The sequence below is a fragment of the Tardiphaga sp. 839_C3_N1_4 genome (genome assembly GCF_051811045.1).
Classification (GTDB): Bacteria; Pseudomonadota; Alphaproteobacteria; order Rhizobiales; family Xanthobacteraceae; genus Tardiphaga.
In genome coordinates, this window is record NZ_JBPWQD010000001.1 from 5024271 (window position 1) to 5081254 (window position 56984).

53 protein-coding genes and 1 tRNA gene (2 of these 54 cut by a window edge) are annotated in these 56984 nt (G+C 62.2%); 21 read left to right on the forward strand and 33 right to left on the reverse strand.

Annotated features, from left to right (window positions below; genetic code table 11):
* Positions 1–197 carry the 3' portion of a hypothetical protein gene (locus AB8A38_RS24040; protein WP_439087679.1) on the forward strand. It extends 175 nt beyond the left edge of the window, so the window shows 197 of its 372 coding nt (coding positions 176–372); its start codon lies off the left edge, out of view; its stop codon occupies positions 195–197.
* Between the two features lie 209 nt (positions 198–406).
* The gene (locus AB8A38_RS24045; RefSeq protein WP_068728738.1) at positions 407–1087 is read left to right on the forward strand and encodes a ParA family protein; all 681 of its coding nucleotides are present in this window, start codon (positions 407–409) and stop codon (positions 1085–1087) included.
* Between the two features lie 93 nt (positions 1088–1180).
* Here the strand turns inward: AB8A38_RS24045 and AB8A38_RS24050 are convergent, their stop codons facing one another.
* The gene (locus AB8A38_RS24050) at positions 1181–3568 is read right to left on the reverse strand and encodes an EAL domain-containing protein (RefSeq protein WP_439087680.1); all 2388 of its coding nucleotides are present in this window, start codon (positions 3566–3568) and stop codon (positions 1181–1183) included.
* Positions 3569–3834: 266 nt separating this feature from the next.
* Positions 3835–4110: a metal-sensitive transcriptional regulator gene (locus AB8A38_RS24055; RefSeq protein ID WP_089266249.1), complete on the reverse strand. Its 276-nt coding sequence runs from the start codon at positions 4108–4110 to the stop codon at positions 3835–3837.
* On the opposite strand from AB8A38_RS24055, the gene AB8A38_RS24060 reads away from it, so the two are divergent.
* Positions 4109–6541, forward strand: coding sequence for a heavy metal translocating P-type ATPase (locus tag AB8A38_RS24060; protein WP_439087681.1), 2433 nt, complete (start codon positions 4109–4111; stop codon positions 6539–6541). The two genes, AB8A38_RS24055 and AB8A38_RS24060, sit on opposite strands and share 2 nt — an antisense overlap.
* 253 nt (positions 6542–6794) lie before the next feature.
* On the opposite strand, the gene AB8A38_RS24065 is transcribed toward AB8A38_RS24060, so the two are convergent.
* Entirely contained in the window at positions 6795–7688 is an 894-nt protein-coding gene (locus AB8A38_RS24065) for a LysR family transcriptional regulator (RefSeq protein ID WP_089266250.1), read from the reverse strand.
* Between the two features lie 32 nt (positions 7689–7720).
* Positions 7721–8686 (reverse strand): thioredoxin-disulfide reductase, encoded by a 966-nt coding sequence (gene trxB / locus AB8A38_RS24070; RefSeq protein ID WP_439087682.1) that lies wholly within the window; start codon positions 8684–8686, stop codon positions 7721–7723.
* Between the two features lie 261 nt (positions 8687–8947).
* Between trxB and AB8A38_RS24075 the strand changes: the two genes are divergently transcribed.
* Complete coding sequence (locus AB8A38_RS24075; protein WP_315843818.1) at positions 8948–9427, forward strand: Lrp/AsnC family transcriptional regulator; 480 nt, start codon at positions 8948–8950, stop codon at positions 9425–9427.
* Between the two features lie 70 nt (positions 9428–9497).
* Here the strand turns inward: AB8A38_RS24075 and AB8A38_RS24080 are convergent, their stop codons facing one another.
* The 4 genes from AB8A38_RS24080 to AB8A38_RS24095 all read right to left on the reverse strand — a co-directional run bounded on the left by AB8A38_RS24080 (position 9498) and on the right by AB8A38_RS24095 (position 15588).
* Positions 9498–9902, reverse strand: a complete 405-nt coding sequence (locus tag AB8A38_RS24080; RefSeq protein ID WP_439087683.1) for a DoxX family protein — start codon at positions 9900–9902, stop codon at positions 9498–9500.
* Between the two features lie 202 nt (positions 9903–10104).
* Positions 10105–10581 carry a transcription elongation factor GreA gene (gene greA / locus AB8A38_RS24085; protein ID WP_439087684.1) on the reverse strand — a complete coding sequence of 159 codons (477 nt, stop codon included), beginning with the start codon at positions 10579–10581 and terminating at the stop codon, positions 10105–10107.
* 198 nt (positions 10582–10779) lie between these two features.
* Positions 10780–14244 (reverse strand): carbamoyl-phosphate synthase large subunit, encoded by a 3465-nt coding sequence (gene carB, locus AB8A38_RS24090; protein ID WP_089265918.1) that lies wholly within the window; start codon positions 14242–14244, stop codon positions 10780–10782.
* A 171-nt stretch (positions 14245–14415) separates the two neighbouring features.
* A complete protein-coding gene (locus AB8A38_RS24095; protein WP_439087685.1) occupies positions 14416–15588 on the reverse strand; it encodes an MFS transporter in 1173 nt (390 codons plus the stop codon).
* Between the two features lie 115 nt (positions 15589–15703).
* On the opposite strand from AB8A38_RS24095, the gene AB8A38_RS24100 reads away from it, so the two are divergent.
* Positions 15704–16069: an ArsR/SmtB family transcription factor gene (locus AB8A38_RS24100; RefSeq protein WP_089265920.1), complete on the forward strand. Its 366-nt coding sequence runs from the start codon at positions 15704–15706 to the stop codon at positions 16067–16069.
* Positions 16070–16284: 215 nt separating this feature from the next.
* Here the strand turns inward: AB8A38_RS24100 and AB8A38_RS24105 are convergent, their stop codons facing one another.
* Entirely contained in the window at positions 16285–16980 is a 696-nt protein-coding gene (locus AB8A38_RS24105; protein WP_439087686.1) for a class I SAM-dependent methyltransferase, read from the reverse strand.
* Between the two features lie 264 nt (positions 16981–17244).
* Between AB8A38_RS24105 and AB8A38_RS24110 the strand changes: the two genes are divergently transcribed.
* Positions 17245–17736, forward strand: coding sequence for a Dps family protein (locus tag AB8A38_RS24110; protein ID WP_439088594.1), 492 nt, complete (start codon positions 17245–17247; stop codon positions 17734–17736).
* 95 nt (positions 17737–17831) lie between these two features.
* Here AB8A38_RS24110 and AB8A38_RS24115 read toward each other — a convergent pair whose 3' ends face one another.
* From AB8A38_RS24115 to AB8A38_RS24135, 5 genes are all read right to left on the reverse strand, one after another.
* Entirely contained in the window at positions 17832–18809 is a 978-nt protein-coding gene (locus tag AB8A38_RS24115) for a Bug family tripartite tricarboxylate transporter substrate binding protein (protein ID WP_439087687.1), read from the reverse strand.
* Between the two features lie 125 nt (positions 18810–18934).
* Complete coding sequence (locus AB8A38_RS24120; RefSeq protein ID WP_439087688.1) at positions 18935–19783, reverse strand: fumarylacetoacetate hydrolase family protein; 849 nt, start codon at positions 19781–19783, stop codon at positions 18935–18937.
* A 73-nt stretch (positions 19784–19856) separates the two neighbouring features.
* The gene (gene mhpA, locus AB8A38_RS24125) at positions 19857–21422 is read right to left on the reverse strand and encodes a bifunctional 3-(3-hydroxy-phenyl)propionate/3-hydroxycinnamic acid hydroxylase MhpA (RefSeq protein WP_439087689.1); all 1566 of its coding nucleotides are present in this window, start codon (positions 21420–21422) and stop codon (positions 19857–19859) included.
* Complete coding sequence (locus AB8A38_RS24130; protein ID WP_439087690.1) at positions 21419–22324, reverse strand: VOC family protein; 906 nt, start codon at positions 22322–22324, stop codon at positions 21419–21421. Before AB8A38_RS24130 ends, mhpA begins: the two co-directional genes overlap by 4 nt.
* Positions 22321–23352, reverse strand: coding sequence for an amidohydrolase family protein (locus AB8A38_RS24135; RefSeq protein ID WP_315843808.1), 1032 nt, complete (start codon positions 23350–23352; stop codon positions 22321–22323). The genes AB8A38_RS24130 and AB8A38_RS24135 overlap by 4 nt, the downstream gene beginning before the upstream one ends.
* 278 nt (positions 23353–23630) lie before the next feature.
* Here AB8A38_RS24135 and AB8A38_RS24140 point away from each other — a divergent pair, with 278 nt between their 5' ends.
* The gene (locus AB8A38_RS24140; RefSeq protein WP_410001850.1) at positions 23631–24347 is read left to right on the forward strand and encodes a GntR family transcriptional regulator; all 717 of its coding nucleotides are present in this window, start codon (positions 23631–23633) and stop codon (positions 24345–24347) included.
* Positions 24348–24457: 110 nt separating this feature from the next.
* On the opposite strand, the gene AB8A38_RS24145 is transcribed toward AB8A38_RS24140, so the two are convergent.
* From AB8A38_RS24145 to AB8A38_RS24155, 3 genes are all read right to left on the reverse strand, one after another.
* Positions 24458–24534 (reverse strand) — tRNA-Met (locus tag AB8A38_RS24145).
* Between the two features lie 179 nt (positions 24535–24713).
* Entirely contained in the window at positions 24714–25193 is a 480-nt protein-coding gene (locus tag AB8A38_RS24150; protein WP_115033049.1) for a VOC family protein, read from the reverse strand.
* Positions 25194–25213: 20 nt separating this feature from the next.
* Positions 25214–25636, reverse strand: a complete 423-nt coding sequence (locus tag AB8A38_RS24155) for a VOC family protein (protein ID WP_315843806.1) — start codon at positions 25634–25636, stop codon at positions 25214–25216.
* 397 nt (positions 25637–26033) lie between these two features.
* Between AB8A38_RS24155 and AB8A38_RS24160 the strand changes: the two genes are divergently transcribed.
* The 4 genes from AB8A38_RS24160 (at position 26034) to AB8A38_RS24175 (ending at position 30009) form a co-directional block, all read left to right on the forward strand.
* Entirely contained in the window at positions 26034–26993 is a 960-nt protein-coding gene (locus AB8A38_RS24160) for a tripartite tricarboxylate transporter substrate binding protein (protein ID WP_315844241.1), read from the forward strand.
* 83 nt (positions 26994–27076) lie between these two features.
* Complete coding sequence (locus tag AB8A38_RS24165) at positions 27077–27562, forward strand: tripartite tricarboxylate transporter TctB family protein (RefSeq protein WP_315843805.1); 486 nt, start codon at positions 27077–27079, stop codon at positions 27560–27562.
* Positions 27563–27577: 15 nt separating this feature from the next.
* The gene (locus AB8A38_RS24170) at positions 27578–29086 is read left to right on the forward strand and encodes a tripartite tricarboxylate transporter permease (protein WP_315843804.1); all 1509 of its coding nucleotides are present in this window, start codon (positions 27578–27580) and stop codon (positions 29084–29086) included.
* A 14-nt stretch (positions 29087–29100) separates the two neighbouring features.
* Positions 29101–30009, forward strand: coding sequence for a LysR family transcriptional regulator (locus tag AB8A38_RS24175; protein WP_439087691.1), 909 nt, complete (start codon positions 29101–29103; stop codon positions 30007–30009).
* 13 nt (positions 30010–30022) lie between these two features.
* On the opposite strand, the gene AB8A38_RS24180 is transcribed toward AB8A38_RS24175, so the two are convergent.
* Positions 30023–30181: a hypothetical protein gene (locus tag AB8A38_RS24180; protein WP_158005626.1), complete on the reverse strand. Its 159-nt coding sequence runs from the start codon at positions 30179–30181 to the stop codon at positions 30023–30025.
* A gap of 540 nt (positions 30182–30721) precedes the next feature.
* On the opposite strand from AB8A38_RS24180, the gene AB8A38_RS24185 reads away from it, so the two are divergent.
* Positions 30722–33115 (forward strand): calcium-binding protein, encoded by a 2394-nt coding sequence (locus tag AB8A38_RS24185; RefSeq protein WP_439087692.1) that lies wholly within the window; start codon positions 30722–30724, stop codon positions 33113–33115.
* A gap of 55 nt (positions 33116–33170) precedes the next feature.
* Here the strand turns inward: AB8A38_RS24185 and AB8A38_RS24190 are convergent, their stop codons facing one another.
* Complete coding sequence (locus AB8A38_RS24190) at positions 33171–33575, reverse strand: hypothetical protein (RefSeq protein WP_439087693.1); 405 nt, start codon at positions 33573–33575, stop codon at positions 33171–33173.
* A gap of 124 nt (positions 33576–33699) precedes the next feature.
* On the opposite strand from AB8A38_RS24190, the gene AB8A38_RS24195 reads away from it, so the two are divergent.
* Together AB8A38_RS24195 and pgm are read left to right on the forward strand one after the other, a co-directional pair.
* Positions 33700–34473, forward strand: coding sequence for a Crp/Fnr family transcriptional regulator (locus AB8A38_RS24195; RefSeq protein WP_439087694.1), 774 nt, complete (start codon positions 33700–33702; stop codon positions 34471–34473).
* A 311-nt stretch (positions 34474–34784) separates the two neighbouring features.
* Positions 34785–36434, forward strand: a complete 1650-nt coding sequence (pgm, locus tag AB8A38_RS24200; protein ID WP_439087695.1) for a phosphoglucomutase (alpha-D-glucose-1,6-bisphosphate-dependent) — start codon at positions 34785–34787, stop codon at positions 36432–36434.
* Between the two features lie 157 nt (positions 36435–36591).
* On the opposite strand, the gene AB8A38_RS24205 is transcribed toward pgm, so the two are convergent.
* Genes AB8A38_RS24205 through AB8A38_RS24225 form a run of 5 tightly spaced genes read right to left on the reverse strand, consistent with a single transcriptional unit; the run spans position 36592 to position 40562 of the window.
* A complete protein-coding gene (locus AB8A38_RS24205) occupies positions 36592–37359 on the reverse strand; it encodes an ABC transporter permease (RefSeq protein WP_093757089.1) in 768 nt (255 codons plus the stop codon).
* On the reverse strand, positions 37356–38120 hold the full coding sequence (locus AB8A38_RS24210) for an ABC transporter permease (RefSeq protein WP_439087696.1): 765 nt from the start codon (positions 38118–38120) through the stop codon (positions 37356–37358). Before AB8A38_RS24210 ends, AB8A38_RS24205 begins: the two co-directional genes overlap by 4 nt.
* On the reverse strand, positions 38117–38923 hold the full coding sequence (locus AB8A38_RS24215; protein ID WP_439087697.1) for an ABC transporter ATP-binding protein: 807 nt from the start codon (positions 38921–38923) through the stop codon (positions 38117–38119). Before AB8A38_RS24215 ends, AB8A38_RS24210 begins: the two co-directional genes overlap by 4 nt.
* A gap of 5 nt (positions 38924–38928) precedes the next feature.
* Positions 38929–39627, reverse strand: a complete 699-nt coding sequence (locus AB8A38_RS24220) for a GntR family transcriptional regulator (protein ID WP_120287089.1) — start codon at positions 39625–39627, stop codon at positions 38929–38931.
* An 8-nt stretch (positions 39628–39635) separates the two neighbouring features.
* Positions 39636–40562 carry an ABC transporter substrate-binding protein gene (locus tag AB8A38_RS24225; RefSeq protein WP_439087698.1) on the reverse strand — a complete coding sequence of 309 codons (927 nt, stop codon included), beginning with the start codon at positions 40560–40562 and terminating at the stop codon, positions 39636–39638.
* 100 nt (positions 40563–40662) lie between these two features.
* Between AB8A38_RS24225 and AB8A38_RS24230 the strand changes: the two genes are divergently transcribed.
* Both AB8A38_RS24230 and AB8A38_RS24235 read left to right on the forward strand, forming a co-directional pair.
* Complete coding sequence (locus tag AB8A38_RS24230; protein ID WP_439087699.1) at positions 40663–41649, forward strand: fumarylacetoacetate hydrolase family protein; 987 nt, start codon at positions 40663–40665, stop codon at positions 41647–41649.
* A gap of 199 nt (positions 41650–41848) precedes the next feature.
* Positions 41849–42625, forward strand: a complete 777-nt coding sequence (locus AB8A38_RS24235; protein WP_439087700.1) for a cyclase family protein — start codon at positions 41849–41851, stop codon at positions 42623–42625.
* A gap of 173 nt (positions 42626–42798) precedes the next feature.
* On the opposite strand, the gene AB8A38_RS24240 is transcribed toward AB8A38_RS24235, so the two are convergent.
* The 6 genes from AB8A38_RS24240 to AB8A38_RS24265 all read right to left on the reverse strand — a co-directional run bounded on the left by AB8A38_RS24240 (position 42799) and on the right by AB8A38_RS24265 (position 48522).
* On the reverse strand, positions 42799–43542 hold the full coding sequence (locus AB8A38_RS24240; protein ID WP_439087701.1) for an ABC transporter ATP-binding protein: 744 nt from the start codon (positions 43540–43542) through the stop codon (positions 42799–42801).
* Positions 43523–45322, reverse strand: a complete 1800-nt coding sequence (locus AB8A38_RS24245; protein ID WP_439087702.1) for a branched-chain amino acid ABC transporter ATP-binding protein/permease — start codon at positions 45320–45322, stop codon at positions 43523–43525. The genes AB8A38_RS24240 and AB8A38_RS24245 overlap by 20 nt, the downstream gene beginning before the upstream one ends.
* A complete protein-coding gene (locus tag AB8A38_RS24250) occupies positions 45322–46179 on the reverse strand; it encodes a branched-chain amino acid ABC transporter permease (protein WP_439087703.1) in 858 nt (285 codons plus the stop codon). The genes AB8A38_RS24245 and AB8A38_RS24250 overlap by 1 nt, the downstream gene beginning before the upstream one ends.
* A 21-nt stretch (positions 46180–46200) precedes the next feature.
* Positions 46201–47400, reverse strand: coding sequence for an ABC transporter substrate-binding protein (locus AB8A38_RS24255; protein ID WP_439087704.1), 1200 nt, complete (start codon positions 47398–47400; stop codon positions 46201–46203).
* A gap of 108 nt (positions 47401–47508) precedes the next feature.
* The gene (locus AB8A38_RS24260) at positions 47509–47715 is read right to left on the reverse strand and encodes a hypothetical protein (RefSeq protein WP_439087705.1); all 207 of its coding nucleotides are present in this window, start codon (positions 47713–47715) and stop codon (positions 47509–47511) included.
* Positions 47716–47736: 21 nt separating this feature from the next.
* Positions 47737–48522, reverse strand: coding sequence for an SDR family NAD(P)-dependent oxidoreductase (locus AB8A38_RS24265; RefSeq protein WP_439087706.1), 786 nt, complete (start codon positions 48520–48522; stop codon positions 47737–47739).
* Positions 48523–48613: 91 nt separating this feature from the next.
* Here AB8A38_RS24265 and AB8A38_RS24270 point away from each other — a divergent pair, with 91 nt between their 5' ends.
* The 4 genes from AB8A38_RS24270 (at position 48614) to AB8A38_RS24285 (ending at position 52791) form a co-directional block, all read left to right on the forward strand.
* A complete protein-coding gene (locus AB8A38_RS24270) occupies positions 48614–49099 on the forward strand; it encodes a MarR family winged helix-turn-helix transcriptional regulator (RefSeq protein WP_439087707.1) in 486 nt (161 codons plus the stop codon).
* Positions 49100–49196: 97 nt separating this feature from the next.
* Positions 49197–50936: an L-arabinonate dehydratase gene (gene araD / locus AB8A38_RS24275; protein ID WP_175367871.1), complete on the forward strand. Its 1740-nt coding sequence runs from the start codon at positions 49197–49199 to the stop codon at positions 50934–50936.
* A gap of 12 nt (positions 50937–50948) precedes the next feature.
* The gene (locus AB8A38_RS24280; protein WP_439087708.1) at positions 50949–51668 is read left to right on the forward strand and encodes a ribonuclease activity regulator RraA; all 720 of its coding nucleotides are present in this window, start codon (positions 50949–50951) and stop codon (positions 51666–51668) included.
* A gap of 112 nt (positions 51669–51780) precedes the next feature.
* Positions 51781–52791: a L,D-transpeptidase family protein gene (locus AB8A38_RS24285; RefSeq protein ID WP_439087709.1), complete on the forward strand. Its 1011-nt coding sequence runs from the start codon at positions 51781–51783 to the stop codon at positions 52789–52791.
* Positions 52792–53806: 1015 nt separating this feature from the next.
* On the opposite strand, the gene hemE is transcribed toward AB8A38_RS24285, so the two are convergent.
* A complete protein-coding gene (gene hemE, locus AB8A38_RS24290; RefSeq protein ID WP_439087710.1) occupies positions 53807–54853 on the reverse strand; it encodes a uroporphyrinogen decarboxylase in 1047 nt (348 codons plus the stop codon).
* Positions 54854–55042: 189 nt separating this feature from the next.
* Here hemE and hemF point away from each other — a divergent pair, with 189 nt between their 5' ends.
* Positions 55043–55936, forward strand: a complete 894-nt coding sequence (hemF, locus tag AB8A38_RS24295; protein WP_439087711.1) for an oxygen-dependent coproporphyrinogen oxidase — start codon at positions 55043–55045, stop codon at positions 55934–55936.
* A 173-nt stretch (positions 55937–56109) separates the two neighbouring features.
* Here hemF and AB8A38_RS24300 read toward each other — a convergent pair whose 3' ends face one another.
* Complete coding sequence (locus AB8A38_RS24300; RefSeq protein WP_439087712.1) at positions 56110–56784, reverse strand: heme oxygenase (biliverdin-producing); 675 nt, start codon at positions 56782–56784, stop codon at positions 56110–56112.
* A gap of 98 nt (positions 56785–56882) precedes the next feature.
* Positions 56883–56984, reverse strand: partial view of a LysR family transcriptional regulator gene (locus tag AB8A38_RS24305; protein WP_439087713.1) — the final stretch only. It continues 873 nt past the right edge of the window; the window shows 102 of its 975 coding nt (coding positions 874–975); the start codon falls outside the window, past its right edge; its stop codon occupies positions 56883–56885.

Genomic DNA, 56984 nt, shown 5'->3' on the forward strand with positions numbered 1-56984 from the left:
TTCTTCCCGTGCTGGGCCTCTGGATGTTGCCGCTCGGACTCATCCTCATTGCACAGGATATTCCGCCACTGGAAAAACCGGTGGCGCAGTTTCTCGGTTGGCTTGAGCGGAAGTGGATCGAACGTCAGCGCGCGAAGGGCATTGCTATCGAAGGCCCGGACTCAACGCGTTCCAACGGCGCTGATAGCAAGATTTGAGCGTCTGACTTGATACCACAGTGCGACAAAGTGGCGACAAGCGTACTACACCTGACTCATTTCGGGCCTGTTGCGCCGCACTGTGTGACTCAAAAACCAACATTCCAAACAAATCAGGCACATATCCTTGAATTACGCGTAAATATGACTTTAACGAATCAGCAGACTGATTCATTTTCGCCTCCTGGGGTCAATCTGGAGGCCAACATATGAACGTCATAGTTTTCGCATCGCGTAAAGGTGGCTCGGGGAAGAGTACCCTGGCTGCACATCTTGCTGCTCAAGTTCATAAATCAACGAAGCCTTGCTTGCTCATCGACGCGGATCCGCAGGGTTCGTTGACGCTGTGGCACAAGCTGCGGGGAACAAATGAACCGCCGCTGAAGATCGCAAATCGCAGCGTGACCGAAATGGTTGCCGCCGCGAAGCGTGACGGTTTTGAATGGGTGTTCATCGATACGCCGCCGAATACATCGGCTGTGGTCGACGATGCCATCAAGAACGCAACCATGGTGATCATTCCTGCCCGTCCCGGCGTGTTCGACGTCGACGCGGTGCAGGCGACGATCCAGAGCTGCCGCTCGGCCCGCAAGCCCTATGCGGTGGTCATCAATGGTGCGCCGGCACGCCGTGACGATTCCGAAAGCCGTATCGTGACGATCGCCCGCGAAGCACTCGCCAAGTTCAAGGCTCCGGTGTGGTCCGGTCAGATCACCAACCGTGCAGATCTCCTGCTCGCGCTTGGCAACGGCGAAGGCGCCCGCGAATATCAGGCAGAAGGTCGCGCAGCCAGCGAGATCGGGAAGCTGTGGGCGGCGATCGAACGTTCGATCAAGGCTATTCGCGGCAACGGATCTGCGACCGGCGCGATGCACAAGCAGGCGGCCTGATAGCCGTTCTGCTCTTTTGACCCCAGAAAAAGCGCGCGAGACTTTCGCGCGTTTTTTGTCGTTGGTATGATCGCGACGGTGGGGTGTTCACGCCTATGCTGAAATGGCGATATCTCCGGCGGGCGAGGTCACCCCTTGGGTGACTTCACGGAAGTTGTCTATGTCAGCTGGACGGCCGAGCAGATAGCCCTGCGCCTCGTCGCATTTCTCGTCGCGCAGGAATGCGAACTCCGCTTCGGTTTCCACGCCTTCGGCGAGCACCGGCAGCCCAAGCCCGCGGCCGAGGCCGAGGACGGCGCGCACGATTGCTGCTGCCTGGCTGTTGGTGTTCACCGACCTGATGAATGATCCGTCGATCTTGATCTTGTCGAAAGGGAATGCGCGCAGGTTCGACAGCGACGAGTAGCCGGTGCCGAAGTCATCCATGGCGATGTGAACGCCGAGCGCCTTGATCCGGCGAAGTGTCAACAATGCGCGATCGAAGTCGCGGATCAGCGCAGTCTCGGTAATCTCCAGTTCGAGCCGATGCGGGGGCAGGCCGGTTTCCAGCAAGACCTCATGGACGGTTGCGACAAAGCTATCGTGGTGGATCTGAACCGCCGAGACATTGACCGCGATGGTCAACGGATACTTCCACGTCGCCGCTTCACGGCAGGCGGCGCGCAGCACCCATTCGCCGATGCCGAGAATGGCGCCGGTGTCTTCCGCAATCGGAATGAAGATGTCGGGGCGAATATTGCCGCGGACGGGATGGTTCCAGCGCAGCAGTGCCTCGAAGCCGATCACGCGGCCCGACTCCATGGTGCCCTGGGGCTGATACACCACTTTCAGCTGATTGGCATCGATGGCGTTGCGCAGATCGTGTTCGAGCAGCCGGCGGTCGCGCACGGCTTCCCCCATTGCAGGCTCGAAGAAGCGCCAGGTCGCGCGGCCTTCGGCTTTGGCGCGGTAGAGCGCGGTGTCGGCGCAAGCGAGCAACGTGTCGCGATCACTGGAGTCGTCTGGGCATAGTGCGATGCCGACACTGGCGGTGACGCTGCCGAGTTCGAAGGTGGCATCCTTGCTCCGGAATGCTTCCAGTATCCTGTCGGCGAATTGACTCGCAGCTGCGGGCGAGGTCAGGTTCGGCAAGAGAATGGCGAACTCGTCGCCGCCAAGACGCGCCATCATCTCGCCTTCGCCAAGCAGGGCGGTGATGCGCGCCGTTACGCTCTTGAGGACCTTGTCGCCGGCGGCGTGGCCGAACAGGTCATTGACCTGCTTGAACTGATCGAGATCCAAAGCAAGTACGGCGAGCGGGCGATCCTTGGATAGTGTCGCAATCTCCTGATCTATTCGATCATGGAACGTGCCCCGATTGGGCAGTCCGGTCAGGGAGTCGTAGTGGGCGAGATAGCGGATGTGCTGTTCGGCCTGTTTGCGTTCGCGGAGGTCACGTACAGCGATGACCTGATGTGGCTGCCCCGCAAAGTCGATTCCACGCAGGATCAATTCAACCGGAATCGTCTGGCCGTTGCGCTGCCGCAGGCTCCCTTCCACCGATTTGTCAGGCTGACTCATGATCTGCGTCCGCGTATCTCCATCGGGGAAGCAGTCTTGCAGACGCCCGCCAATCAGCAATTCAGCGGACGATCCTGCCAGCGCGGCGAAGGACGTGTTGACCGTGACGATCGTGTCGCCGTCGCATACCAGCAGGCCTTCGACGGCAGCATTGGCGAGTCCGCGCATGCGGTCGGCTTCGAGATCGGAGCGGCGGTGATCACGGATATCCAGCACGATGCCGGCCAGCGCCAGGCCAATGATGGCGAAGCTGATCAATGAGACGCCAAGTGCGAGCCATCCGGCGGGAATGGTCAGCGGCGAGACGGCGATGGTCGGATCCGGGGTGATCGTGACCGCGCTCATCGCGGTGAAATGGTGACTGCAGATCGCGAGCGTCAGCAGCAGCGCGCCGCTGATCTTCCAGCGCAGGGTGGTGCCATGCAACCCTACCGGAAGCGCGATCGCACCGAGCACGGCTCCCAATACGATCGAGACGATGACGAGCGTCGTATCCCAGTTGATGCGCGCCTGAAGTTCGAAGGCGGCCATGCCGGTGTAATGCATCGCCGCGATGCCGCCCGCGACGACGGCGCCGCCGATCCAGAGGCCGGCACGAAAATTCGGGATCAACGATACGGCAAGGCCGGCGCCGGTCAGCAGCAGCGCGGCGATCAGCGAGACGACCGTAAGTACGATATTGTAGCCGCTCGGCATCCCCGGCGAGAACGCCAGCATCGCTACGAAATGCGTGGCCCAGATGCCGAAGCCTGTGGAGATCGCGGACACCGCGAGCCAGACGAGGCGCATCCGGCCTGTGGCGCTTCGCGCATGACGGAGCAGGTTGATGGCAGCGAGGGACGCGATCGCGCAGATGATGGCCGCGAGTCCGACGAGCCTGAAATCATGGGCATTGGCGACGCAGTTATAGATCGTAAGCATGGACAGGTACCGCGAGCGGGATTACCGCAATTGCGCGGAACGTTAGATATAAGTACGTAAAGACACGTAAATACCGGCGATCGGCGCTATCAGTTCGCCCCGGGTGCTAGCGTTGCGCATGCTTATCCAGTCGTAAATTTTGCGAATATTCGCCGGCTCTTGATGATCTAAAGGTGTGGTCGCATTTCAGCGCCACCCTCACCGGGCAAAAACCGTAACGACTGATCAACCGTCTTCTAACATGGCGCCCGCGCGTCGCATTCGCGTCACCGGTCGACGCGGCTGACCACGTCCATCAACTCCGCGATCTTGCGACGCTGATCGGCCTTGTCGCCTGACGAGATCGCGTGCTCCACGCAATGCGCAACATGATCTCGCAGGATCTCCTCTTCGACTCGCCGCAAGGCTGCGCGGGCCGCGGCGATCTGCGTAACCACGTCGATGCAATAGCGGTCGGCCTCGACCATGCCGGCAAGGCCGCGGACCTGGCCCTCGATCCGTTTGAGGCGTTTTAAACAGGACGTCTTGATCTCGCTGCGCATGAGGTTCATATACCCCCATAGGGTATATGTTTCAAGAGGCGAGGTCACGGTGGCAGAGACAACTCACACGCATACGGGGCACGATGCCCATGCCGGTCACACGCATGGCGCATGCTGTTCGCATGGTCACCATCACGAGGCTGCGCCGGCCAAAGTGCTCGATCCGGTCTGCGGCATGACCGTCGATCCCGCGACCGCCAAGAACCGCCTGATCTATCAGGGTCATGAATACTTCTTCTGTGGTGCCCGATGCCGCGAGCGCTTCAACGCCGATCCCGAAAGCTTCCTGAAGCCGAAGGAGCCCGCCCCGCCAGCGCCGGCCGGCACCATCTATACCTGTCCGATGCACCCGGAGATCCGTCAGGAAGGACCCGGGAGCTGTCCGATCTGCGGCATGGCGCTGGAGCCGGAGCAGGTCTCGCTCGACGACAAGCCAGATCCTGAACTGATCGACATGACCCGGCGCTTCTGGATCGCGCTGGCGCTGACCCTGCCGGTCTTTGTGCTGGAGATGGGATCACATCTCGGCCTGATGCAGCTGGTGTCGCCGACAATGTCGAACTGGATCTCGTTCGTGCTGGCGACGCCCGTGGTGCTGTGGGCCGGCGCGCCGTTCTTCGAACGCGGCTGGCGCTCGGTGGTGACGCGCAATCTCAACATGTTCACGCTGATCGCCATGGGTACCGGCGTGGCGTGGGTCTACAGCGTTGTGGCCACCTTCGCGCCTGGTTTGTTTCCCGACGCGTTCCGTGACCATCACGGTGCAGTGGCGGTCTATTTCGAAGCCGCTGCTGTCATCACCGTGCTCGTTTTGCTCGGTCAGGTGCTCGAACTGCGCGCGCGCAATCAGACGTCAGGTGCGATCCGCGCGCTGCTCGGGCTTGCGCCGAAGACCGCGCGGCGCATTGGCAAGGACGGTGATGAGGACGTCGCCCTCGACGCCATTGCCATCGGCGATTTGCTGCGGGTGAGGCCGGGCGAGAAAATTCCCGTCGACGGCGTCGTTACCGAGGGGCGTTCATCGGTGGATGAATCCATGGTGACCGGCGAGTCCATGCCCGTGAGCAAGGCCGAAGGCGCGCGCGTCATCGGTGGCACCGTCAATCAGAGCGGCGGCCTCGTGCTGCGGGCCGACAAGATCGGCCGCGATACGATGTTGTCGCGCATTGTCGACATGGTCGCCAAGGCACAGCGCTCGCGTGCGCCAATCCAGCGTCTCGCGGATCGTGTCGCCGGCTGGTTCGTGCCGGCCGTGCTGGCCGCAGCGGTGATTGCATTCATCGCCTGGGCGACCTTCGGGCCGGAGCCGCGGTTCTCGTTTGCGCTTGTTGCTGCGGTCACCGTGCTGATCATCGCGTGCCCCTGTGCACTCGGTCTCGCAACGCCCATGTCGATCATGGTCGGCGTCGGTCGCGGCGCCCATGCCGGCATTCTGGTGCGTGACGCCCAGGCGCTGGAGCGCCTGGAGAGCATCGACACCATTGTGATCGACAAGACCGGTACGCTGACGGAAGGCAAGCCGAAACTGGTGAGCATCTCGCCGGCGGAAGGTTTCAACGAAAGCGACATTCTGCAACTTGCTGCGAGTATCGAACGGTCCAGCGAGCATCCGCTGGCGCAGGCCATCGTCAATGAAGCAAAGCAACGCAATGTGGCGCTGAGCGATGCCAGTGACTTCGCCTCGCCATCCGGCAAAGGCGCGTCGGGTGTGGTCAATGGCAAGCGCGTTGCGCTCGGCAATGCGATGCTGATGGACGAATTGAAAGTGGATACGACGCGCTCCGACGGCGTCGCCGAACTGGCGCGGCAGAACGGTGCGACTGCTATCTTCGTTGCCATCGATGGTAGCGTTGCCGGCGTAATGGCGATTGCCGATCCGGTGAAGCCATCGGCGCAGGATGCGTTGAAGAAGCTGCGTGCCGACGGCCTGCGGATCGTCATGCTCACCGGCGACAATGCGACGACGGCAAAGGCCGTGGCAAAGACACTGGGTATCGATGAGGTCGAGGCGGGTGTGTTGCCAGAGCGTAAGAGTGACGTGGTCACGCGTTTGCGCGGCGAAGGCCGCCGGGTCGCCATGGTTGGCGACGGCGTCAACGATGCACCTGCGCTGGCTGCTGCGGATGTCGGTATCGCCATGGGCACGGGGACCGATGTCGCGATCGAGAGTGCCGGCGTGACCTTGCTGACCGGCGATCTGATGGGGCTGGTGCGTGCGCGCGAACTATCAAAGGCTGTGATGAGCAATATTCGGCAGAATCTGACATTTGCGTTCATCTACAATGCGGCGGGCGTGCCGGTCGCGGCCGGGGTGCTGTATCCGATTTTCGGTATTCTGCTGTCGCCGATGATCGGTGCTGCCGCGATGGCGCTGTCCTCGGTGAGCGTGATCGGGAATGCTCTCCGGTTGGCGAAAGTGAAGCTGGACTGACAATTCGCGGGCGCAAAAAAAAGCCGGACTCAAACGAGTCCGGCTCTGAGGTATTGGCCTCGAGAGGCCGACACAATCACCTTCCAAGAGGGATTACTGAGACTTCGCGCCACTGGAGGAGGGGGACAAATGCGCAGCGCAAAATCTCAGCGTCTGAGAAGTATGATCCCTGAAGGTGGCATGCAGCAACGCATCACTTGGCATGTCTGACATGCTGGGAAGCGTGGGCATATCTGCCCTGAAATATTGCGGGTTAGGACGGCCAGCGCTGTGCCTTGCTGACGATGAAGTCGCGGAACACCTGCACACGGGCCACCGTCTTCAACTCTTCGGGATAGACAAAATAAGTGTCGAGTTGAATCGAGTCCGACTCGCTGAAGAGCTGAACCAGGCGATCGTTTTCTTCGACCAGGTAGTCCGGCAATGCTGCAATGCCCAAGCCCTGCTGGCAGGCGCGCATCAAGCCCAGAATATTGTTGACCTTGAAGTAGGGTTCGCGCGGGCCGGAGCCGTTGCGCCCGGCATCGATCAGCCAGCTGCGATTTTGCAGGTGCGGGGACACCTGGGCGTCGCTGAGCATGATGATGCGGTGCCCGTCGAGTTCGTCGAGGGTGCGCGGGGTGCCGAAATGCTTGATATATTCCGGCGAACAATAAGCGTGGAATCCCATGGCGAACAGCTTGCGCTGGATCAGGTCCGGCTGGGTCGGCTTGCGGGTACGGATGGCCACATCGGCCTCGCGCATCGACAGGTCGAGTTCCTCGTCGGTGACGATCAGCGAAATGCGGATTTCCGGATAGAGCGCGGTGAACTCGCCAAGGCGCGGGATCAGCCAGTTGATGCCGACGCCCGGGGTTGTGGTGACCTTGAGGTCGCCGCTCGGCCGCTCGCGGCTGTCGGTCAGCTTTGCGCGAGCCGCCTGGAGCTGCATGAACACGTCATGGGCGGTGCGGAACAGCAGATCGCCCTGTTCGGTGAGGATCAGGCCGCGGGCGTGGCGGTGGAACAGCGAGACCGCCAGCTCCTGCTCCAGCGCGCTCACCTGTCGGGAGACTGCCGATTGCGACAGGCCCAGTTGCTCGCCTGCATGCGTGAAGCTCCCCGCTTCCGCCGCCGCGTGAAACACCTTCAGCTTGTCCCAGTCCATATCTGTAAATCCGTCGCGGGTTCGTTTTATCATTATTCGGCCGCTGCGCGGTCATGAGCATGCGCGGCGAGATAGCGTTCAGCTTCGAGGGCGGCCATGCAGCCCATGCCCGCGGCGGTGACCGCCTGCCGATAGGTTTCGTCCGCCACGTCGCCGGCGGCGAAGACGCCGGGCATCGAGGTTGCGGTGGAATTCGCGGCCACTTCGACATAGCCCGAGGGCTTCAGCTTGATCTGGCCCTTGATGAGTTCGGTCGCGGGCGCGTGGCCGATGGCGATGAAGACACCGTCCGCTGGCACTTGAGTAGTTGCGCCGGTCTTGACGTTTTTCAGGCGCACATGGGTGACCTTGGCCGGGCCTTCGGTGCCGCAGATCTCGTCGAGCGCCGAGTCCCAGACCACCTTGATCTTCGGGTGCTTGAACAATCGCTCCTGCAGGATGCGTTCGGCACGGAAATGGTCGCGGCGATGCACGATGGTGACCTGCGAGGCGAAATTGGTCAGGAACAAAGCTTCCTCGACGGCCGTGTTACCGCCGCCGACCACGATCACTTCCTTGTTGCGATAAAAGAATCCGTCGCAGGTGGCACAGGCGGATACGCCGCCGCCCTGGAATTTCTCTTCCGACGGGATGCCGAGCCAGCGCGCCTGCGCGCCGGTGGCCAGGATCACGGTTTCGGCGAGATAGACATCGCCGCTGTCGCAGGTCAGGCGGAACGGACGCTGGCTCAGATCCATGTCACTGACCAGATCTGTGACGATCTTGGTGCCGACGTGATGCGCCTGCTTCTCCATCTGCTCCATCAGCCAGGGACCCTGGATGACGTCGGCGAAGCCCGGATAGTTTTCGACATCCGTGGTGATGGTGAGCTGACCGCCGGGCTGGATCCCCTGGATCAGGACGGGCTCGAGCATCGCGCGTGCGGCGTAGATAGCGGCAGTGTAGCCAGCCGGGCCTGAGCCGATGATGACGACTTTGGCATGGATGGGGGCGGCCATGGTCGAGTCCCTTTCTGAAGGGAAATTGGTCATTGCTGAGGCGAAATGTGCCGGCGAACGCATCGCTGCGGCGTCGAAACTGTTGTCTGCTAGTCTAGAATATCTGGCGAGCCATGCAAGAATTGCAATTCGTCCCGGCAATTTTTCCCCCGGAGACACTTAATTTCTGCGATGCACGCGCAATAAAATTGCGCAGGTTGCGGCTCCTGCGCTAAGAGAGTCCAAACGGTTTCTTTGAATACCAGCCAGGATCCGCGCCGCGTGCCGAAAAGCCTAGACGACATCGACCTCAAAATTCTCAGCGAAATCCAGGCCGACGGCCGAATCACCAATGTGGAACTTGCCAAGCGCGTTGGCATCTCGCCGCCGCCCTGCCTCCGCCGGGTCCGGACCCTGGAAGAGGCTGGCTATATCCAGGGCTACCGCGGGTTGCTGGATCCCCGATTGCTCGGTTTCGACGTTACGGTGTTCGCCTCGGTCCACCTGTCGAGCCAGGCCGATGCCGATCTCAAGGCGTTCGAGGATTTCGTCCGCAAGGAGCCACTGGTGCGGGAGTGCTGGATGCTGTCGGGCGAGATCGACTTCATCCTGAAATGTGTGGCGCCTGATATGGCGACTTTCCAGGATTTCGTCGGTCATCTCACGGCTGCACCGCATGTCCGCAACGTCCGCACGTCCTTGGTCTTGCAGAACTCGAAATACGCTGCCGCGGTGCCGCTGGAATTGAAGACCGCGGACTAGACCGCGTTGCTAAAAGCGAAGGGCGCACACCTTGCGGTGAGCGCCCTTTTTTGTTGCCGTGATGTCGAGCTTAGCTCTTCTTGCGCAGTATCGCGTCGAGGCTGATCGGGCCTCCGCCTGACGTCGCAAGGTAGAGGCAGGAGAAGCAGAACAGGATGGCAGCGGTGCCGCCGTTCAGCAGCGGCAGGAAAACTGGATCCGCGCCTTTAAACATGTGGCCGAGGAAGTAAGCGAAAGCCATTTCACCGGCGAGGATGAACGCAACCGGGCGCGTGAACAGGCCGAGCAGCAGCAGCGCACCGCCGACGAGCTCAAGCCATGCCGCGACCTGGATCAATGGCGGAATATTCGCGAAATAGGGCAGAACCGGAAATTTGAAGATCTTGGCGATGCCATACTGCAGCAACAGCAGGCCGGTGATGAAGCGGAAAAGGCTTAGTGCAGCAGGCTGAAATTTAGCGAAGGCTTGGTCCATGTCATTAGTCCCCCTGTGATGACCATCGTTTCTAGCATTACTGCAATGCAAAATGCTGGTCACTCTCGTGTGAAAACACGTGAGCTGTGGAAGTATTCCAGAAGTTTCCGTGAGTAGCGATGGCTGGATACCGCAATCAGGGGACAACAAAAAAAGCCGCGCATCATGCGCGGCTTTCTTGTTTCGCGTTGAGCGCTGTCGATCAGCGCCACTCGACCTTGGTGATCTCATAGGCCTTGGCGCCGCCGGGAGCCATGACTTCGACCGATGCGCCTTTGCTCTTGCCGATCAGCGCACGCGCCAGTGGCGAGGTAATCGAGATACGACCTTTCTTGGCATCAGCCTCGGGCTCGCCGACGATCTGCCAGACCGCCTTCTTCTCGGTGTCCTCATCGATCAGCGTCACGGTCGCGCCGAACTTGATGGTGTCGCCGGACAGCTTCGAGATATCGATGATATCGGCGCGGGCGAGCTTGTCCTCGATATCGCTGATGCGGCCTTCATTATGCGACTGCTCTTCCTTGGCGGCGTGATACTCGGCATTTTCCGAGAGGTCGCCATGGGAGCGGGCTTCGGCGATCTGCTCGATGATCCGCGGACGGTGCACCGACTGACGTTCCTTCAGCTCGACCTCCAGCGCAGCGTAGCCACCTGCTGTCATCGGGACCTTCTCAACCATTCTCTTCGTCCTTTAACATCATGCGGCACGCGGCGGCGCGCGCATGAAACCATTTCGTTCTGCAAGATGTCGGCTTGGCTGCGCTTGCAGCCAGTTCAGACGCCGGCTTCGAGTGCCGAAACAAAACAAAGACGCGACCGGTGAGTTCCGGTCGTGCCTTGCCTAGCTGATCTCGTCGGACCTGCAGTCCGCCCGAATTCAGGCTTCGGAAAAGTAACTCTGCAATGTGCGGACCTCAAGGTCCCCGCCCAGATAGGCCCGGACGCCCTGCGCGGCCGCCACGGCACCCGAAAGAGTGGTGTAATACGGTACTTTATGCAAGAGGGCAGCCCGCCGCAGTGAGCGGCTGTCGGCCAGGGCCTGTGGCCCGTCGGTGGTGTTCAGAACCAGCTGAATCTCGCCATTGGTGATGGCATCGACGATGTGCGGCCGGCCTTCCAGCACCTTGTTGATCTTCTCGGCGGGGACGCCGTTGTCGACCAGGAAGCGCTGGGTTCCCGACGTCGCGAGCACCTTGAAGCCGTTCGACGAGAGCAGCTTCACGGCATCGAGAATGCGCGTCTTGTCGCTTTCGCGCACGGACACGAACACGGTGCCACTGCGCGGCACGCGGGTGCCGCCGCCGAGCTGGCTCTTGGCGAAGGCGATTTCGAACGAGCGATCGATACCCATCACTTCGCCGGTGGAGCGCATCTCCGGGCCGAGCACCGTATCGACGCCGGGGAAGCGCGCGAACGGGAAGACCGATTCCTTGACGCCGACATGATCGAGCTTGCGCTTCTTCAGATTGAAGTCGGCGAGCTTCTCGCCGGCCATGATACGCGCGGCGATCTTGGCCACCGGCATGCCCATCACCTTGGCAACGAAAGGCACGGTGCGCGACGCGCGCGGATTGACTTCGAGCACGTAGATGTCGCGATCCTTGACCGCGAACTGCACGTTCATGAGTCCGACCACGTCGAGGCCGAGCGCCATGTCGCGGGTCTGGCGTTCGAGTTCGGCGATCATGTCGTCGTCGAGCGAATGCGGCGGCAGCGAGCAGGCCGAGTCGCCGGAGTGAATGCCGGCTTCCTCGATATGCTCCATGATGCCGACAATGAAGGTGTCCTTGCCATCGCACAGGCAGTCGACGTCGACTTCGATGGCATCCGACAGATAGCGATCGAACAGCAGCGGATTGGTGCCGAGCACCGTATTGATCTGGCCGGTCTTGTCGTTCGGATAGCGCGCCTTGACGTCGCCGGGCACCAGCTCCGGCAGCGTGCCGAGCAGGTAATCGCCGAGCTGGCTTTCCTCGCGAATGATCTGCATCGCGCGACCGCCGAGCACATAGGACGGACGCACCACCAGCGGCAGGCCGAGATCGGCTGCGACGAGGCGGGCCTGTTCGACCGAATAGGCGATGCCGTTCTTCGGCTGCTTCAGCTTGAGCTTGTCGAGGATGCGCTTGAAGCGATCGCGATCTTCGGCAAGATCGATGGCATCCGGCGAGGTACCGAGGATCGGCACGTCGGCGGCTTCCAGCGCGCGTGCGAGCTTCAGCGGGGTCTGGCCGCCGAACTGCACGATCACGCCATGCAGCGTGCCGTTCTGACGTTCGGTGTCGATGATCTCAAGCACGTCTTCGGCAGTCAGCGGCTCGAAATACAGGCGATCCGCCGTGTCGTAGTCGGTCGACACGGTTTCCGGATTGCAGTTGACCATGATGGTCTCGTAGCCGGCGTCGGCGAGCGCGAAGCAGGCGTGACAGCAGCAATAGTCGAACTCGATGCCCTGGCCGATACGGTTCGGGCCGCCGCCAAGAATGATGACCTTGTTCTTGTCGGACGGCTGACTCTCGTCAGCGAAGGCGCCTGCGAAGGACGACTCATAGGTCGAATACATGTAAGCGGTCGGCGAGGCGAATTCGGCCGCGCAGGTGTCGATGCGCTTGAACACCGGGCGCACATCGAGCGAGCGGCGCAGTGCCTTGACGTCGGCCTCGGTCTTGCCAGCGAGCACCGCGAGGCGCGCGTCGGAGAAGCCCATGGCCTTCAGCGTCCGCATGCCGAAGGCGTTGGCGGGCAGGCCATTGGCTTTCACCTTGGCTTCCATTTCGACGATGCCGCGCATCTCGGCGAGGAACCACGGATCGATCTTGCAGGAGTTGAAAATCTCCTCATCGGTCCAGCCCAAACGCATGGCCTGGCCAACCTGCAACAGACGGTCCGGCGTCGGCGTGCCGAGTGCAGCGCGGATGGCGTTCTTGTCGTCGCCGCGGCCGAGATCCTCGATCTCGATTTCGTCGAGACCGGTCAGGCCGGTCTCAAGTCCGCGCAGCGCCTTCTGCAGCGACTCCTGGAATGTGCGGCCGATGGCCATCACTTCGCCGACCGACTTCATCGACGTCGTCAGCGTGCGCGATGCGCCCGGGAATTTCTCGAAGGCGAAGCGGGGAATCTTGGTGACGACATAATCGATGGTCGGCTCGAACGATGCAGGCGTTGCGCCGCCGGTGATGTCGTTGGCGATTTCATCCAGCGTATAGCCGACGGCAAGCTTTGCCGCGACCTTGGCGATTGGGAAACCGGTGGCCTTCGAGGCCAGCGCCGACGAGCGCGACACGCGCGGATTCATCTCGATCACAACCATGCGGCCGTCGGCAGGATTGACGCCGAACTGCACGTTGGAGCCGCCGGTCTCGACGCCGATCTCACGCAGCACCGCCAGCGAGGCGTCGCGCATGATCTGGTATTCTTTGTCGGTCAGCGTTAGCGCCGGCGCGACGGTGATCGAGTCGCCAGTGTGCACGCCCATCGGATCGAGGTTCTCGATCGAGCAGATGATGATGCAGTTGTCCTTCTTGTCGCGGACGACTTCCATCTCGTACTCTTTCCAGCCGAGCACTGACTCTTCGATCAGTACTTCGTTGGTCGGAGACGCGTCGAGGCCGCGCTCGATGATGTCGAGGAATTCTTCGCGGTTATAGGCAATGCCGCCGCCGGTGCCGCCCATGGTGAAGGACGGGCGGATGATCGCGGGCAAACCAATTTCAGACAGCGCCATCAGCGCCTGGCCGAGAGCGTGCTCCTGATAACGCTTGCGGCGGTCGCCTTCATGCAGCACCCACTGGCGCTCGTGCTCGGCCAGCGCGTCGCCCGTCAGCTTGGCTTTTTCGGCCTGGTGCTGCTCGCGATACTGCTTCTTCAGCGCGGATGCGTTGGCGAGCCGCGACTTCGGCGTCTCCAACCCGATTTTCGTCATCGCCTCGCGGAACAGCTGGCGGTCTTCGGCCTTGTCGATGGCTTCGGCGGTGGCGCCGATCATCTCGACGTCGAACTTCTCCAGCGTGCCTTGCTGGCGCAGCGACAGCGCGCAGTTCAGCGCGGTCTGGCCGCCCATGGTCGGCAGCAGCGCAAAACCCTTGGAGCGGTCGCCGCGCTCCTTTTCGATGATCTTGGCGACGATCTCGGGTGTGATCGGCTCGATATAGGTCGCGTCCGCCAGCTCCGGGTCCGTCATGATCGTGGCCGGATTGGAATTGACCAGAACGATCCGGTAGCCCTCTTCCTTGAGCGTCTTGACGGCTTGGGTGCCCGAATAGTCGAACTCGCAGGCCTGGCCGATCACGATAGGACCGGCGCCGATGATCAGGATGGTGGATATGTCGGTGCGTTTTGGCATTTAAACTCGCGGTGGTGACAAATCGGCACAAAAAAAGGGCGCGCATACGCGCGTCCCTCGGGCCCGGGCGCCAAACCAGCCATGGACCCCTCAGGGAGCCATAGGCCGATCCTCGCGCGCGGCTGTCTTTAGACCACTATAACGGGGCGGGGAAGGCTTTTGAAGGTGCCATCAACCGGCAATTTGGGCCGGTTTCGGGCGCTTCAGAAGGTGTCCGGCGAGGACGAGCGCGAGGGCTGCCGCCTCGGCGCAGCCGCCGATCCAGCCGAGGTGGTTGGAGCTCAATGTCGACAGCACCACGCCGCCCAACGCGCTGCCGGCGGCAAAGCCGATATACATGGCCGAGGCGTTCAGCGAGAGCGCGATGACCGAGGCTTCCGGCGTGACGCGCACGAGATGCGCGACCTGTCCGGGATAGAACATCCAGCCGGCAACGCCCTGGGTAAAAATAAAGACCAGAAACAGCACGCCCGCAGTGGCGGGCGGCGCGAATATCAGGGCCACCGATTGCAGCGTCAGTGACAGCATCATGCCGATCAGGCCCAGCGTCGAGGTTCGGAGCGGCCCGATACGGTCGGACATCGCGCCGCCCAAGGTGTTTCCGATGGCCGCGGCGACGCCGAAGACCAGCAGTGCCAGACTGATTCCGTTGGCGTCAAAGCCAAGTCGGTGCAGCGGTACAGCCAGATAGGTGAATGAGGTAAAGCCTCCGAGGCCCCACATGCAGGTCACAGCAAGGGTTTTCAGCACTTCGGGATGGCGCGCGACGGCAAGCCTCTGACCGAGTGTGGCAGCCGTGCGTGGCAAACCGCGGGGCAATCCCAGCAGCAGCCCGGCCAATGCGACGGCGCCGAGCGCGGCGACCATCACGAACGTCGACCGCCAGCCAAAATGACTGCCGACCCAGGTCCCGAGCGGCACGCCCAGAACCGTCGCCACCGTCAGGCCGGAGATCACCAGCGACGCGGCGCGGCCACGGCGTTCCGGTGCAGCGATCGCGATTGCGACGGCCATGGCGGTCGGCATGCACAGTCCGGCGCCGACGGCCATCAGCATGCGCGATAGCAAGAGAATGCCGAATGTGGTCGCAACGGCCGCCAATAGGTTTCCGACGATGAAGCAGACCAGCGCCAGCGAGACGACGGTGCGGCGGTCAAAATTGCTGAACAGCACAGCCAGGATCGGCGAGCCGATCGCATAAGTGATCGCGTAAACGGTGACCAATTGTCCCGTGGCCGCCAACGTAACATTCAGGTCCGCTGCCATGATTGGAAGAAGACCAGCAATTACAAATGCTTCTGTTCCAATCGCAAATGCCGCTAGGGCCAGCCAGAAGACGCTCATCGCCAGATCCTTAGTTCAAGGTCCGTTGAACTATTGATGCGGCGGTGCAAAATGTCAAATGGTTCAAGAAATATTGAACATTGCGACGGCCGGTCGGAATCAGTATTGAAGAGCCATGAGCCGCATTCTCCCGCATCCCACGCGCGAACAGATCGAATTGCCTGGCGTGATGGATTGCCTGAGCGATCCGATCCGGCTGGCGATCGTCTACAATCTGGCCAAACGCGAGAAAGAGGTCGGTGAATTGCGCTGCGGCGATTTCTACGGCCTCAGTGGCAAGTCCAATCTCGCCTATCATTTTGCGAAACTGCGCGAGGCCGGCCTGATGGAAACGCGCGCGGTGGGGACAGCGAGGTTGATGAAACTGCGCCGCGAAGATCTCGAGAGCAGGTTTCCGGGTTTGCTGGATGCGGTGCTCGCATCGGCCGAGCGCGATGCCGAGCGCCTGCAGCTGCCGGTGCTGGAATTCACCGAAGCCTGACAGCGCCGACGCGCGGGTGGCCGACGCACTGGTGAATGTCTGAAAGGTTGGAGGCCCAGCCTGGACTTGAACCAGGATAAAGAGCGATGCATCGCCCCCGCGTAGACATTTCCGCCACCGGGCCGAGCACAATGTTACCGATCACGGGGTGGCGATCCACCTCAAGTTTTGTAAACCGTCTGTTAACCTTAATCGTCCGTTTGCCCGCCGACGCCTCAGAATGCGTGATGGGCGACGAAGGTCATGCGCGAGGAATTGTGGCCGATATTGACCGGCGCCCGCGAGGCCCGGAAACCGGCCGCGGTCAGCTTGGCCAGCATCTCCGCCTCGCTGTAGCGCTGCAGGCCAACCTTGGTGCGCAGCTGGCGGTAGTCGGAGAGGGCCGTGCGAACAAGCCCAACGAACGCATCCCACAGAAAGCCGTGTTCCCGGGCGAGCTTCAGCAGCGCGATGACGTCGGTCACCATGCCGACATCGGGCTGCAGGATGTCGCCGACCACCAGCTTGCCGCCAGGCGCCAGCAGTCGCTTGATGATTGCGAAGGCATCGTCGAGTTCGGGGCCGCTCATATACTGAGCCACCGAATTCATGACAGCCAGGTCGATCGACTGCGCCGTCATGTTGCGCAACTCTTCCAGCGACCGGACCCGAATTTTGGTGTTGGGCGCGAAGCGGGCGACCAGCCGGCCGCGAACGCCAGGCGCGGGCTCTGCCAGGATCAGCTTGCTGCAGGCATTGGCCACCTTGGCGGCCGAGAGTGCTTCGCCGCAGGCATAGTCGAGCACGACGGCATCCTGAGAGGCGATGTAGCCAATGATATCGCGGGCGATGACCTCGAAATGCACGTCACGATGTAGCTTGCTCGCATAAATCGTATGCGTGGAATCGTAATAATCGATCCAATCTTCCATCGTCTACCCGGCCCGATTGTTGTTCCCGTGTCGGGAACCGCTATATTTGTGATGCGTTGAGACGGTCTAGAGCGTTTTCAGGCGCGTGGGAAACCGCCTTTCCTTCAAGAACCGCAGTTTTCGGAAATTTGCAGTGCTTTCCGTCAAGACCACTCCGATTTTTCCTGAAATCTTCCGCCCTGACGACAACCCTCCAGCCATCAAATCATCCGACACGGGAAGGTAAGTAACGTGAGCACCAAGACATCGAAAATCGCCGCCGAAATGAATACCCCGACTGACCTCTCAGCCGACGCCGTGGAGAAGGTGACAAAGGCGCTGAACGGGTTGCTCGCCGACGCTTTCGCGCTCTACCTGAAGACCAAGAATTTCCACTGGCATCTCAGCGGGCGCCATTTCCGCGACTATCACCTGATGCTCGACGAGCAGTCCGACCAGATTTTTGCGACGACAGACCCGTTGGCGGAGCGCGTGCGCAAGATCGGCGGACGCACGCTGCGCTCGATCGGCGAGGTCGCCAAGCTGCAGACCATCAAGGACAATGACGAAGCCTATGTGCCGCCGGTGGAGATGCTGCGCGAGCTGATGAACGACAACAAGAAGATGGCAGCGGCGATGCGCAAGGCCCACGATATTTGCGACGACGCCAAGGACGTCGCCAGCGCCAGCCTGCTCGAAAACTACATCGACGACACCGAGCGCCGCACCTGGTTCCTGTTCGAAGCGTCTCGTCAGGAAGGCGGCAACGAGGCGTAAGCGTCGTTCCCGATTGAATATGTCAAAGCGCCCGCTTCACAGCGGGCGTTTTCATGTGCAGATGCCGTTGTTCGGCACCAAGCGCAGGGCCGCGGTTATTCAGGCTGAATACCGAGTTCCTGAATCGTCTTGCCTGTGGCGACGAGCTCGGCGTCGAAAAAACGCTTCGCGCCCGCAGGCGTGACGACGTCACCAGAGGCGACATCGAAGCCGAGCACGGGCGCGCGCTCCTGCACGTCCGGCGATTTCAGGGCCAGCGCAATCTCGGCACTGAGTTTGTCGACGATCTCGGCAGGTGTCCCGGTCGGGGCCATCATCATGAACCAGCCTTGCAGATCCGCGCCCTTCAACGTCTCGGCAATCGCGGGCACATCCAGCAATGAATCGACGCGCTTGTTGCCGGCAATGGCGAGCGCCCGCAGCGTACCGGCCTTGATGAAGGATTCAGCCACCGATGCGGACTGGATCGTCACCTGGGTGCGTCCGGTCAGGCTGTCCTGGATCGCGTTGGTGATGGTGTTGTAGGGGACCAATACGAAACTGGTACCCGCCTGTTTGTTGATGGTCTGTGCGATCAGGCCGGAAATGTTACGCGCGCCGTCGACCGCCATGCTCAGGGAGCCGGGAGCGGATTTTTCGAGCGCGATCAATTCCGCCAGCGTCTTTGCCTTCACGTCGGGATTGACGAGCAGGACGTGATTGCTTCGCGCTACCATCGCCACCGGCACGAAATCCTTCACGGGATCGTAGGGCAGTTTCTTGAACGTATAGGGATTGGTGACCAGCGCCGCCGACGTCGCGAACAGGAAGGTGTAGCCGTCGGGCGCGGCGCGCGCGACCGTCTGTGCGCCGACGAGGTTCGCGGCGCCCGGGCGGTTCTCAACGATGAACTGTTGCCCGAGCGCGCGGGAGAGTTTTTCGGCGACGATGCGGCACAGCACGTCCGGGCTGTTGCCCGCCGCCTGCGGCACCACGATCGTCACTGGCTTTTGCGGCCATGATTGCGCATAGGCGGGCAGCGAGAGGCAAAGAATGCCACCGGTCAACAAGATGCGACGGGACAATGTGAGCATGGACTTCCTCCTGAAATGGTTGGCCTGCGATTTCTGATCGCTTGTTGAGGCGCGCTTTTTTGAACGAGCGGGTCTTTGTCGTGAGAAGCAGCCCGCGGCGCTGGTGGCGCGGGCTGCCGCTTGCATCAGGCTTCGTCGGCCACGCCGTTGCGCAGCACGCCGAGCCGATCGATCTCGACCTCGACGATATCGCCCGGCTTCAGCCAAAGTGGCGGCGTGCGCTTGGCGCCGACGCCGCCCGGCGTGCCGGTGGCGATCACGTCGCCCGGCTCAAGACGGGTAAAGGACGAGCAGTATTCGATCTGACGCGGGATATCGAAGATCATCTGATCGATGGTGGCGTCCTGCACGACCTGGCCATTGACGCGGGTCTGCAGCCGCAGCGGCGCAACATCGCCGAGTTCGTCCGGCGTCATCATCCAGGGGCCGAAGCCGCCGGTCTCCGGAAAATTCTTGCCGGGCGTGAACTGATGGGTGTGACGCTGGAAATCGCGCACGCTGCCTTCGTTGTAGCAGGCATAGCCGGCGATATGGCTCCATGCATCGGCCTGCGAAATGTATCGTCCGGGCTTGCCGATGATGATGGCGAGTTCGCCTTCGAAGTCGAGATGGGTCGATACTTTCGGTCGGATGATATTGGTCAGATGTCCGGTCTGGCTGTTGGCAAAGCGGCCGAACACCGTGGGATTGTCGACCTCGGCGCGGCCGGTCTCCTTGCGGTGCATTTCGTAGTTTAGGCCGATGCAGAGGATCTTGTCCGGGTTCGGGATCACCGGCAGCCAGGTGATGTCAGCGGTCGGGATGCGCTTGGCCTTGCCCACGGCGTCGCGTACGGCAGACAACGCGTCTGCCGCGATGACGGATTTGAGGTCGGGGAAACGATCGCCAAGCAGTGCGCCCACATCGAGCGCGTCATCGCCCTCGATCACGCCCCAGGTGGGTTTTCCGCCGATCTGAAAACTTGCCAATTTCATCGTGATCTCCTCGCTGTGGAAGCTGCATGTCCGTAGGGAATGCTGGTGTGGTGACGCTGTGCGGCCGGCGTGATCATCGGAGCCGCTCCGCAAGATCGGTGAGCAGCGCGTCGAGTGCGCTAACGTCGCTGGCGACACCGAAGACGTAGTGGTCGGGCCGCACGATTGCGGCGCGGCAGTCGTGACGGTCGAACCAGGCGGCGAGAACGCCGTCCTCTTCAGCAAGTACGTCATCTGCGGCGGGGCCGATGCGAATTGGCCTGATGTCCAGCTGAGCCATGATCGCTTGCAGGTTGGGACTGAGCTCCAGTTCGCTGCGTGTATCGAGCACAAGCCGCCAGCCGGTGCCGGCAACGCTATCGAGACGGCGCCGTCCTTCTGCAGTCCTGATCCAGGGTTGTGGAAACAACGTGCCATGCGCTGCGCAAAGCGGGAACGCCAATAAACCAGTCTGCAATGGCGGCACGATTTCCTGACGGGTGATGGTGCGGGGTTGGCCGCCACCTTCCGCAAGAATGCGCTCGTCGCGTGCTGCTGCGGCGTCGGGATCGCGTTCGCAGATCACATGACCGATGGCCTTGATGCGGGAAGTGAGCTGGCGCACATGCTCGCCGCGTTCTTCACCGTAAGTGTCGAGCAGCGTTGCATTGGATTGTCCGCGGAGTACGCGGTCGAGCTTCCAGACGAGGTTGCCGACATCGCGAATGCCCTGGCACATGCCCTGGCCGATGAACGGCGGCTGCTGATGTGCGGCATCGCCGGCGAGGAAGATGCGGCCAAGCCGCCATTCCTTCGCGACGAGCGCATGAAACCGGTAGCTCGCAGCGCGCCACAGCGTGGCATCATCAGGCGTGATCCAGCGAGCGAGCAATCGCCAGACCTGCGCAGCTGTTTCCATTTCGCGCGGATCTTCGCCGGGCAGCAGCATGATCTCGAAGCGACGATGATTGCCGGGGCCGATGATAAAACTTGTCGGTCGCGACGGATCGCAGAACTGCGCGGCAGTGTCTGGCAGCTTGCCCAGCGCCGCGTCATGCACCTGCAGGTCCACTACGAGCCAGGGCTCGTCGAAAACGAGATCCTCGAAGGCGATGCCAAGCTGTTGCCGCGTCCCGCTCGACGCGCCGTCGCAGGCGATCACATAGTCGGCCGTGACATCGCGCGTCACGCCGCGGTCGTTCCGCAACTGCAGCGTCACACGATCCGTCGATTGCGTGAAGCCAAGGAGCTCGGTGCCGAGTTCAACCGCGACACTGTCATAGGCTGCGGCATGTTCGCGCAGCGCGGCTTCCACCGGCGGCTGCGTGAATACCATGGTGGGCGTGTAACCGAGCGGATAGGGCTCCGCGACCATGTCGATGCGGCGGATCAGCTGCCCTTTGGCGCCGAAATGCTGGGAGGCGGGGAACGGAGCAACGTAAGGCAGCACGCGTTCGGCAGCGCCGATATTGTCGAGCAGGCGCAGGATCTCATGATCTATCGCGATCGCACGCGGCTTGTCATAGACCTCTAGCTGACGATCGATGGCCAGCGTGCGGATGCCCCGGTCGCCGAGAAGACTGGCCGCGACGGCGCCCGAAGGGCCGTGACCGATCACGACGACCTGAAAGTCGTTCTGTGACTTTGATGAAAGCGTCACGCGGCACTCCAGTCGGCATAAGGAACCGCGGTCTGTGCTGCCTTGACGTGATCGGCCTTGGGCGGGGCGATACCCCAGTGATCGGTGCGGCCGGGTGGCCAGACCCATTTCGACGGGCCGTGTACGACATAGCTGTCATCGACCTGCAGAACTTCGGCGGTGTATTCGATGACGGTCCCGACCGGATCAATGAAATAGGCAAATACATTGTCGCCGGGGCCGTGGCGGCCGACGCCCCAGGCAATGGGAAATCCGGCATCGATCATGCGGCCCGAGCCCCGCATCACCGCTTCGAGATCCGGCATCAGGAAGGCGACATGATTGAGCCCGTTCACGGCAGCGTCGGCGATGACGATGGCGTGGTGGTCGCTGTTGCAGCGAACGAAGGCCATGATCTTCGAGCGGTCGGTGAGATGAAAGCCGAGTGCCTGCTCGTAGAATGCGGCGAGGCCGTCAACATTGCTGCTGTTGACGTTGACATGTGCGAGGCGTGTCGGCCGGTTGGCCGATACTGGCGCTTCGGCATGTTGCAGGTCGCCGTGAACGAAGCGCAGCACGCCGCCGCCGGGCGCGCGGATGCTCATGATCGTTCCGCCATCGAGCCCCGGATTTGCGGCCGCGGCTGAAAGCAGCGTGGCGCCGTGTTTCACCGCTGCTGCGGCGACCGTCTCGAATTCCGCATCCGAATGCAGTCGGAACGTGATGGCCCTCAGCGCGGGGCGATCGCCCTGCCGCAAGGCGACGACATGGTGATCGCTGCCGCTGGCCCGCAAGTAAGCGACGCCTTCGTGGCGTGTCACGAGGTCGAGTCCCCACACAGATGTGTAGAACTGCTCGGATCGCTGCAGATCGGGCGTGTCGAGATCGACGCTGCGCAGGGCGGAGATCGGGAAATGGGTCATTGCGAAGCCTGCTCGTCAAGGCCGAGGAAACGTCTTGCATTGGCATGAAGGACGAGATTGCGCGTGGCCTCGTCGCTGATAGCCGATGCGGCGCGCGCCGCCGGAGTGCGATCGTGGAACGCGAAGGGATAGTCGGTGCCGAGCATGAGCTGCGTTGCGCCGAACTTGCCGATCAGGTGCAGCAGCGTCGGGTCGTCATAGACCAGCGCATCGTAATAGAGCCGGCGTGCCTGCAGGGTCGGTGATTCCTGGATGCTCTCCTGCAATACAGGGAACACCTGATAGCCCTCCTGCAGCCGCGGCAGCAGCGACGCGAGCGTGCCGCCGCCGTGGCTGAACGCCATGCGCAAGCGCGGATGGCGCAGCAGGAGATTCGAGGTGATCACTGATGCTGCGGCAAGGCCGACATCGGTCGGATAGGCCAGCACCTGCTGCAATTGCGCCGGGCCGACGAGGCGATCCATGCCGCTCGGCCGCAGAGCATGGACGAACACCGCCATGTCGAGCTTCTCAACCTCGGCGAAGAATCCATCGAAGTCGGGAGACCCGATCGGCTTGCCGTTGATGTTGCTGCCGATCTCGATGCCGGCAAAGCCGAGTTCGTGCTTCAGCCGATGCAACTCGGCGATGGCGCGGTCGATGTCCTGCAGCGGTACCGCGCCGAGGGCGATCAGTCGGCCCCCGGAATGCGCGATCATCTCGGCCATCTGGTCGTTGATGTAGCGCAGCAGGTCAGTGGCCGGTTCGGGCGCCATCCAGTAGGACAGCAGCTCCGGCATCGGCGAGATCGCCTGCACGCCGAGCTCCATCTCCGCCATATCCGTGACGCGCTTGGCGACATCCCAGCAGCGATCCGACACCGTGCGATAGACGCGGCCGGCCATCATCACATGCTTGTGGCAGGGTTTGGCATCCGCCATCGACGGCCAGTCGGCCGGCACCGCTGCACCCATATAGGACGGGAAGGAGGCGGGCACGACATGCGCGTGGATATCGATCCCGCAGCCGCATCTGGCGATGGCACTCACGGCCGGGAACATCCCGCAAGGCGGGAGCCGTCCGTCGAAAGACCCGATGTCCCGGATATCTGGACTGTTTCGCCGAACATCGTCTCGCTCCCATGGCGGCATCTTGCCGTGCCACCGGGACCTCATAACCTATATAAACTTCCAATCGCAACGATAATTTATAGATTTTTTCATCCGCGCAAAAAGTGTATAGAAAAGAAAACCTTCTGGCGGGCGATTCCCGCGACCCAGATTCCTGAGACCCAGATTCCTGACCCATGAGCTTGGACACGATATCAGTGCTGGACCTGGCTTCTCCGCCGTCCTCGTCGACCCAGGCGAGCACGGTCTATGACCGGCTGCGCGAGGATTTGCTTTCCGGGCGGCTCGAGCCGGGCAGGAAATTGCAGATGCGGTTCCTGACCGACCTGTACCAGACCAGCCAGACGCCGCTGCGCGAGGCGCTGAATCGTCTGAGCGCCGATGGTCTGGTCGATTGCCGCGAGCAGCGCGGCTTTTATGTCGCGGAGATCAGCCGGAGCGAGCTCGCCGAACTCACCAAGACCCGTTGCTGGGTCGAGAGTCTGGCGCTGCGCGAATCCATGGCAGCGTCAACGCCGCAATGGGAGGAGCAGCTTCTCCTCGCGCAGCATCGCCTCGGGCGAACGCCGCGCTCGCTGAATGCCGAGCATTTCGAAGACAATCCGGAATGGGAGCGGCTGCACCGCATCTATCACCGCACCCTGATCGGCAATTGCGGGTCGCAGTCGCTGATCGCGTTCTGCGGACAACTTGCCGACCAGCTCTACCGCTATCGACGTCTGTCGATCCGCAAGGCCTTCCCGTCACGCCATGTGACCGACGAGCATCAGGCGATCATGACTGCAGTTCTGGGCGGGGACGCGGACCATGCAGTGGAACTGCTGACGGCGCATTACAGGCAGACGGCTGAAGTCATTCTCCAGGACAAGCAAATCTTCGCGGAACTGGACGGGGCCGAAGACGCTGCATCGTAGCGGACGCGGATACAGGCCGAGCCAACACCTCTGCTGGACATGAAAAGGGCCTCGCGACATGTGCAAGGCCTTGGAAGCGGTGTCTGCAGAAATCTGGCAGCCAGAAAATTTGGTAGCGGGAGAGGGACTCGAACCCCCGACCCCAGGATTATGATTCCCGTGCTCTAACCAGCTGAGCTACCCCGCCACAGGGCCGCGGCGGCCAAGATGCCGTGCCGCGAACGGGCCGCTTATAAGGAGGCGCGGGACTCCCTGTCAAGCAAACGACGCGTCGAAAATCCGCTTTTCCGCCATTCGGTTAGCGGATTTTCCGGCGGGCGCGGATTGCCGCGCTCCGCCAAGGGCTTGGGCCCGCAGGGGCCGCTTCTAGTTTCCGTCGAACGCCTTTTTCAGCGCGGCCATGTCCAGCTTGACCATGCCCATCATGGCCGTCATGGCACGCTTGGCGCCCTCGCCATTCTCGCTGGCAAGCATTTCAGTAAAGCCGTTCGGCACGATCTGCCAGGGCACGCCCCAGCGGTCGTTGATCCAGCCGCAGGCATTTGCCTTGCCGCCATTTGTCAAAATGGCGTCCCACACACGATCGACCTCGGCCTGGTCCTCGCAATGGATAGTGAAGGACACGGCCGTGCTGAATGTGGCGGGGCTGCCGCCATTGAGGCCAATGAAGCTTTGGCCGGCCAGCGTGAAGCCGACCACCAGCACGTTGCCTGCTTTGCCGCCGGGATAATCGATCGGGGCGCGCTGCACGCGATCGATGGAGGAATTGGGCACCAGCGAGCAGTAGAACCTGGCGGCTTCCTCGGCCTCGGTCTCGTACCAGATGCAGGGTGAGATCTTTGACATTGCTGCTATCCCTCTCTCGGTCAGGCCTGAGCCATCGCAGTCTGCGCCGCGGCCATGTCCATCCACATCACTTCCCAGATGTGACCGTCGGGGTCCTCATAGCTGCGGCCATACATGAAGCCGAAATCCTGCGTGGGTGTCGGATCTGGGTTGCCGCCCGCACCCACGGCCTTCTTCACAAGATCGTCGACCTCATCGCGGCTGTTGGCCGACATCGCGATCAGCACTTCGCTCGACGTCTTCGCGTCGACGATCTTCTTCGAGGTGAACTGGCGATATTTGTCGTGGGTTAGCAGCATCGCGTGGATGGTGTCGGAGAACACCATGCAGGCGGCGGTGTCGTCGGAGAATTGCGGGTTTTTGGTCGCGCCGACCGCCTCATAGAAGGCGACCGCGCGGGGCAGGTCGCTGACCGGCAGGTTGACGAAGATCATTTTGCTCATCGGATGGCTCCTGTGGGTACGCTCTGGGTGTTCTCTTTGGTGACTGTCCCGCATAGGACGCGTGGGCCTGCCGCGATCCGACATCACCGACAAAATTTTCTCAGTTATTTTTGCAGGCGGAATTTCCTGTCCGCCGCGATCAATATGTCAGCCCGGCGATCTCCGCGTGCAGACGGAATGTCGCATGGCTCATCCTGATTGCGAATTGCGGCGGCGGTGAAATCATCGTTGATTGCCAGAGACGCAAGACGCGTTCGTAGTCCGGTTCGAAACATGTCCTTTTCCTGGGTTTGTTCCGGGCTAGACTGAACGACAATAAAAAATACAGCCGGTCCGGGCATCACCCCCGGAATCGCAGAGGGAGAAACAACACATGTTGCAACGCAATCGCTTTGCTATGTCCGCTGCCGTCGCGCTCGCCGCGGCCGCCACCATGTTCGGCGGCGCAGCCCGGGCGCAGGACTATCCGACCAAGCCGATCACATTGATCGTGCCATGGCCTGCCGGTGGCTCCACCGACATCTCGATGCGCGCGATTGCGGACGCGGCGTCGAAACACCTCGGTCAGCCGATAGCCGTCGACAACAAGGGTGGCGGTGGCGGCACGGTCGGCCCGGCCACTATGGCAGCGGCGGCGAAGCCGGACGGCTACACCATCTCGCAGATTCCGATCACCGTGTTCCGTCTGCCGCTGATGCAGGACGTGTCGTGGAATCCGGACAAGGATTTCTCCTACATCATCCATCTCACCGGCTACACCTTCGGCATCACCACCAATGCGGAGTCGCAGTTCAAGACCTGGAAGGACGTGGTCGATTTCGCCAAGGCCAATCCCGGCAAGGTGACCTATGCGACGCCGGGTACCGGCACCTCGCTGCATGTGGGCATGGAGCAGATCGCGGCAATGGCCGGCATCAAGCTCACGCAGGTGCCGTTCAAGGGCGGCGCTGAAACCAACGCTGCGGTACTCGGCAATCACACCATGCTGCAGGCGGATTCCACCGGCTGGCGGCCGCTGGTCGATGCCGGCAAGCTGCGTCTGCTGATGGTGTGGACCGACAAGCGGTCGCCGAATTTCCCGGATGCGCCGACGCTGAAGGAAAGCGGCTATCCGATGGTCTATGACTCCCCGTTCGGCATCGCCGGTCCGAAAGGCATGGATCCGAAGATCGTCGCCAAGCTGCACGATGCGTTCAAGAAAGCCATCGAGGACCCCGCCGTCATCGCGACGCTGGCGAAATACGACATGGTGCCGAACTACAAGAACACCGAGGACTACAAGAAATTCGTTGTCGAGGTCACCAATTCCGAGCGCAAGGTGATCGAGGGAATCGGGTTGGGCAAGAAGCCGAATTGATCGTCGAATAACGACGTCAGGCGCATGCGATGGGGTCCATCGCATGCGCCTTCATTTCATGTCGATGTCCCGGGACAGAAACGATGACTGATCAAACCCGCCCGCCATTCCGGCTCAACAATTCAGAACTCTGGACCGGCGTGCTCGGCATCGCGCTTGGCGTGTTCGTCATTCGGTCCGGCCTGAAGCTCAAGCTCGGTACCATCAACGATCCCGGCTCCGGCTTCATGCTGTTCTATATTGGCCTGCTGATGTGCGCTTTCGCTGCCACCATCATTCTCGCTTCGGTCACCGAAGGCGGACCGACCTTCGGCTCGCGATGGGAAGGTGCAAGCTGGGGCAAGCCGGGCGCCATCATCGTCATCCTCTCGGCTTACGCTTTCGCGCTCGAACCGCTCGGCTTCCTGATCTCGACCATCCCGCTGATGCTGGTGCTGTTGCGCGTGATCGATCCCGTGCGCTGGACGCTGGCGATTCCGCTCGCGGTGCTGGCGCCTGTTGGTGTGTGGTGGGTGCTGAAACGGGGCCTGCTGATCCAGTTGCCTTCGGGCATTTTTGAAATCGGCTGACGGGAAACACGGATCATGGATGTTCTCGTCAATGTCATGCACGGCTTCGGCGTCGCGCTGCAGCCCGTCAATATTCTCTACTGCTTCATCGGCGTCTTTATCGGCACGCTGGTCGGCGTGCTGCCTGGCATCGGGCCGATCTCGGCGATGTCGCTGCTGCTGCCGGTGACGCTGTCCGGCACGCCGGAGTCCGGCATCATCATGATGGCTGGCATCTATTACGGCTCGATGTATGGCGGCTCGACCACGTCGATCCTGGTCAACATCCCCGGCGAAGCGGCGTCCGTCGTCACCTGTATCGACGGCCATCAGATGGCCAAGAAAGGCCGCGCCGGTCCGGCGCTCGGCATCTCCGCGCTTGGCTCCTTCATCGCCGGCACTTTCGCGCTGGTGATGCTGATGCTGGTGGCGCCGTCACTGGCCTCGGTCGCCATTGCGTTCGGTCCCGCAGAATATGCCAGCCTGATGGTGCTCGGTCTCGTGGTGCTGACCTTCCTGACACAAGGCTCGATGGCCAAGGCGCTGCTGATGGCCTGTATCGGCATCGTGCTTGGCCTCATCGGCCTCGACAGCATCACCGCGCAGCCGCGGCTGACCTTCGGCCGTATCGAGCTGATCGATGGCATCGGTCTCGTGCCCGTGGTGATGGGTCTGTTCGGGCTCGGCGAGGTGCTGCTCAACACCGAGCAAGTCATCAAGCGCGACATCATCAATGCCAAGATCACGCAGCTCCTGCCCAACAAGGAGGACTGGAAAGCCAGCGCCGGGCCGATCGGGCGCGGCACCATCCTCGGCTTCTTCCTCGGTATCCTGCCGGGCGGTGGCGCGGTTGTCGCGTCCTTCGCGTCCTATGCGCTGGAGAAGCGGCTGTCGAAACATCCGGAACGCTTCGGTCATGGCGCGATCGAAGGCGTTGCCGGACCTGAGGCCGCGAACAACGCGGCCGCCGGTGGCGCCTTCATTCCGCTCATGACCCTCGGCATTCCGCCGAATGTTGTGATGGCGCTGCTGCTCGGCGCTTTCGTCATTCATGGGCTGCAGCCCGGCCCGCTGCTGATCACCCAGAACCCCGGACTGTTCTGGGGCATCGTTGCCAGCATGTATATTGGCAACCTCATGTTGCTGGTGCTGAACCTGCCGCTGATCGGCATGTGGGTGAAGCTGCTGAAGCTGCCTTACAACGTGCTGTTCCCGCTGATCATCCTGTTCACGATCATCGGCGTCTATTGCAGCAGCAACAATGTGTTCGACGTCTATGTCATGATCGGCTTCGGTGTGATCGGCTACTTCATGCGCAAGTTCGGCTATGAGCCCGCGCCGCTGGTGCTGGCCTTCGTGCTTGGCCCGCTGCTGGAGAACAATCTGCGCAAGTCATTGATCCTGTCGCAGGGCAATCTCATGACCTTCATCGAGCGGCCGATCTCGGCAGCCTGTCTGCTGCTGGCAGTGGTGCTTCTGATCGCGCCGCTGTTGCCTGCACTGCGCAAGAAGCGCGAGATGGTCGCGCTCGACGAGGGCGCGTAGCCGGGAGCGTTCGCATGGACACCGAACTGGCCAGGACATTCCTTGCAGTTGTGAGCGCCGGGAATTTCGTGACGGCGGCAGAGAAGCTGCATGTCACACAGTCCACGGTCAGCGCGCGGATCCAGACGCTCGAGCAGTTGCTGCGCGTGACGCTGTTCGTCCGCAACAAGGCCGGTGCGACGCTGACGCCGGCCGGCCGCCAGTTCCAGAAACACGCGTCCACGCTGGTACGTACGGTGGAACATGCGCGGCAGGATGTCGGCATTGCGAAAGGCTTCAGTGGTACGCTGACCGTCGGCGGTCGCATCGGGCTGTGGGAGGAGCATCTGCTGCACTGGCTGCCGCTGATGCGCGCGAAACATCCGGACATCGCGATCCGCGCCGAGAGCGCTCTCGAAGCCGAATTGATGCAGGGCCTCGTCGAAGGCCGGATCGATATCGGCGTGATGTATACGCCGCAGAGCCGGCCCGGTCTCAAGGTCGAGCAGTTGTTCGATGAACAGCTCATTCTAGTCTCGACCAGCACACACAGCGCGCCGGAGCCGCAGCCGGGTTACGTCTATATCGACTGGGGCCCGGAATTCTATGCGCGCCACATGGCGCTGTTTCCGGATTTTGCCGGGCCATCGCTCACCGCCAATATCGGTTGGCTCGGGCTGCAGCATGTGCTGGAGAATGGCGGCTCCGGATATTTCCCGCGCCGCATCGTTGCACCCCAGCTGAAGGCTGGGCGGCTGCATGCCGTCGCCGATGCGCCGGAATTTTCGATGCCTGCCTATGTCGTCTATCCCGGCGATCGCGACGATGCGATCATCGCCGAAGCGGTCGCGCTCATGCATCGCCTCGCGCGTGACGCGGCCAACAAAAAGCCCGCGCCTGCAGGGCAGGCGAGGGCGCCGAAACGTCCGGCAAGGCGGACGTGATGCTGAGGCGCGGCTAGGCGCCGGACGGATATCCCGATGTCGCAACGATGGCCGCGATCTGATCGGCGCTGTGCCGGGAACGCTTGGTGACTGTCAGGCGTGCGATGATCGCCGCAGCAAAGGCGAACAGCGCGAGAGCGACCGATACGTCGGGGTGGATGATCGTTTTCATGGTCGGCTCCTGCATCATCGAGGGGCGGCATAGCTCCTCGGGTTCCATCAAGCGTAGGACTGCCATGAATTTTGACAAACGAATATTATTGACGCTTGCAATCGATATTATCGATTTGAAATCGCCCCGAGCCGAATGACGCGGCGATCGACTTGCACGACGTGCGCTGTTGCGCGTTCGGCACGCCGTTCAGGTCGCACCAGATGGTTGGTAGGGCTCCGGGCATCGCCGTCAGCCCGCTGATCGAAGGAGGTCGCTGCAAGAAGGATGAGACCATGTGCGCGCGCAGCCGTCAGCGCTGCGCACGATTCAAACAGCGCGTGGAAAACAGGATGTCGCGATGTGCGATGAGACAGAGCGGGTGGTCGACGTGATCGCAAGCGTGCGCGTTGCAGTGAGACAAAGCCGTCGCGCCGAACGCATGCGATGGGATGCAATTGATTCAATGCGAGGACGAACAACGCGCGCTCGACAAATATCAGCCGCAGATTCGTCCGATTAAAGATTCACGCTCCGGCGACATGAGTTGGGGGCTGCATCATGGCGTTTGTCGGACCTGAATTTCCTATCAATTCCACGACCGCCAATGATCAGGCGGGAGCAACTCAAACGCTGTTGTCCGACGGACGTATTCTTGTCACGTGGACAGCGACGGATGTCAGCGGTCATCAGCCGCATACAATTCAGGGGCACTACCTGTCGGCGGACGGTACGCCTCAAGGACCTGATTTTCAGATCACGATCGACCGTAGCGGGGATCCGGGAGCGCCTTCGGTCACCGTGCTCTCCGACGGCCGGGCCTTTGTCGCATGGCAATCCTATATCGCTGCCGACAATGTCACCGAAGTTCGCGGCACCCTCATCGATGCACAGGGGCATCCCGTTGCCGATATGGTCGTCAATTCATCGACGGCAATTTCGCCCCAGATGCCTTCCGTCACGACGCTTGCCGATGGCCAGATCTTGCTGACCTACGTGTCCGCGGACGGCGGGGATCCAAAATATCTCGGCGATATCCGCGGGAGGATCCTCCACGACGACGGCACTGTTGCTGTCGACGACTTCACCGTGAATACGACCACCTGGGGTACGCAATATGATCCGAAGGTGACGGCGCTGCCCGACGGTCGGGCGTTCGTTACATGGAGGTCGTACGATCCGGACGAGGGGCGCTACAACGTCTCCGGCCAGTTCGTGAATCCCGATGGCAGCGCGAGCGGGCCGGACTTTCGCATCCTGCCGGGAGCTCAGTTGAATCAGAGCGACGCGTCCACCGCAGTTCTCGCGGATGGACGCATTCTCGTGGCCTGGACCGCACAGGAACCGGATGGTGACAGCAACATTCATGCGCGCCTGCTGAACCCGGACGGATCCGTGGTTGTGTCCGATAATATCGTCAATGCGAATTTTGACGGCGGTCAGGATTCCCCGTCGATCGCCGCACTGCCGGATGGCCGCGCCGTCATCATCTGGCACGCCACGGATCCCGTCACCGGCGCCAGCGATCTCTATGGTCGCCTGCTGATTCCCGGCGCTTTCCCGATCGGCAACGATTTCCTCGTTAATTCGACAGGTGGCCTGGCGGAAACCGGACCGCATCTCCTGACATTGTCCGATGGGCGTATTCTCGCGACCTGGACCTCGTTTGAGCAAGGACCGGCTGCAGATGATATCCACGGTCGCATCATGTCGTTCAACACGATCACCAATGGCACGCCGGGCGATGACGTGCTCCCCGGCACGGTGGACAACGATATCATTCACGGCGGCGAGGGGCGCGACACAATTCATGGCGCGGCGGGAAATGACGTTCTGCATGGTGACGGCGGCAACGACTTTCTCTACGGCGATGCCGGCAATGATTTTCTGTTCGGCGGCGATGGTGACGACCGCATGTGGGGCGGTGACGGCAATGATATTTTTTTTGGCGGCAAGGGCGCTGATGCTTTCGCCGGCGCGTCCGGCATCGATACGGTGCGCTACGAGACATCGTCATCTGGTGTTCACATCGATCTCACGCTTGGCACGGGCAGTGGAGGCGATGCCGCCGGTGACAGTTTCAGTTCGATCGAGACGGTGATCGGCAGCCGATTTGACGACATGCTGATCGGCGACGGTGCCGCCAACACGTTATCAGGCGGCAGCGGCAAGGACGTCCTGGACGGCCGCGACGGCAATGACGTGCTGGATGGCGGCGAAGGCAACGATGCGCTGACCGGCGGCGCGGGCAATGACATTCTGCACGGCGGTGCCGGCAACGATCAGCTTTGGGGCAATGCGGGTGACGACATCCTCGCCGGCGGCGCAGGTGCCGATATGCTTGCCGGCGGCGCCGGCAACGATACGGCGGACTACAGCACGTCGATCGCCCAGGTGAATATCAATCTCGCGACTGGCGTCATTCAATGGGGAGATGCTGGGGGCGACAAACTCAGTTCGATCGAAAATCTGATCGGGAGCGGGACCATGGACCTGCTGACCGGTGACGCAGGTGACAATCGCATTTCCGGTGGCGGCGGTAACGATCTGATCGATGGTGGCGGCGGTAACGATAGTCTTGATGGCGGCACCGGCAACGACACGCTCACAGGCGGGCTTGGAGCCGACGTGCTGACCGGTGGAGCCGGCGCGGACAGTTTTGTATTCAAGGCTGTGCAGGACAGTCTGCCCGGAGCTGCCGATCAGATCACCGACTTTTCGTCGATCGCCGCAGACACGGCCGATTGGATCGATCTGTCGGCAATCGATGCCAACAGCAAGGCCGCCGGTGATCAAGCGTTCGCCTTCGTCGGAAGCGCCGCTTTCACACATATCGCCGGTGAATTGCGCTTCGTCGATCATCTTCTTCAGGGCGATGTCGATGGCGATGGCGCGGCCGACTTCGCGGTTCAGGTGAACACCGCCGTCTTGAAGGCAGGTGACTTCGTCTTGTGATTTGCGCGATGTGAGTGTTGTCGCGCAGCCACCGGCGTCGCGGGTCGCCTTGGCGTCACGCGGCTGTGGACGTCTTCGTCGTCGCGCCCGGCATCAGTTGGAACGGCTGCTCGATCACGATGCTCGGACAGCCCAGTGACGCCGCGACATGGCTGGTCGAGGCGACCACGGCATGGTCGATCTGCGAGCCGGGAATCTGGGCCACGATCAGCTGCGCGATACAGAGTTGTTTGGTGCCGCGCAGGTCGAGGTCGACCCGGTAGGCAAACAGCGCATGGACGATATCGCGCCGGTCGCGGATCACGATCAGCCCGTTGTCGCCGCCGTCGGCATCGGTCCGCCGGCGCACGAAATCCAGCCATGCATCCAGCGTAACGCTGGCATCATGCAGGTAGACGAGCGGATAGGCTGCGCGAGCGTCCGCCCAAGTCACTGGTTGCGCCTGATATTCCTCATTCATCGCCGGATTCCCGCATGGCCTGCGAAATTGGCGGGGATGGGCTGGTTCGGCATTGATATGGGTCAAAGCGTCCACGATTGATCCATGTCAAATGGTGTAGAGTGATTTTCAAGACCTGCCACATATGACCAAACCGAAGATGGACAGTGCCATGACCTTCGCGGAACCAGCGGCCGAGACCTGTGCCGGAGAGCGCGACTGCAAGCACGGCCGTAGCACCAACGGCTGCGACGATTGCAAGGTGCGCCTGTTCAGCGTCTGCGGCGCATTGGAACCGGCGGAACTCGACGAGCTCGATCGCCTCAGCCAGGTCAAGAATTTCCCGGCCAAGGCCATGCTGTTCGATCAGGGCGCGCTGGCCGGTAGCGTGTTCAACGTGACCGAAGGCATCGTCCGGCTCTACAAGTCGCTACCCGATGGCCGTCGTCAGATCGTCGGTTTCGCGTTGCCCGGTGACTTCCTGGGACTTGCGCTGATGGACCGCTACGGCGTCGCTGCCGAAGCCGTGACGCAGGTGCGCGTCTGCCGCTTCAGCCGTGCGGCCTTCCTCACCTATGTCGACGGCAAGCCGCATCTGCTGCGTCGCCTACATGAATTTGCCGGCCATGAACTCTCGCTCGCGCAGGACCAGATGCTGCTGCTCGGCCGCCGCACCGCCGACGAGAAGATCGCAGCCTTCCTGCTGAACCTGCAGGCGCGCTACGGCCGCATCGGTGCGATGTCGGTCAACGTGCCGCTGCCCATGAGCCGCCAGGACATCGCCGACTATCTCGGCCTGACCATCGAAACCGTCAGCCGCACCCTGACCAAGCTCGCCAAGGAAAAGACGGTGGTCGTGGTGCCCGATGGCGTGCGCCTGCTGTCCACCGACCGGCTGGATCAGCTCGCCGCGGCGTAGTGCGGCGCTGCATTTTTGATGCAGCTCAAGGTGAGCGTGTGCTGCCGCGCTCACACTCTTCTCCGTTACTCTAGGAGAAGAGATATGCCTTTCGACAGTATGCTGGTTGCCGCCGCCGTGGTCACGATGTTCGTCTGCTTCGCCCTGCCGCTGGCCTGGGTCTCGCGCCGGACTTTCGGGCAGTCCTGAGCCCCTTCGGAGGCCACGCGGCGCCTCGCAAACAGCTGATTTGTTCTCCAAAACATGCCATGAGTTCTGATCCGGGTCGCGGTTGCGCGGCATCGGGGCTCTTGGCGTGCGAAGGAGAACAAATGGCTGCTCACGTGAGTCCGCTGGCCGGCAAAACCATCGATCCATCCCTGCTGGTCAACGTGCCTCGGCTGGTGACGGCCTATTTCGCCGGCAAGCCGGATCCGTCCATCCCCGCCCAGCGCGTCGCTTTCGGCACGTCCGGCCATCGCGGTTCCGCGCTCCATAATTCCTTCAACGAGAACCACATCCTCGCCGTCAGCCAGGCGATCTGCGATTACCGCAAGGGCGCCGGCATCGATGGACCGCTGTTCATCGGCATCGACACCCATGCGCTGGCTGAACCGGCGCTGGTCAGTGCGTTGGAAGTCTTCGCCGCCAATGGCGTGCATGTGCGGATTGACCAGGACGACGGTTATACGCCGACGCCGGTGATCTCCCACGCCATCCTCACCTACAACAAGGGCCGCTCGTCCGGTCTGGCCGATGGCGTCGTCGTCACGCCGTCGCACAACCCGCCGGAAGACGGCGGCTTCAAATATAATCCGCCGAACGGTGGCCCGGCCGATACCGACATCACCGGCATCATGGAGAAAGCTGCCAACGGCTTCCTCGAGAACGACATGGCCGGCGTCAAGCGCATCCCGATCGCGCGTGCCCGCAAATCCGAATTCGTGAAGCGCTACGATTTCATCACGCCCTATGTGACCGACCTCGCCGATGTCGTCGACATGGAGGCGATCCGCGCATCAGGCGTCAAGATCGGCATCGATCCGCTCGGCGGCGCCGGCGTGCATTACTGGCAGCCGATCATCGAGCGCTACAAGCTCGATGCGACCATCGTGAATACCGCGATCGATCCGACCTTTCGCTTCATGACGCTGGACTGGGACGGCAAGATCCGCATGGACTGCTCGTCGCCCTATGCGATGGCCAAGCTCATCGGCATGCGCGACCGGTTCGACGTCGCTTTCGCCAACGACACCGATGCCGACCGTCATGGCGTCGTCACCCGCACCGGCGGCCTGATGAATCCGAACCATTATCTCGCGGCGTCCATCGACTATCTGTTCGCGCACCGTCCGCACTGGCGCAAGGATGCGGCGGTGGGCAAGACCATCGTCTCCAGCGCCATCATCGACCGCGTGGTCAACAAGCTCGGCCGCAAACTGGTCGAGACGCCGGTCGGCTTCAAATGGTTCGTGAACGGTCTCGTCGATGGTTCGTTCGGCTTCGGTGGCGAGGAGAGCGCCGGCGCCTCGTTCCTGCGCAAGGACGGCACGGTGTGGACCACCGACAAGGATGGCCTGATCCTCGGTCTGCTTGCTGCAGAGATCACCGCGGTGACGAAGGAAAATCCGAGCCAGCGCTTCGAGAAGCTGACCGCCGAATTCGGCACGCCCTATTACGAGCGCATCGACGCCACGGCCACGCCCGAGCAGAAAAACGTGCTGAAGAAGGTCACGCCGGAGCAGATCGGCATGACCGAACTCGCCGGCGATGCGGTGACCAAGACCGAGAGCAAGGCGGCCGGCAATGACCAGTCGTTCGGTGGCATCAAGGTGTCGACCGCGAATGGCTGGTTCGCCGCGCGGCCGTCCGGCACCGAGGACGTTTACAAGATCTATGCGGAGAGTTTCCGCAGCGAGGATCATCTCAAGCAGATTCAAAGCGACGCGCAGGCGGCGATCTCGAAGGTGTTTGCAAAATAGCCCAACACTCGTCGTTCCGGGGCGCGCGGCACGCGCGAACCCGGAACCTCGATGTGAGAGTCTCCGCGGAGCCAAGCCACTCCGGGATTCCGGGTTCGCGCGCCAAGATGCGCGCGCCCCGGAATGACGAGTATGTGGCTTTCAACGAGTATGTTTCTCAATGCCCGCTCGTCCGCCACCGCAGCAGTCGCTGCTCGACCATCGACATCGCCAGCGCGGTGACATAGCCGATCACGCCGAGCAGGATCACGCCGGCGAACAGATCCGGCGAACGAAACGCGCGCGCCGAGAGCAGCACCCAGTGGCCGAGTCCGTCGAGGCCCGCGAGGATTTCGCAGACCACCGCCAGGATCAGCGACACGGTCAGGCTGAGCCGCATGCCTGAGATGATGTCGGGGCTGGCCGATGGCAGAGCTATCTTGAAGATCACCGCGAGGCGCGACATGTGCAGCGAGCGCGCGACCTCATAGAGACGCGGCTCTACAGCGCCGAAGCCGTGAACGGTCGCAAGTAGCATCGGCCAGATCGCGCCGAAAGCGATGACGAAGAGTGCCATGCCCTGGGTCAGCCCGAACAGAGCGATGGCGACGGGAATGATCGCCGATACGGGCAGTGGCCGCAGGAACTCCAGCGACGGGGCGACATAGCTGCGCATCGCCTTGGACGAGCCAATCATGGCGCCGAGTGCGATGCCGACGACGGATGCGACTAGCCAGCCATAGAACATGTGTTCGAGGGTGCCGATTGTCTTGTCCAGTAATGTGCCATTGCTGAAGCCGCGCATCAGCGCGGCCCAGGCGCGGTCGGGGCCGGGAAGGAACACCGGCGAGACCAGTTTCAGATTGGCGATCAGCTGCCACAGCGCGATCAGGCCTGCAGCCACGGCGAAGCTGGCAAGGCGCCAGAGGGTGAGTGCCCAGTTCATCGGACCTCTCCCGCCAGCGCTGCGGGGCCAAACAGATGCTGCTGCGCTGCCAGCAATCCGGCATTGAGCGCATAGCCGATCAGGCCGATCCACAGCAGATAAGCGAGCATCAGATCCGGGCGCAATGCCTGCTGCGCAATCATGATTCCGGCGCCGAGCCCGATGGGATTGATCGCGATTTCCACGGTGACGGCAACAATCAGGGCAATGCCGGCCGCGAGGCGGAAGGCGAGAAAGATGCGCGGCAGTGCCGCGGGAATGATGATCTTGCTGATACGGTCGCCTGGCGATAGCCGCAACGCGCGGGAAACTTCTATCAGTCGTGGTTCGATGCTGCGCACCGCAGCGCGGCTGAGAATGAGGATCGGCCACACACAGGCAAAGGCGACGATCACGATTTCCATGCGATAGCCGAAACCGAGCGCGATCAGTGCGATTGGTAGCAGCGCGATGGAGGGGATCGGCCGCAGGGATTCGATAGTGACTTCCATCAGCCGATCCAGCGGCTGGAAGATACCGAGTGCAATTCCGAGGAACAATCCTATGGCGCTGCCGACCACGAGGCCGGCAAAGGCCGAAGCCAGCGTGTCGCATGTGGCTGACAGGATCGAGCCGTCGCCGAACGCCTGAAACAGCGCCAGCACCACGGCGCTCGGCGGTGCCAATGCATCGCTGTGGATGTCGACAGAGCGCGCCCAGATTTCCAGCACGATCAGCAGGCTCATCGGAAGGATCGCCGCTTTCAGGCGCTCGGACTTCATGCTTCCGATGCCTTGATGAAGTCGAATAATTCGCGGCGCAGCCGCAGGAATTCCGGGTTCTCGCGCGTGGTCAATTGATCGCGCGGGCGCGGCAGGTTGATCGGAAGATCGATGCCGATGCGGCCGGGATGCGGCAGCAGGCCGACCACGCGGTCGCCCAGATAAATGGCTTCTTCGAGATCATGAGTGACGAAGATCACCGTGGCCTTGCTGGCATCGAGCAGTGACAGGACCTCGTCCTGCAGACCCTGCCGTGTCATGGCATCGAGCGCGCCGAACGGCTCGTCCATCAGCAGTGCTTTCGGTTCCTGTGCCAGACATCGTGCGATCTGCAGCCGCTGCTGCATGCCACCCGACATCTCGGCGGGATATTTCGCGGCGTGATGGGGCAGGCCAACTTTTTTCAACAGCTCGTCGATGCGCGCCGGCCGCTGGGCCTTGGACATGCCGATGGTTTCCAGCGCCAGCGCGATATTTCCGGCGGCCGTGCGCCATGGCAGCAGTGCCTTGCCATAATCCTGGAACACGATGGCGACGTCGCGCCGCGGCGCGCGCATCGGCTCGCCGTCGAAGCTGACATGTCCGGATGTCGGTTGGTACAGGCCGGCGGCAAGGCGCAGCGCCGTCGTCTTGCCGCAGCCGGAGGCGCCGATGATGCAGAGGAACTCGCCGGGCTTCACGTCGAGACTGACGTCTTCGATAATCGTCTTGCCGCCGAGATCCAGCGTGACATGGGAAAACGCGATCTGCGACTTTTCGAGTTGGGCCGCCGGCATGTCTTTGCGAAGGGCAATGGATGTCATCGCGCTCAATCTCCCTGTCCGGGCGGATAGACGAAAGCGAGCGTCGAATGCAGATGCGACGTCAGCATGGCCTGCGCAGGACCGGTTTCGCGCGCAAGCACGCGGTCGGCCAGAAGCTGATGGGCTGCGACAAAGCGGCTGCCGCTGTCGAAGCCGCGCATCATCACCCTGCGATAGCGATAGGCCTGATCGTAAAGTTCCGAATGCGCCGAGAGCAGGCGCTTCGAATTGCAGGCCGCCAGCAATGCGGTGTGAAATCCCTTATGGAGCTTGTCGAAATCCGGCGCCCCTTCGCGGAATTCGTCGCCGGTCCGGTCAATATGCCTGCGCATCTGGTGAAGCGCGCCGAGGATGCCAGCCTCCCAGGCATCGTCGCCATGTTCGATGGCCAGCCGCAGCGCCTCCATCTCCACCACGCTGCGCATCCGTGTGATGTCGGCCAGATCCTCTCGGCTGATGTCGGCGACGCGGAAACCGCGCTGGCCGATGCCGATAATCAGGCCACGTGAGATCAGGCGTGACAGTCCTTCGCGCATCGGCGTAGCGCCGATCTCGTAACGCTGCACGAGATCGACGATGCCAAGCCGCGTTCCCGGGGCGAGATTGCCGGCGATGATGTCATGCTGCAGCAGTGTCGCTGCACGTTCGCTCAGCGTATCCGAGCCGGATACATCGATTGGACTGCTAAGAGGCTGGCCCGCCATAGTTCGACCTATTTCAGAATCAGTTTGTTGAGATCGAGTTTGGTCTCCAGCATTTTCTGCGAGGACATGACGTCGATCCACCATGCCAGTTGCTCGGGCTTCAGCACCGGCTCCGACTTGTTCGGCGGCGATGCCTTCACCAGTTCGATGGTCTGTTTGGTGAATTTGGCGATTGCGGCCGAGGTCTTGTCCTTGTCGCTGTTCACGATCGCCGCACCTTCGGCGATGGCAGCGCGGAACTTCTTGATCGTGTCGGGATTCGTCTCGGCCCATTCGCGCGAGGCCGCATAGAAGATGATCGGCTCTGTGCGCTCGAGCTCCGACGCGTAACGCGCGCCGATGCTGCCGCTGCCGGCCGCCAGCATGCGCGATACCGTGGGCTCGGCGGTCAGCACGGCATCGACACCGCCGGACTTGATGATGTCCGGCATGGTCGGGAAGGTCACCTCGACGAAATTGACCTTCCTGGGATCGACACCCTTGTCGACCAGCCATTTGACGAACAGCACGTGGAGAAACGCGCCGAGGCCCGGTGCGCCGACCTTCTTGCCAACGAAATCCTTCGGCTCCTTGATCGTGATGCCGTTACGCACGAAGGCGGTGATGTTGGCGTTCGATGTGGGGCTCATCACCGTTGCGCCGGCGACCGCGACGAGATCGAGGCCCCCGTCGGCAGCCTGCAGGAAGACGGTGGAGGTCGGGCCGCCGATCTGGATCGAGCCGGACAGAATGGCCGCAGGGATGTTGGAGTTGATGCCGATGGGAAGCATCTCGGCATCGAGCCCGTGCTTCTTGAAGATGCCTTCATCGACCGCGACCATCGCCGAGGCACAGTCCGTTGTTGCAGTGCAACCGATCTGGAGTTTGCTCTGAGCCTGCGCGGCGCTCGCCGCCGTCAACGCAGCCAGCATGGCTACGGCCATTAACCGGGTCATCGTCGCCTCCGTTGCAGACAATCTTTGCGATCGCCTCTTGTTTATCGATATTTTTTTTGATCATATATATTCTCTAAGAACAAGCAAGAGGGAGAAGCCTGTGAAGCTCGCGACATTTCGCGCCAATGGCCAGGACAAGGTTGGTGTGGTGCACACCGACGATACGAAACTGTTCGATCTCGCCGCCGCAGCCGGCCGTAATGGCGGAAATCCCGCCTTCGGGTCGATGCTGGCGCTGATCGATGCAGGTGAAGGCGCGCTCGATGCCGCGCGAAAGGTTTTCGACAAACACGGCAGCGACGCGTCGTTGTCAGTGAGCGTCGCCGGTGCCGATGTTCTGGCGCCAGTGCCGGAGCCGCGCCAGTGCCGCGACGGCATGTCGTTTCCGCTTCATATCCTGCAGGCGCCACGTGGCCAGCTCAAGCTCGCTGCGCGGGCCAAGAACGATATGGCCGAGCTGGCGCGGCTGGACGCCGAACCGCTCGGCGAACTGCCCGAAGTCTATCGCCGCCAGCCAATCTACTACATCACCAATCGCTTCAGCGTGCGCGGTACCAACACCACGGTAAAATGGCCGCGCTACAGCAAGGTCATGGATTACGAGCTCGAATTCGGCATCATCACCAAAAACAAGGGCGCGAATATTTCTGCGGCCAAGGCGAAGGATCACATCTTCGGCTACACCATTTTCAACGATTTCTCAGCCCGCGACGCGCAGCGGCTGGAGATGGAAGGCCGACTCGGTCCCGCCAAGGGCAAGAGCTTCGACGGCGGCAATGTGCTGGGGCCGTGGATTGTCACGCCCGACGAGATCGGCGATCCCACCAAGCTGAAGATGGAATGTCGCGTCAACGGCAAGGTGCGCTCGTCCTCGACCAGCGAGGGCATGCTGTTCTCCTTCGAGGAGATCATCGCGCATGTAACCAAGGACGAGACGTTGATGCCCGGCGAATTCATCGGCTCTGGCACCGTCGGCAACGGCTGCGGTCTCGAACTCGGCTGGTATCTCGAACACAATGACGAGATCGAGCTGGAGGTCGAGAAGATCGGCGTGTTGAAGAACAAGGTCGTGCGGCAGGACGTGTGAGGCATTGTCACACACTGTCATTCCGGGGCGCTCGCTCTTCGCGAGCGAACCCCGCCACTCCAATTGGAGTGGCGGGGAATCCCCGCATGTTTTGCGCTGAACATTTCGAGATTCCGGGCTCGGTCCCGTCGCCTCCGGCGCCGGCTCCGCCCCGGAATGACGAGCTAGATCAAAATAAAAACCACCACGAGGAAATCCCATGTCCCGTCGCCTCATCGACATCTCCGTTCCCCTGCAGAATGACGTTCCCGCCGATCCGCCGGGCAATCATCCCACCATCAATTATGTCGATCATCAGCAAGGCCTGCCGCGGATGCTGCAGTTCTTCGATGGGCTGAAGAAGGAAGACCTGCCGGACGGCGAGGGCTGGGCGGTGGAGCTGGTGCAGCTCTCGACCCATAACGGCACGCATCTCGACGCGCCCTATCATTTCCATCCCACCATGAATCGCGGCGAGCGTTCATGGACCATCGACGAAGTGCCGCTGGAATGGTGTTTCCAGCCGGGCGTGAAACTCGACTTCCGGCATTTGCCGGACGGCTATGTCGCGACCGCCAAGGACGTCGAGGACGAACTCAAGCGTATCGGTCATACGTTGAGTCCGCTGGAGATCGTCGTCGTCAACACATCCGCCGGCGTCAAATACGGCCAGCAGGACTACGTCACCTCCGGCTGCGGCATGGGCTATGAGGCCACTATGTATCTGTTGGAGCGCGGCGTGCGCCTGACCGGCATCGACGGCTGGAGTTGGGACGCGCCGTTCGTCTACACCGCGAAGAAATATGCCGAGACGAAGGATGCCAGCCTGATCTGGGAAGGCCACAAGGCTGGTCGCCATATCGGCTATTGCCATCTCGAGAAGCTGCATAATCTTGAGCAGCTGCCGTCCACCGGTTTCGTGGTGTCGTGCTTTCCGGTGAAAATCGAGAAGGCGTCGGCGGGGTGGACAAGGGCGGTGGCGATTATCGACGAGTGAGTCCCATCCTCGTCATTCCGGGGCGTGGGCGCCTCTTGGCGCACGCGAACCCGGAATCCCGAAATGTTCAGTGCTGAACACATCGGGATTCCGGGTCTGCACTCCAGCCTGCTCCGCAGTCTTGCGTGCATCCCGGAATGACGAGGTTGGGGCCAGCGCAGCAAGCACCGCCACTACACCACCGCCGCATCCTCATGCCCGAAATAAGCCCGCTCCAGCCGCTGCGGCAGGTTCGCTTCCGTTGTCGCCGCCTCCAGCACGATACGCCCCTGCGACAGGGCATAGACGCGGTTCGCAGCAGCCAGCGCTTTCTCCACCAATTGCTCCACCAGCAGCACCGCGGTGCCTTGTTTCTGCAATTGTGCCATCACCGTCAGCACGCGATCGACGAGCACCGGCGAGAGGCCCGCAGAAGGCTCATCCAGCATCAAGAGACGCGGTCGCCGCACGAGACCCTGTGCCACCACCAGCATCTGCTGTTGTCCGCCTGACAATGACGCTCCGCGCTCATGGCGCTTCTCGGCGATCTCCGGAAAGAACGACAGCGCCTCGTCGACGCGCGCGTGGCGTTCGCCGCGCGGCAGGTCGTAAGCGGCGAGCAGCAGGTTTTCCGTCACGGTCTGCTGCGTGAACACGCGGTGGCCTTCGATCACATGCACGAGGCCGCCACGCGCCGCTTCGCGCGGCGTGCCGTTGCTGATGTCGCGGGTATCGAAGCGCACGCTGGCGGCATTGACCGGCAGCAGGCCGGAGATGGCGCGCAGCAGCGTCGACTTGCCGGCGCCGTTGGGGCCGAGCAATGTCACGACTTCGCCGGCGGCGATATGGAGGTCGATGCCATGCAGCACGCGGATCTTGCCGTAACCGGATTCCAGCGCGGTGACTTTCAGTAGCGGTTCAGCCTCCGAGGTAAGCACTGACGACCTCCTTGTGAACGCGGATTTCGGCCGGCGTGCCGGCGGCGAGGATCTTGCCGAGATTGAGCACCGTCACCTGATCGCAAATGTCGAAGATCAGGTCGGCATGATGTTCTACCAAGAGCACGCCGGTGCCGCGGCGGCTGATCGCCTTGATCAGTGCGCCCAGCCGTGTGATCTCGTCGCTGGAGAGGCCAGCGGCAGGTTCGTCCAGCAGCAGGAAGTCCGGTTGCAACATCAGCGCCCTGGCGATCTCGATGAAACGCAGCTCGCTGTGCTGCAGGCGATCGGCACGCACATCCGCCAGCGCCTCCAGCCCGACGACGCCAAGCATGGCGCGGGCCTGCGCCGTCAACTTGCGTTCGTCGCGATGATGCCGCGGCAGCGACAGCAGCGCTTCGGCGAATGTCGCTTCGCCTTCGATGGTGCCGCCGACCATGACATTCTCAAGCACCGAGGCTTCGCCGATCACGCGCGGCGTCTGGAAGGTGCGGGCGATGCCTTTGCCGGCGCGCAGTTCTGGCATGCCGGGCGGCAGCGCGTCATCGCCGAGGGTGATGGTACCGCCCTTGGCGGCGTAGTAGCCGGAGATCACGTTCAGCGTCGTGGTTTTACCGGACCCGTTGGGCCCGATCAGGCCATGGATCTGGCCGGGCTTGACGTCGAGGTCGAGGCCGTCGATGGCCCGCACATTGCCGAAGGTGAGCACCACATCGCGCAGTGTCAGCGTCTGCGCTCCGGCCGTCTTCCGCAGGACGTCCGACAGTCCGGCGATGCGCGGCACGATGGCCCGATTGCTGGCGAGCGGGCGGCGGCTCTTGAAGTCCAGCAGCGCCGCGATTCCGCCGGGCATCACGAGTACGATCAGTAGTAGCAGCACCGCATAGAGGAAGGTCGACCACGCAGCCAAAGGTGCGGCGATCTCCGGCAGGATGGTGAGAATGATGGTGCCGAGCATCGGGCCGAGGATCGAGCCGCGGCCGCCGATCAGGATGGCGATGAAGAACAGCACCGAGAGATCGAAAGTGAAGGCGTCCGGCGTGATATAGGTCTGCAGGCTGGCGAACAGTCCGCCGGCAAAGGCCGCCATGGCGCCGGCGAGCAGGAAGATCGACACAAGTAGTTTCGGCTTGGAGATGCCGGTGGCTTCCGCCGCCACATCGGCGTCCCGGATCGCGATCAGCGCGCGGCCGAACCGGCTATAGGCGATATTGGCGCTGAGCCATGTCGCCACCGCGGCAAAGCCGATGCAGAGATAGTAAAATCCCCACGGCGTGTTGAAGGGCGCCGAGAATTCCGGGCCGACGATGCCGATGCCGCCGCCGGTGACGCTCTGCCAAGCCAGTGCGATCTGCGTCACGATGGTGGCGAAGCCGAGCGTGGTCATGGCGAAGTAGAAGGTACGCAGCCGCATGGCCGGCAGGCCGACGATCACGCCGAACACGGCGCCAACGCAGCTTGCGATGATCAGTGCGCCATAGATCGGCACTGGCGGCAGCACATTGCCGGCGGCAAGCACGCTGGTCGTGTAGGCACCCAGCGTCAGCAGCGCCACATAGCCGATGGCGAGATGGCCGGCGAAGCCGACCACGAGATTGAGCCCGGCGACCAGCACCCAGTAGATCGCGGCACGGGTGCCGATCAGCGCCCAGTAGTCATTGCTGACAAAGGGCAGGATCATCGCCAGCGCGAACACGCCGAGGAACGGCAGCAGCGCCGGCAGCACGGAATGTCTGGTCGTACCCTCGCGCGATGTCGGGATATCGATGATCGCCGTCATCACACCCTCCGCGCGGTTGCGGAGCCGAACAGGCCCGAGGGCGCTGCCAGCAGCACGATGATGAAGATCGCGAACACCGCGACCGACGAGAAGATGCCGCCGACCAGGAAATTCGCCGCCTGCTGGAACAGGCCGAGTGCGAGGCCGCCGATCAGCGCGCCGCGATTGTTGCCGAGGCCGCCGAGCGCGACCGGCACGAAGCCGTAGAAATTCAACAGCGCGCCATTGGCGAAGAAGGCCAGCATCAATTCACCGCCGGCAAAGCCCGCCACGCCGCCAATCACGCCGGCCAGTGCATAGCTCGCCACGCGCAGGTTACGCTCGGGCAGGCCGAGCGCACGTGCGGCGAAATTGTCTTCCGCGATGGCCATAAAGGCATGGCCAACGAGAGTCCGGCGATAGAGATATTCGAGGCCGAGAATAGTGAGGCCGCAGGCCACGACGGGGAGCCAGAATTTCTCGTCCCACACGCCGGTGCCAAGACCAACAATGCGCGGGAAGGGTTGCGGCTCGGTGCCCCATTTGATCGCGGTGACCTGTTGGATCATCAGGGCCAGTGCCAGCGTCGACAGCACATAGAGATGCTGTTCGAGGCTTTTGAGCACCGGTCGCACCGCGATGAATTCGGTGATGACGCCGATGATTGCGCAGGCGATCAGTGTGAGGGCAAAGCCGACCAGGGTCGGCATCCCCATTTTCAGCATGAACAGCGAGCCGAACACGCCGCCGAGCATGGCGAGCTGTCCGGCGGTAAAGCTCATCACCCGCGAGGTTGAGAACATGGTGTTGTAGGTGATGCCGACGAGCGCATAGATCGCGCCCGCCGCGAGGCCTGAAGCTATGATCGAGCCGAGCATGTGTGTCGTCCTCGCCCCGGTCTATGAGTAGCCGGGGGCGAGGGCGAAGGTGCCGTTCTTGGCGGAACGCGCTTCCGACATGACGATCTCGTCGGTCGGATAGCCGTTATGCTGGGTGGGGGAGAACGAGTAGTTGCCGAAATAGCCGGGATATTTCGACAGCGAGTTCCAGTATTTGACGATGCCCTCGCTGTCGGTCGATCCGCTGGCCTCGACGGCTTTGGCGATCAGCTCGACGGCATCGATGCCGCCGGCAATCCACCACAGCAGCGTATCGTTGAGCGGCACCTTGGCCTTGTTCAGGCGATCGACGAGATCCTGGCTCTTGGCAGGCAGCTTGCCGGCGGAGTCATAACTGCAGCTCTTGTAGCCGATGGCGTAGACCTTTTCCCAGTTGGCAGGCTTCTCGATCAGGCTGGCGAGTTCGCCGGATGCCAGCGAGGGATGGCCGACAAAGGCAACGTCCCAGTTCATCGACGCGCGGGTGTTGAACATGCGCGCTTCCATGCCGGTGGACACACTCCACACCACGATCACTTGGGCCGCGGCATTCTTGGCACGCAGCATGTCCGGCGTCATGTCGGGCTGTGTTGCGTCGATATTGGCCTGATAGACGACATCCGCGCCGTCTTTCTTGAAAGCTTCAACAGAGGCCTTCACAGCGGTGACGCCGTAGCCCGTGGTGTCGCCGATCACGGCGATCTTGCTGACTTTCAGTACTTTCAGACAATAGTTTCTGACAGCATCGTCCCACTGGCCGTTGGACGGCGCGATGCGAAACGCGGCGGGGAATTTCGCGGGGTCGATCAGCGTATCGACGACGCAAGGGTGCAGGTCGGGCATCTTGGCGCGTGCCATCAGCGGCGTCGTGGCCAGGGCTTCGCCGGAATTCACCGGTCCCCAGATCGCATGGACCTTGGCTTGGCTGATCAATTCCTGCGTGGCGTTGACGGCCTTGGTGGGATCGCCTTGCGTGTCGCGCGTGATGATCTCGATCTTGCGGCCCTTGACGCCGCCGGCGGCATTGATGGCTTCCGTGGCAAATGTGACGCCGCGGTTGAAGCCGACGGTCGGCGCCGAACTCGGTCCGGTCATGGCGGCGAGCCAGCCGATCTTGATCGGTTCGGACGATTGCGCAATGGCGGGACGTGCGAGTGGAAAGGTTGCTGCGCCGAGCGCGCCGGCGCCGCCCAATAGAATACCACGACGAGAAATGCTCATCTTGACTTCCTCCCTGTGTTTTCCCCTTTGCGGTGCCTGTCATTGATGCAGGCATCCGTTTCGTCCGCCCGGTCACTGCCGGATTATGTGTGTGATGTCGTTGGTCGGTCAGATACTCCGGATCGTCATGACATGCGTCGATGTCGCGCGGTGGCAGAGCGCGACGCGCAGATCCATCTCCATCGCCTCAGGCTGACCTGTCGCGGTGGCTTTGGCAATCGGCTTGTGATCTTTGACGATGGCAGGGACGTTGCCAAGGGCCTGGCCGTTGCAAGTCACACGGTGCTGCTCTGCAGTCGCGGTCGTCTGTTGCAACGCAATGATGCGTGACCGTCGTCAGGTCGCGCTGAAGCCGCCATCTGCTGACAGCACATGGCCGACGATATAGCCGGCATCGTCGGACGCGAGCCACACGACCGCTTCGGCGACTTCATGCGGCTGGCCCATGCGTCGGATCGGCAGGCCTGCTGCGACGGCCGACATGTCGGCGATCCCCGAGGCCAGCATCATGTCGGTGACGACGCGGCCCGGCGCCACCGCATTGATGCGGATGCCGCGTGGTCCGCATTCCATCGCCGCCGAACGCATCAGTGAGATCACCGCCGCTTTCGATGCGGAATACAGCGCGAGGCCGGGATTGGGATTGCGGATGCCGCTCACCGACGCGTTGATGACGATGCGGCCGCCGCCATTCAGTTCCATGGCCTGGATCTGATGCTTCAGGCCAAGAAACACCGAGCGGACATTGGCGTCGAACACGGTGTCATAGACCGCGCTGGTCTGCTGCTCGACCGGCGCGCGCCGTTCCTGATAACCGGCATTGTTGAAGGCCACATCGAGCCGCCCGAAACGGGACATCACGGCCTGCACCAGACTAGCGACCTCGGCCTCCTCGGTCACGTCGGTGCGCACGAACAGCGTCTTGGCGCCGAACCGGCCGCAGTCTTCGGCGGCGGCCCGTCCCTCGGCCTCGCGGCGGCCTGCGATCACGACTGCTGCAGCGCCTTCCTGCGCCATCAGCAGCGCAGCCGCCCGGCCGATGCCGGTGCCACCGCCGGTCACGAGGCAGATGCGTCCGGCCATGCGGTCGCGGGGGCGGAACTGGGCAGCACTGGTTGTCATGGTCATTCCTTGCACGGACCGTGCTAACACGGTCATTATTCGTCGCCAGCAATATAGTTGTATCATGCAACTATCGTCAAGGAGCCTGCGATTGTCCGATATTGACGCCGATTTGATTGATCACATCCGCGCCGCGTCGCGTCTGATGGTGCGTGAACTCGGCTTCATGCAGGCAACGGTTGCAGCGACCGACTATCCGCCATCGGCGGTGCATACGTTGCTGGAGATCGGCGCGCGCGAGGCGATGACCGCGGTCGAACTATCGGCGTTTCTCGGGCTGGAGAAATCCAGCGTCAGTCGGATGATCCGCAAGCTGATCGACGCCGGTGAGCTGAAGGAAGCCGCCAGTGCCGGCGACGGCCGCGTCAAGCGGCTGTTGCTCACGGCCAAGGGGCGGCGCACGCGCGAGGCGATCGAGGCCTATGGACAGCGGCAGGTCACCAATGCCTTGCAGCAACTGGCCCCGGTCGAGCGCCAGAAAGTCGCCGACGGTCTCGCGCTCTATGCCGAGGCGCTGGAAGCGCATCGGCTGGCAGAGGCGGAGATGCCGGACCGGACATTGGCCAGGCGGTCTTGAACCGCTACAGTCGAATCCGGCACACTCGACCGGCTTGACTGGTTCGCATCGTGCAAAAGTAAGTCGTGCCAAAGCAAAAAGAAACAGGGATGGAATTATGCCGGGCCACAAGAAGACCCCCGATCAACTCCGCAGCGCACGCTGGTTCGCGCCGGACGACCTGCGTGCCTTCGGCCATCGCTCGCGCGCGATGCAGCAGGGCTATGCACCGGTGGAGTGGAAGGGGCGCCCTGTCATCGCCATCCTCAACACATGGTCCGAGGCGCAGCCGTGCCACATGCATTTCAAGACCCGCGTCGATGACGTCAAACGCGGCATCCTGATGGCTGGCGGCTTCCCGATGGAGCTGCCAGCGCTGTCGCTGTCGGAGAGTTTCCTGAAGCCGACCACCATGCTCTATCGCAACATGCTGGCGATGGACGCCGAGGAATTGCTGCGCGGCCATCCCGTCGATGGCGTGGTGCTGATGGGCGGCTGCGACAAGACCACGCCGGGGCTTCTGCTCGGCGCCACCAGCGCGGGCTATCCCGCGATCTATCTGCCGGCCGGCCCGATGCTGCGCGGTAACTGGAAGGGCAAGACGCTGGGCTCCGGCTCCGATGCCTGGAAATACTGGGACGAGCGCCGTGCGGGAAAAATCTCCGACAAGGAATGGGTCGAGGTCGAGGGCGGCATCGCCAGGAGCTACGGCACCTGCATGACCATGGGCACCGCCTCGACCATGACGGCGATCGCGGAGTCGATCGGCATGACGCTGCCCGGTGCCTCGTCGATCCCCGCCGCCGACGCCGGCCACATCCGCATGGCCAGTGAATGTGGTCGCCGCATTGTGGAGATGGTGTGGGAGGATCTGACGCCGCAGAAGATCCAGACGCGCAAGGCCTTCGAGAACGCCATCACCGTGGCGATGGCGATGGGCTGCTCGACCAATGCCATCATCCACCTGATCGCGCAGGCACGCCGTGCCGGGCAGGATATCGGCCTCGACGATTTCGAAATCGCCAGCCGCAAGGTGCCTGTGATCGCGAATGTGCGCCCGTCCGGCGACAAATATCTGATGGAGGACTTCTTCTATGCCGGCGGCCTGCCGGGACTGATGAGCCGCATCAAGGACCATCTCCATCTCGATGTGATGACGGTCACCGGCAAGACGCTGGGCGAGAACATCGCCGGCGCCGAAGTCTATAACGACGACGTCATCCGAACCGTCAAAGATCCCATCTACGCCGAGGGCGCGCTCGCGGTGCTGAAGGGCAACCTCGCGCCCGACGGCTGCGTCATCAAGCCTTCGGCCTGCGAGCCGCGCTTCCTCAAGCATACCGGCCCGGCACTGGTATTCGACGACTATCCCAGCATGAAGAAGGCGATCGATGACGAGAGCCTCGATGTCACGGCCGATCATGTGCTGATCCTGCGCAATGCGGGGCCGCAGGGCGGACCGGGCATGCCGGAATGGGGCATGCTGCCGATCCCGAAAAAGCTGGTGAAGCAGGGCGTGCGCGACATGGTGCGGCTGTCCGATGCGCGGATGAGCGGCACCAGCTACGGCGCATGCATTCTGCATGTTGCGCCGGAATCCTTTATCGGTGGTCCGCTGGCACTGGTCGAGAATGGCGACATGATCACCCTCGACGTCGATGCACGCACGATCAATCTCGACATCTCCGATGCCGAAATGGAAAAGCGTCGTGCCGCATGGAAAGCCCCGGAACGCAATTACGAACGCGGCTATGGCTGGATGTTCACCAAACATATCCAGCAGGCCAATGAAGGCTGCGACTTCGACTTCTTGCGCACCGACTTCGGTGCGCCGGTCAAAGAACCCGTGATTTATTGAGTGAGTGATCCCATGACCAAGCTCAGCGACGCGACCCGCGCCAAACTCAAGACCATCTCCACCGCCACCGTGGCCACCGCGCTATACAAGCGCGGCTTCCGCAACCAGTGCATCCAGGACGTTCATCCGCTTGCACCCAACCAGCCGACGCTGGTCGGCGAGGCCTTCACGCTGCGCTACATGCCGGCGCGCGAGGATCTCAACAAGCTCGATGTGTTCAGGGATCGCTCGCATCCCCAGCGCAAGGCGGTGGAGGATTGCCCGCCCGGTGCCGTGCTGGTGATGGACAGCCGCAAGGATGCGCGTGCGGCTTCCGCCGGCGCGATCCTGATCAACCGACTGGCGCAGCGCGGCGTTGCCGGTGTCATCACCGATGGCGGCTTCCGCGATTCCGCCGAGATCGCCAAACTCGGCTTCCCGGCCTATCACCATCGTCCGAGCGCCCCGACCAACCTGACGCTGCATCAGGCCATCGAGATCAACGGCCCGATCGGCTGCGGCGATGCGCCGGTGTTTCCCGGCGACGTGATCCTCGGCGACAGCGATGGCGTCATCGTCATCCCCGCGCATCTCGCCGACGAGATCGCCAATGAAGCTTTCGAGATGACCGCCTTCGAGGATTTCGTCACCGAACAGGTGCAGAAGGGCAAGGGCATCTTCGGGCTCTATCCGGCGACGGATGAGCAGACGTTGGTGGATTTCGCGGCGTGGCGGAAAGAGAAGGGGCGGTAGGGCGCGATCACGGCGTGCATCGCGTCAGGATGGAACCAGAGGCGGTTCTTGGCTTTGTCTTGGAGAGATGCGCCGGTGCGCATCATCCATCACTCAGCCGGAAAGAGACGCTATGCGCAGCCTCATCGTCGCGGTCGGACTGTCGCTGCTGGCGCAGGGCGCAGCCCTCGCCAAGGATTCCGACAAGCCGTCCAGGGCTTTCAATGCCGAGACGATCAACGCCGCCAATTTCACCGGCAAGCTGCCGCCCGACGAAAAGCTCAGCTCGCTGGCGGTGAAGCTCCAGGTGCTGCTCGACCGCGCGCATTTCTCGCCGGGCGAGATCGATGGATTGTTTGGCGACAATGTCGAGAAGGCGCTTCTGGCTTTCGCCGAGGCTAACAGCCTGCCGCCCGGCAAGGTGCTGACACCGGAGATCTGGACCAAGTTACAGGCCGCGTCCTCCGAACCAGTCATGACCGGTTACGTGCTGACCGAGAAAGACGTGAAGGGTCCGTATCTCGACAAGCTGCCGGTCAAGATGGAAGAGATGAAATCCCTGAAAAAGCTCGACTTCACCAATGCTGTGGAAGCGCTCGGTGAGCGCTTCCACATGAGCCAGGATTTGCTTGAGACGCTCAATCCCAAAGCAAAGTTCGACAAGGCCGGTGAGACCATCACCATCGTCAAGCTGTCGGATCACAAGCCGGACAAGGTCAGCCGTCTCGAGGTCGACAAGGTTCGCCAGACCGTGAAGGCCTTCGCCAAGGATGGCGCGCTGCTCGCCTTCTATCCCGCCAGCGTCGGCAGCGAGGAGAAGCCGACGCCGTCAGGTAAGCTGAAAGTGACGTCGGTTCACGCCAACCCGGTCTATCGTTACGATCCGAAATACAAGTTCAAGGGCGTGGAATCGTCGAAGCCCTTCACCATCAATGGCGGCCCCAACAATCCCGTCGGCGCGATGTGGATCGGCCTGTCGGAGAAGAGCTACGGTATCCACGGCACGTCGGATCCGTCGCGTGTCAGCAAGAGCGATTCCCACGGCTGCGTGCGTCTCACCAACTGGGACGTGGAGCGCCTCGGTGCGTCCGTGAAGAAGGGCGTGGAGGTCAGTTTCGTCGACGGCAAGCAGGCCGCGAAGTAGTTCGCGCGGTATTGCGCATCCTCCTCGTCATTCCGGGGCGTGGGCGGCGCCAGCCGCACGCGAACCCGGAATCCCGGAGTGTTTTCCGCTGAACATGCTGAGATTCCGGGTTCGCGATACGCCGCCTTCGGCGTCTCCTGCGCCCCGGAATGACAATGTGGGGCACCCGAACATTTTTCCTATTCTTCATTGACAATATCCCTATAAGGTTTATATTCTCCTTCGTCCTGCCCCGCCGAGAGGGGCGATCGCGATCGTCACGTTCGCGGGGCAGGATGCGGTGGACGCCGGAGATGCGGCGTCACGCGGTTCATGGGTGACGTCTGTCTTCGGGCAGGACGGATCTGCGCCAGCACTGCCACTGGCAAGGAGACGGCCGACCTTCGGATGGAAAGACCCCTGGACAGTGTGACGGACGACCAAATCGAAACGCGTCCGGCTTACTCGCTTGAGGCACCCTGTCCCATTCGCCTTGGGACTGTAATTTTGGTGATGGGATCGTTCGCCATGGCAACGCGCAAGCAACCGAAAAAACACCGTATGCGGAACGTCGGGCAATCGCTCGGCGCCTCCGAAAGTCCTGATGCATTATCCTTGCGGAAGACCGCATTCGCATCAGGCCCAAGGGTGCAACGGGCACCTGGCGTTCCGCACGCCCTCTCACAGGGGGCAGGGAATGCAAGCGACGACGGCGCCCCCGCGCCGCAAACAATGGGGGCGATGACGCATGTCTGAAGAGCAGTGGCTGTTTGACAGTTAAATCCGTGAAGGCGTGACGCGCTATCGGCGCCACACACGCCGTCATGCGTGGGCTTGCCCCGCGTATCCACGTCTTGGCGACAAAGGAAGGCGTGGATGGCCGGAACAAGTCCGGCCATGACGACTAATGAAGTTGAGCGTGTGCAGGATGGGGTGACTGCAGGCGCATCGCGCCATAGCGAAACCCACCATCTACCAGCACACGAAGGCGATGGGTTTCGCTGCGCTCTACCCATCCTACGAGTTGCGCGGGGTGTTATCCCCTGAAATCCCGCACCCGCTTCACCATCTGCTCCACATGGGCGATCGGCGTTTCCGGCTGGATGCCGTGGCCGAGATTGAAGATGAAGCGTCCGCTGGCATAATTCGTCAGCACGTCATCGACGGCGCGATCGAGCGCGGCGCCACCGGCGATCAGCACCAGCGGATCGAGATTGCCCTGCACGGCGACGTGGCTCTGCACCCGCTCGCGCACGAATGACGGTTCGGCGGCCCAGTCGATGCTCACGGCATCGACACCGGTGGCGCCGACATAACTCGGCAGCAGCGCGCCGGCGCCGCGCGGGAAGCCGATGATCTTCGCATTCGGCACCTTTGCACGCACACCTGCGATGATGCGCTTGGTCGGCTCCACCGACCAGCGCTGGAATTCCGCTGCGGGCAGTATGCCGGCCCAGGTATCGAAGATCTGCAGCACATCGGCGCCGGCTTTCAACTGATGGAGCAGATAGGTAATCGAGTTCTCGACGATGGTGTCGATGATTTTTGCGAAGGCCTCCGGATGCCGATAGGCCATCATCCGCGCTGGCGCCTGATCCGGTGTGCCCTTGCCGGCAACCATGTAAGTCGCAACGGTCCATGGCGCTCCGCAGAAACCGATCAGCGTAATCTTCGGGTCGAGCTGCGCGCGCACGCGGCGCAGCGCTTCGAACACCGGTTCGAGCTTGGTGAAGTCGGCCTCGGGCGAGAGCGTCGCGACCTTTTCCGGCGTGTCCAATGGGTCGAGCCGCGGGCCTTCGCCGACCTCGAAGCGGACCGAGCGGCCGAGGGCATAAGGGATCACTAGGATGTCGGAGAAGATGATTGCGGCATCGAAACCAAAACGCCGGATCGGCTGCAGCGTCACTTCGGTGGCGAAATCCGGATTGAAACACAGGTCGAGGAAACCACCGGCCTGTGCGCGGACCTCGCGATATTCAGGCAGATAACGCCCGGCCTGTCGCATCATCCAGAGCGGCGGCACCGCCTGGCGCTGGCCGGCGAGGACATCGAGGAACGGCTTGCGGGGCGTGGACTGGGTCAAATGCTTGGGTTCCGGAAACTGGTGCCGAAAGGCATGATTTTGCCGCCTCTGATACACCGCCGCTTCGCTCTTGGCGAGGCGCGGCAATTCCGCAAAACCGGCGATTCACCTCACGTTTTGACGCATCTCAAGGTGTCATCGCGCCGCAGGCGGCATATAGACTGTACGAACATCATGAGCGAAAAGACCATGAACATCATGACCCCGATCGTCAGTCCAGAAATCGAACAGAACCGCAACCGCGCCAAGGTCTGGTTCGAATCCCTCCGCGACCGCATCTGCGCCGAGATCGAGGCGCTGGAGCGCGAGGCGCCGCAGGCGCTGTTCCCGGGCACGCCGGCCACATTCACCTACAAGCCGTGGACCCGCGCGACGGGCATCGGCGGCGGCGTTGGCGGCTTCCTCTCAGACGGTCGCCTGTTCGAGAAGATCGGGATCCATACCTCAAGCGCGAATGGCAAGCTGTCGCCGGAGATGGCGCGGCAAATGCCGGGCGGCGGATCGCAGCTCGATTACGTGTCCAGCAGCATCAGCCTGATCATGCATCCGCGCAGCCCGCGCGTGCCGACCGTGCACATGAACACGCGCTTCCTGTCGACGGCCGTGGGCTGGTTCGGCGGCGGCGCGGATCTGACGCCGATGCTGCCCGAGCAGCGCAAGGTCGACGCGCCGGATACGATCACGTTTCACGATGCGATGCGCGGCGCCTGCGATGCGCATGATCCCGCTTACTACAAGAAGTTCAAGGCCTGGGCCGACGACTATTTCTTCCTGCCGCATCGCGGAGTGGCGCGCGGCGTCGGCGGCATCTTCTTCGATCAGCTCAACACCGGCGATTTCGAGAAGGACTTCGCCTTCACGCGTGACGTCGGCTCGGCCTTCCTCGATGTCTATCCGCGCATCGTGCGTGCACGGATGCAGGAAGCCTGGACCGAGGAAGAGCGCGCGCAGCAGCTCGAAACGCGCGGCCTCTATGTCGAGTTCAACTTGCTCTACGACAAAGGCACGATGTTCGGCCTGCAGACCGGCGGCAACGTCGAGAATATTCTGAGCTCGATGCCGCCGCTGGTCAGCTGGAAGTGATTTCCCCTCGCCCCGCTTGCGGGGAGAGGGTGGCGCGGACGAAGTCCGCGACGGGTGAGGGGGATTCTCCGCGAGCTCGGAGTTCGTGGAGAGTCCCCCTCACCCGACGCCCACATGCTGCGCATGCGGACGTCGACCTCTCCCCGCAAGCGGGGAGAGGCTAAGCAAAAAGCTCACGCCACCTGCTCCGCTTCGATCGCACCCTGCACCGCCCAGGACAGATCGGTGTTGAGCTGGAATGCCACCGAACCTTCGTCGATGATCGCCTGCGGATTCTTGGCGAGCTTGCCGGCTTCATCGAGCGCGGTGCGATAGTCCGACTTCAACGCGGCGAGATCGGCATAGGCCGGGAAGTCGTAGAACGACAATTCCTCCGGCGCGAGGCCGGGCTTCTTGGCGAGCAAGCGCTTGAGAATCTGGCCGCCGGAGAGATCGCCGAGATAGCGCGTATATGCATGGGCGATCAGCAATTCGCCGTCGCCCTTGGCGGCATCCGCGATGCGCTTGGCATAGGCTTCGCCAGCAGGCAGCATCGGCACAGCAGAAAAATCGCCATCGCACAGCACATTGAGATCGGCTTGCATGGCCGATGCGCGATCGAGCCGATATTGCGCGAGTGTGGCGAGCACGGGCGTGTCGCGATGGCTCTCGAGCCCGGCTTCCAGCGCCTGATAGGCCGCCAGCAGATTCCGCTGCAGCAGGACATAGCCCTTGCGGCTGACGTCGCCGCGCAGCATGTCCTTGATGATGCCGGAGCGCTCGGCTTCGGTGTGAAGCACCTTGGTGCCGAGATAAAGGGCGGTCACGACGCTGACGGGCGCAGTGCTATCTGCCGAGACAGCAGGCATTGAATTCTCCGATGATTGGTAAAGGGATGTGTTGGCGCTCGGGCTGGCGACACCATATCACCCTCGCCGGATGCTACAAGGTGAGGCCAGGTCGGTCGCTATAGCGCCGCGCGGCTACGAGACTTGCGGCGCGCCGGCGCAGATTTGCCGGCTTCCGTCGCAGGCAGGAACTGCGCGCCCTGTGCGGCGAGGAATGCGCG

Bases quoted from the DNA above. Each gene is read 5' to 3' on its own strand.
- AB8A38_RS24045 (WP_068728738.1), top strand. From the start codon at position 407: ATGAACGTCATAGTTTTCGCATCGCGTAAAGGTGGCTCGGGGAAGAGT.
- AB8A38_RS24050 (WP_439087680.1), bottom strand. From the start codon at position 3,568: ATGCTTACGATCTATAACTGCGTCGCCAATGCCCATGATTTCAGGCTC.
- AB8A38_RS24060 (WP_439087681.1), top strand. From the start codon at position 4,109: ATGAGGTTCATATACCCCCATAGGGTATATGTTTCAAGAGGCGAGGTC.
- AB8A38_RS24055 (WP_089266249.1), bottom strand. From the start codon at position 4,110: ATGCGCAGCGAGATCAAGACGTCCTGTTTAAAACGCCTCAAACGGATC.
- AB8A38_RS24065 (WP_089266250.1), bottom strand. From the start codon at position 7,688: ATGGACTGGGACAAGCTGAAGGTGTTTCACGCGGCGGCGGAAGCGGGG.
- trxB (WP_439087682.1), bottom strand. From the start codon at position 8,686: ATGGCCGCCCCCATCCATGCCAAAGTCGTCATCATCGGCTCAGGCCCG.
- AB8A38_RS24080 (WP_439087683.1), bottom strand. From the start codon at position 9,902: ATGGACCAAGCCTTCGCTAAATTTCAGCCTGCTGCACTAAGCCTTTTC.
- greA (WP_439087684.1), bottom strand. From the start codon at position 10,581: ATGGTTGAGAAGGTCCCGATGACAGCAGGTGGCTACGCTGCGCTGGAG.
- carB (WP_089265918.1), bottom strand. From the start codon at position 14,244: ATGCCAAAACGCACCGACATATCCACCATCCTGATCATCGGCGCCGGT.
- AB8A38_RS24095 (WP_439087685.1), bottom strand. From the start codon at position 15,588: ATGAGCGTCTTCTGGCTGGCCCTAGCGGCATTTGCGATTGGAACAGAA.
- AB8A38_RS24100 (WP_089265920.1), top strand. From the start codon at position 15,704: ATGAGCCGCATTCTCCCGCATCCCACGCGCGAACAGATCGAATTGCCT.
- AB8A38_RS24105 (WP_439087686.1), bottom strand. From the start codon at position 16,980: ATGGAAGATTGGATCGATTATTACGATTCCACGCATACGATTTATGCG.
- AB8A38_RS24110 (WP_439088594.1), top strand. From the start codon at position 17,245: ATGAATACCCCGACTGACCTCTCAGCCGACGCCGTGGAGAAGGTGACA.
- AB8A38_RS24115 (WP_439087687.1), bottom strand. From the start codon at position 18,809: ATGCTCACATTGTCCCGTCGCATCTTGTTGACCGGTGGCATTCTTTGC.
- AB8A38_RS24120 (WP_439087688.1), bottom strand. From the start codon at position 19,783: ATGAAATTGGCAAGTTTTCAGATCGGCGGAAAACCCACCTGGGGCGTG.
- AB8A38_RS24130 (WP_439087690.1), bottom strand. From the start codon at position 22,324: ATGACCCATTTCCCGATCTCCGCCCTGCGCAGCGTCGATCTCGACACG.
- AB8A38_RS24150 (WP_115033049.1), bottom strand. From the start codon at position 25,193: ATGTCAAAGATCTCACCCTGCATCTGGTACGAGACCGAGGCCGAGGAA.
- AB8A38_RS24155 (WP_315843806.1), bottom strand. From the start codon at position 25,636: ATGAGCAAAATGATCTTCGTCAACCTGCCGGTCAGCGACCTGCCCCGC.
- AB8A38_RS24160 (WP_315844241.1), top strand. From the start codon at position 26,034: ATGTCCGCTGCCGTCGCGCTCGCCGCGGCCGCCACCATGTTCGGCGGC.
- AB8A38_RS24165 (WP_315843805.1), top strand. From the start codon at position 27,077: ATGACTGATCAAACCCGCCCGCCATTCCGGCTCAACAATTCAGAACTC.
- AB8A38_RS24170 (WP_315843804.1), top strand. From the start codon at position 27,578: ATGGATGTTCTCGTCAATGTCATGCACGGCTTCGGCGTCGCGCTGCAG.
- AB8A38_RS24175 (WP_439087691.1), top strand. From the start codon at position 29,101: ATGGACACCGAACTGGCCAGGACATTCCTTGCAGTTGTGAGCGCCGGG.
- AB8A38_RS24180 (WP_158005626.1), bottom strand. From the start codon at position 30,181: ATGAAAACGATCATCCACCCCGACGTATCGGTCGCTCTCGCGCTGTTC.
- AB8A38_RS24185 (WP_439087692.1), top strand. From the start codon at position 30,722: ATGGCGTTTGTCGGACCTGAATTTCCTATCAATTCCACGACCGCCAAT.
- AB8A38_RS24190 (WP_439087693.1), bottom strand. From the start codon at position 33,575: ATGAATGAGGAATATCAGGCGCAACCAGTGACTTGGGCGGACGCTCGC.
- AB8A38_RS24195 (WP_439087694.1), top strand. From the start codon at position 33,700: ATGACCAAACCGAAGATGGACAGTGCCATGACCTTCGCGGAACCAGCG.
- pgm (WP_439087695.1), top strand. From the start codon at position 34,785: ATGGCTGCTCACGTGAGTCCGCTGGCCGGCAAAACCATCGATCCATCC.
- AB8A38_RS24205 (WP_093757089.1), bottom strand. From the start codon at position 37,359: ATGAACTGGGCACTCACCCTCTGGCGCCTTGCCAGCTTCGCCGTGGCT.
- AB8A38_RS24210 (WP_439087696.1), bottom strand. From the start codon at position 38,120: ATGAAGTCCGAGCGCCTGAAAGCGGCGATCCTTCCGATGAGCCTGCTG.
- AB8A38_RS24215 (WP_439087697.1), bottom strand. From the start codon at position 38,923: ATGACATCCATTGCCCTTCGCAAAGACATGCCGGCGGCCCAACTCGAA.
- AB8A38_RS24220 (WP_120287089.1), bottom strand. From the start codon at position 39,627: ATGGCGGGCCAGCCTCTTAGCAGTCCAATCGATGTATCCGGCTCGGAT.
- AB8A38_RS24225 (WP_439087698.1), bottom strand. From the start codon at position 40,562: ATGACCCGGTTAATGGCCGTAGCCATGCTGGCTGCGTTGACGGCGGCG.
- AB8A38_RS24235 (WP_439087700.1), top strand. From the start codon at position 41,849: ATGTCCCGTCGCCTCATCGACATCTCCGTTCCCCTGCAGAATGACGTT.
- AB8A38_RS24245 (WP_439087702.1), bottom strand. From the start codon at position 45,322: ATGACGGCGATCATCGATATCCCGACATCGCGCGAGGGTACGACCAGA.
- AB8A38_RS24250 (WP_439087703.1), bottom strand. From the start codon at position 46,179: ATGCTCGGCTCGATCATAGCTTCAGGCCTCGCGGCGGGCGCGATCTAT.
- AB8A38_RS24255 (WP_439087704.1), bottom strand. From the start codon at position 47,400: ATGAGCATTTCTCGTCGTGGTATTCTATTGGGCGGCGCCGGCGCGCTC.
- AB8A38_RS24265 (WP_439087706.1), bottom strand. From the start codon at position 48,522: ATGACAACCAGTGCTGCCCAGTTCCGCCCCCGCGACCGCATGGCCGGA.
- araD (WP_175367871.1), top strand. From the start codon at position 49,197: ATGCCGGGCCACAAGAAGACCCCCGATCAACTCCGCAGCGCACGCTGG.
- AB8A38_RS24280 (WP_439087708.1), top strand. From the start codon at position 50,949: ATGACCAAGCTCAGCGACGCGACCCGCGCCAAACTCAAGACCATCTCC.
- AB8A38_RS24285 (WP_439087709.1), top strand. From the start codon at position 51,781: ATGCGCAGCCTCATCGTCGCGGTCGGACTGTCGCTGCTGGCGCAGGGC.
- hemF (WP_439087711.1), top strand. From the start codon at position 55,043: ATGAACATCATGACCCCGATCGTCAGTCCAGAAATCGAACAGAACCGC.
- AB8A38_RS24300 (WP_439087712.1), bottom strand. From the start codon at position 56,784: ATGCCTGCTGTCTCGGCAGATAGCACTGCGCCCGTCAGCGTCGTGACC.